The sequence below is a fragment of the Streptomyces alboflavus genome, from assembly GCF_000716675.1.
In the GTDB taxonomy this organism is placed as follows: domain Bacteria; phylum Actinomycetota; class Actinomycetes; order Streptomycetales; family Streptomycetaceae; genus Streptomyces; species Streptomyces alboflavus.
The window spans coordinates 1-44,918 of sequence record NZ_JNXT01000066.1; the positions used below are offsets into that span (position 1 = coordinate 1).

A 44,918-nucleotide genomic window follows, 5' to 3' on the forward strand; every position below is an offset into this window, starting at 1 on the left:
GCCGTGCCTTCACCAGCACTGCCATGACCCGTCCCGTGTCTCCGCAACGGCCCCGCTACCAGGCCATATACCCGGCCAAAGAGGAACGCAGCACTAGGGCGCGCCGCTCAGGGTTGTCCCGCGCGAGTGGCCTCGGCGAGCAGCAGCCTGATGTGGTCCAGGAACTCCGCGGTCGCCGGGTGGCGTGGTACGCGCGGGTGGACGAGGTGGACGGTCACCGACGGCGCGTCCGTGAGCGGGACGTAGCGGACGGCGGGGTGCGGGTGGCTGTGGCCCGCGCTCTCCGCGGTGACGCCGACGGCCTCCCCGGTGGCGATGGTGGTGAGCCATTCGTCCACGCCGGGCACCTCGAAGGTGTGCGGGCGCCGCCCGGCCGGCCACAGATGCGCGGCCGTGGTCGCGGCCGTCGAGCAGATCACGACCGGCTCGTTCGACAGCTCCTCCAGGCGGACGGCCTCCTGGTCCGCGAGCGCGTGGTCCACGGCCAGGGCGGCGACGCGGCGCTCGCGCAGCAGCGGTACGCACACCAGGTCGCTGTCGGGCACGGGCTCCGTGCGGACGAGCGCCACGTCGACCTCGCCGCGCCGCAGCGCCGCCTCCGGGTCGTCGCGGCGCAGGACCTGGGCTGCCGTGTCGGGCCGGTTCTCGCGCCAGGCGCGCAGCAGCGGCACCGTGTACCGGCCGAGGGCGGACCACGCGAAGCCGATGCGCAGGGGGCGCCCGTCGGCGGCGGTCTCGGCCAGCGCGTCGTCGACCAGACGCAGGATGCGGTGGGCGTGGTCGACCAGGCGTCGTCCGGCGTCCGTGAGGGCCACGTGCCGGGTCGTGCGGTCGACGAGACGGGTGTTCAGCCGGCTCTCCATCTGGCGCAGAGTGCGCGACAGGGCGGGCTGGCTGACGCCGAGGGCGATCGCGGCATCGGTGAGGGTGCCTTCGGCGTCGATCGCCACGAGGGCGCGCAGATGCCGCAGTTCGACGTCGGCGGCGTCCCCGCGTCCGGCCCGGACGGCTGCTGCGGCCCCGCTCCCAGCATTCATAACCAGGAAGCATAAGCACTGCGTGTCGGACATTTCCCGGTGGACCACGGGCGGTTCTAGGGTCCGCACCATGAAGATTCTTCTGATCGGTGCCGCCGGGAAGCTCGGCGCCGCCGTCCACCAGACGCTCACCGCGCGCGGCCACAAGATCGTCACCGTCGGCCGCACCAGCGGCGACCTGCGCCACGACATCGCCGACCCGGCGGAGACCGCCGCCCTGTACGCGGCGGCCGGTCCCGTGGACGCGGTCGTCAGCGCCGCCGGGGACACCCCCTTCAAGCCCGTCGCCGAGATCGCGCCCGAGGACTACGAAGCGGCCTTCCGCGGCAAGGTGCTCAGCCAGATCGAACTCGTCCGCCAGGGCGTCGGACACGTCGCCGCACGCGGGTCCTTCACGCTGATCTCCGGCGTCCTCGCCGACGAGCCGATCCCCACCGGGAGCGCCGCGTCCATGGCGAACGGCGCGATCGAGGCCTTCGTCCGCGCGGCCGCCATCGAGATCGCCCCGCAGCGCGTCAACGCGGTGAGCCCGACCGTCTTCACCGAGAGCCTCGACGACTACGGCTCCTTCTTCCCCGGCATGCCCTCCGTCGACCTCGCCCGCGTCACCGAGGCCTACGTCCGCTCCGTCGAGGGCGCGCAGACGGGGCAGGTCTACGCGGTGCGCTGACCCACGTCAGCCCGGACGCTGCGGCCCTCACCGCCCACCAGGCGAACGGGTCTTCCGGCCGGCCGAAGGCATCGAGCACGTCTCGTCCAGGGACAGTCATGGGCACTCTTCAGTCGGGGTGGTCGGTGTGGTTCGGTCGACGGCGGTCGGGGCGGGCGGACGATCGGAAGGGATGGTCGGTCCCGTCCGGCGCCACGTCAGCGATCACGTGCACGACTGTGGCCCTTGGGGCACGACAGGGGGAGGCTCACCGCAGACAAGGCGCGTCACCCCCGGCCCTGGGAGGATCACTTGAACACGTCACGTCGTACGCCGTACCGGATGGACCCGGCCGGAGGCTGCCCCCACGCGGACAACGCCCGGCTGCTCGCGGAGGGCGCCGTGGCCGAGATCGTGCTTCCCGGGGAGGTGCCGGGGGCGGTGGTCCTCGGGTTCGAGGCGCTGAAGGAGTTCCTCGCGCACCCCGAAGTCGCCAAGGGTGCCGCGCACTTCACCGCGCTGCGGGAGGGTGCGATACCCGACGGCTGGCCGCTGCGGACCTTCGCCACCGTCCCGGGCATGACCACCGCCGACGGGGACGACCACCGGCGCCTTCGCACCCTGGTGAGCAAGGCGTTCTCCGCGCGCCGCGTGGAGACGCTGCGGCCGCGGATCGAGACGCTGACCGCCGACCTCCTGGACAGGCTGGCCGAGGCGGCCGACGGCGGCGACGGGATCGCCGACCTGCGCGCCTCCTTCGCGCTTCCGCTGCCGATGGGTGTGATCTGCGAACTGTTCGGTGTGGACACCGAACACCGGGACCTCCTGCACCACTTGTCGAACCAGGTGGTGAGCACGGCCATCGGGCCGAAGGAGGCGATCGCCGCCAACCGCGCGATGACGGAGGTGCTCGCAGCCGTCGTCGCCGCCCGGACCGAGCGCCCCGGCGACGACCTGACCAGCGCGCTGATCGCGGCCCGTGACGAGGACGGCGACCGGCTCAGCCCCCAGGAGCTGATCGGCACCCTCCTCCTGATGGTCGTCGCCGGACACGAGACGACGCTGAACCTGATCACCAACGCCGTCCGCGCCCTGTGCGCCCACCGCGACCAGCTCCAGCTCGTACGCTCGGGCAAGGCCGACTGGCCGGACGTCGTCGAGGAGACCCTCCGCTGGGACAGCCCGGTCAGCTACTTCCCGTTCCGCTACCCGACCCGCGGCCTCACCCTGCACGGCACCCTCGTCCCCCAGGGCACGCCCGTCCTCGCCGGCTACTCCGCCGCCGGACGCGACACCGCGGCGTACGGCCCGGACGCCGCCCTCTTCGACGTCACCAGGCCCGCCAGGACCACCGGGACCACACGCCACCTCTCCCTCGGGCACGGCGCGCACTACTGCCTCGGCGCGCCCCTCGCCAGGATGGAGACGACGATCGCCCTGGAGCGCCTGTTCACCCGATTCCCCGACCTGGACCTGGCCGTCCCCGCGGCCGAACTCCCCGGGCACGAAGGCTTCGTGGGCAACAGCGTGCGGGAGCTGCCGGTGCGCCTGCGGGCCTGAGCGGTGCCGAAGGCGTGCGCGTCCGCCGTCACTCGCCGCCCGCCCTCTCCAGGGCCCGCGCCGCAGGGCCGAACGTCACCGTGATGTCGAGGCCGCCCTCGGACCCGGGCCGAGCGGTCACCGGCGCGCCGTGGGCCTCGGCGACGGCGGCGACGATCGACATGCCGAGGCCGTGGCCGTCCGGGCTCCCCGCGCGCGTCTCGAAGCGCTGGAAGGGCTGGAAGAGCGCCTCGACGCGCTCGTGCGGGATGACCGGCCCGCTGTTGGTCACCCGCAGCACGGGGCGGCCGCCCCGCACCCCGGTGCACACCCGCGCCCAGCCGCCGGGGACGTTGTGGCGCACCGCGTTGCCGACGAGGTTCGTCACCAGGCTCTCCAGGAGCCGCGGGGCGCCGACCGTGGGCGCTGGGGCGAGCGACAGGTCGATCCGCACCTGTGCGGCCTGCTCCGCGAGGACCGCCTCCGCGATCGCCGCCAGGTCCGTGTCCTCACGCCGCTGGAGGCCGCGCTGACTGCGGGCCAGGGTGAGGAGCGCCGCGATCAGGTGTTCCTGGCGCTCGCCCGTGGCCAGCAGACGTTCGCACACGGTACGCAGCGACTCCGCGTTCGCCGCGGGGTTGGCGAGCGCCACCTCGATCATCGCCCGTTGCAGGGTCAGCGGGGTGCGCAGCTCGTGCGAGGCGTTGGCGACGAAGCGCCGCTGCGTGGTGAAGGCGGTGTCGAGACGCCCGAGCAGACCGTCGAAGGTGTCACCGAGGTCCTTGAGCTCGTCGTCCGGGCCGCCGACCGCGAGCCGCTCGTGCAGATTGCGCTCGGAGATCCGGCGCGCCTTGTCGGCCATCGTACGGACCGGGCGCAGCGCGCGCCCCGCCATCAGCCACCCCAGGGCCACCGACACGGCCGACATCAGGGCGAGCGCGATCCCGGACTGCGTGAGCAACTGCTTGAGCATCGCCTTGCGCTGCTCGCCGCCCACGTCGGGCAGCCGGTCCGTGTCGTGGGGCAGCCAAGGGGCCGGGCCCGGTGTGGTCTTGCGGATGATCTGGGGATCGCGGGTGGCGACGAGGACGTACGTGATGATGAGCAGCGCGGCCCCGGACACCAGGAACAGGGCGCCGTACAGGAGCGTCAGACGCAGCCGCACGGTCCAGCGGAAACGGCGCGGCGCGGGGGAGGGGGCCGCCGGGTCAGATGCGGTAACCGGCATGGGGGACGGTCTCGATCACCGGCGGGTGGCCCAGCTTGCGGCGGAGCCGGCTGACGGTGACCTTCACGGTGTTGGTGAACGGGTCGGCGGCCTGGTCCCAGGCGCGCTCCAGCAACTGCTCCGCGGACACGACCCCGCCCTGCGCGCTCAACAGCAGCTCCAGGACGGCCAGTTCCTTCGGGGACAGTTCGAGGCGCCGACCGTCCCTGCGGGCGACGCGCTGCGCGGAGTCCAGGGTGAGGTCGCCGCGGCTGAGCACCGGTGGCACGGCCGGGTGGGCGCGGCGGGCCAGGGCCCGGACCCGGGCGATGAGTTCGGCGAAGGCGAACGGCTTCGGCAGATAGTCGTCCGCCCCGAGGGAGAGCCCGTCGACCCGGTCCTCGATGGTGGTGGCGGCCGTGAGCATCAACACGCGGCAGCGGCCGCCGCTCTCGACCAGGGTCCGGCACACCTCGTCGCCGTGGAGGCGGGGGAGGTCACGGTCCAGGACGACGACGTCGTAGTCGTACACGGCGGCGAGGTCCAGGGCCTCTTGGCCGTCGAACGCGAGGTCGACGGCCATGCCGTCCTGGCGCAGGCCGGTGGCCACGGTGACGGCCAGCTCCTGATGGTCCTCGACGATGAGCACGCGCATAGCCGTCAGGATGCCGGAGACGGGGTTACACCGACATAACAACCAGCGTTCCTGCGGTGTAACCCCCCACTACGTAGACCTGGATCGCATGACAAGGACGAACAAGCGCACCAGCGCACATCTACGCGTCGCCACCCCGCTGCTCGTGCCGGTCCTGCTGACCGGGGCGCTCCTGACGGCCTGCTCGGACGGGTCGTCGAAGGCGGCGGCCGACGAGGACACGGGAAAGAAGGCGGGAGAGGGGGCGCAGGCGTCGCCGACGAGCCCGCAGGAACGCGGTCTCGCGTACGCCAAGTGCATGCGGGAGAACGGGGTGGCGAAGTTCCCCGACCCGGAGGGCGGCGGCATCAGGCTCGGGCCCGACTCCGGTGTCGACATGGGCTCTCCGGAGTTCAAGAAGGCCCAGGAGGCCTGCAAGGACCTCTCGCCGCAAGGAGACGGCGGCCCGAACGGCGGCAAGCCGCTCGACTCCGCGAAGGTCGCCGCGTGGGCGAAGTGCATGCGCGAGAACGGCGTGCCCGAGTTCCCCGACCCGGAGATCGACGGCGGCTCCATGGTCATCGACATGTCGGCGGTCGGGATGGCGGGCGACGACCCCAAGTTCGAGAAGGCCATGGAGGCCTGCCGGGACAAGAGGCCGAGCGGCGGCGTCATGATGCGGGGCGGCGGTGGCGGCCGGTGAGCGGGGCGGAGACCGAGGACAGGGCGCACGGAGGCGGCGCACCGGCCGACGGCAGGACTGAGGGCACCGTGCCCGACAGTGCCGCCGTCCCTGCGGATGCGGAGGCCGACGCGGGGGCAGGCCCCGACGAGCCTGCCGCCGAGCCCTCACCGCGTCGGCGGCGCCCCATGCGCACCTCCCTCGTCGTGCTGGCCGCGACAGCAGTCGCCGGAGCTGGCGGACTCGCCGCGACGGGCACCGTCGGCGGCGACGGCACGGGCACGTCCGAGGCCGCCCAGGCGGGCCCGGCGAGGACCGCCGCGGTCGAGAAGAGGACGCTGACCCGGGGAGAGACCGTCGAGGGCACCCTCGGGTACGGCGAGGCAACCCCCGTCCGCGCCGGGTCGGGCGGCGGAGCCGAGCCCGGGGCCGGGGCCGACGCGAAGGGCGGCGGGAGCCCCTCCGGCTCCGAGGGAACGCTGACCTGGCTCCCCGACGAGGGCGAGGTGCTCGAACGCGGCGACGCGGTGTACGCCGTGGACGAGAAGAAGGTGCCCCTCCTGTACGGCTCCACACCGCTCTACCGCACGCTCGGCGCGGGCGCCGAAGGCAACGACGTACGCCTCCTGGAGAAGAACCTGGCGGCACTCGGCCACACCGGTTTCACCGTCGACGACACGTACAGCGCGGGCACCGCGCGGGCCGTCAAGGACTGGCAGCGGGACCTGGGCCGGGACGAGACCGGCGAGGTCGCGCCGGGCGACGCGGTCGTGGCGAGCGGGGCCAGGAGGGTCGACCGGGTCGAGTCCGCCCGCGGCGACTCCGCCTCCGGCGACGTGCTCACCTGGACCGGTACGCGGCGGACGGTCACCGTCGACCTGGAGGCGCGGTACGAGGACCTGGTCGAGGAGGGGACGAAGGCCACCGTCGCCCTGCCCGACGGCACCGAGGCCGAGGCCCGGGTGACCGACGTCGGCAGCGCCGCCACCGCCGAGCCCGCCGAGGGCGGCGACTCCGATGGCGGCGCCGACGAGGCCACCCTGCCGGTCGAACTCACCGTCAAGGACCAGAAGAAGCTCGGCCGCTACCAGGCCGCCCCGGTGGACGTGACGCTGGCCGCGGAGACCCGCCAGGACGTCCTCGCCGTCCCCGTCGACGCCCTCGTCGCCCGCAAGGGCGGCGGCTACGCGGTCCAGGCGGTCACCGGCTCGGCCGTGGAGTACCGGCCGGTGGAGCTCGGCATGTTCGCGGGCGGCATGGTCGAGGTGTCCGGCGACGGCATCACCGAGGGCCTGAAGGTGGCGGTGCCGAAGTGAGGTCGCAGACAGAGAAGGCGTGGCCCGTCGTGGGGGGACCGGTGGGGGAGCCGGGGGAGGAAGCGCCGCCGCCCGTCGTCGAGCTGGAGGGCGTGTCGAAGACGTACGGGGACGTCGTCGCGCTCGCCGGGGCCGGGATCGTCGTACGGCGCGGGGAGATGCTCGCGATCGTCGGCCCCTCCGGCTCCGGCAAGTCCACGATGCTCAACATCATGGGGACGCTGGACCGCCCCTCGGCGGGCACGGTCCGCATCGACGGCCACACCGTCGACGCCCTGTCGGACCGTCAGCTCTCCGCGCTGCGCGCCCGCACCATCGGCTTCGTGTTCCAGGCCTTCCACCTGGCGGCGGGCGTACCGGCCCTGGACGCGGTCGCGGACGGCCTGCTCTACAGCGGTCTGCCGAGGGGCGAGCGGCGCGATCTCGCGGAGCGCGCGCTGCGCGGAGTCGGGCTCGGCGCGCGCCTCCACAACGAACCGCACCAGCTGTCCGGCGGCGAGAAACAGCGCGTCGCCATCGCCCGGGCCGTGCTCGGCGATCCGCCGCTGCTGCTCGCCGACGAGCCGACGGGCGCGCTCGACTCACGAGCCGGCGAGGTGGTGATGGAGCTCCTGCACACCCTGCACCGGGCGGGCACGACGGTCGTCGTCATCACGCACGACCGGGACATCGCGGCGTCCCTGCCCCGGGAGGTACGCATCAAGGACGGCAGGATCGAGCACGACTCCGCCGCCCGGAACGAGCCCGGGACCGCCACCGGGACCGCCGTCGGGAAAGCTGCCGTGGAACGGGTGGGCGCATGAGCACGGTCACTCCCACGCGGCCACGGCTGACTCCGGCCCGGCTGAGCCCCGCGGACGTCGTACGGACGGGCGGCTCCGGCCTGCGCTCGCGCCCGATGCGCGTCTTCCTCTCGGCCCTCGGCATCGCGATCGGCATCGCCGCGATGATCGGCGTCGTCGGCATCTCCACCTCCAGCCAGGAGGACCTTGACCGCACACTCGCGGCGCTCGGCACCAACCTCCTGACGGCGGCACCCGGCCAGTCCTTCAGCGGCGCCGCCGCCCACCTGCCGGACGAGGCCGTCGCCATGGTCGGCGCGATCGACGGAGTGGAGTCGGTCTCGGCGATCGGCAAGACCGACGCGAAGGTGTACCGCAACGACCACGTCCCGAAGGAGGTGACCGGCGGCATCGGCGTCTACGCGGCCCGCGCCGACCTGCCCGACACGATCGGCGTGGACGTCACCGACGGCCGCTGGCTGACCGCGGCCACGCACCGCTACCCGGCCGTCGTCCTCGGGGCGAAGGCCGCCGCGCAGCTCGGCGTGTACGGCTCCGGTCCTGACGCCCAAGTGTGGCTCGGCGACCGGTGGTTCACCGTCGTCGGCCTCCTCGCGCCGAACGAACTCGCCCCCGAGTTGGACTCGGCCGCCCTCGTCGGCTGGCCCGCGGCCGAGAAGGAGCTGGACTTCGACGGGTTCGCCACGACGGTGTACGCGCGCGCCGAAGGCGCGGCCGTGAGCGACGTGCAGCAGGTCATGGGTGCGACGGCCAACCCGGAGAACCCCAACGAGGTCAACGTCTCCCGCCCCTCCGACGCGCTCGCGGCGAAGCAGGCCACGGACGACACCCTGTCCGGGCTCCTCCTCGGCCTCGGAGCGGTGGCGCTCCTGGTGGGCGGGGTCGGCGTGGCCAACACAATGGTCATCTCCGTCCTGGAGCGCCGGGCGGAGATCGGCCTGCGCCGCTCCCTGGGCGCGACCCGGGGCCAGATCCGGACCCAGTTCCTGTGCGAGTCCCAGCTGTTGTCGGCCCTCGGGGGCGTCGGCGGCGTGGCCCTCGGCATCGCGGTGACGGCGGGCTACGCCGGCTATCAGGGGTGGCCGACGGTGGTTCCGCTGTGGGCCATGGTCGGCGGGGTGGCCGCGACGCTCCTGATCGGCGGCCTGGCCGGCTTCTACCCGGCGGTCCGCGCGGCGCGGCTCCCGCCGACGGAGGCGCTGGCGGCGGCGTGAGATGTGCGGCGTGCAGGGGCTCTGCGGGAGCCAGGGGGGGGCTCCGCGGGAGTACGTGATGCGTGCTGACAGACTTCGTGTCCATGAGCGGACATGGGGTGGGCGAGGGTGGCCGAGGTGTCGGGGCCGGCGTGACGTTCGGGCTGCTGGCTGCGTGGGCGGTGCATGACCTGGAGGAGTTGGCCACGGTGCCGGGCTGGGTCCGCGAGCGGGTGCCGGAGCTGCGGCAGCGCTTCCCGGAGGTGCCGGAACGGATGTGGCGGCGGCTGGAGTCCATGGACGGGCGCGAGTTCGCGACGGCCGTGGCCGGGATGGCCGTGGTGATGGCCGCCGCTGCCGCTGCCGGACACCGCACTGGTGGCCGCTCCGGCTTCTACCAAGTGGCTCTCAACGGATTCGGACTGCACGCCCTGGTACATCTGGCCCAGGCCGCCGCCGTACGTGGATACACGCCCGGCTCGGTCACCTCGCCGTTGGTGGTCATCCCCTTCACGCTGTGGGCTCGCGGTCGGCTGCGGCGCGCCGGTGCACTGCGTCCCGCACGGCCGCGCGACGCGGTGCAGGGGGTGGCGTTGGCCGCGGTGGCCACGGCCGGGACGCACATGGTGGCGCGACGGATTGTGGGCCGGGGCGGACGCTGAGGCGGGCCGCCGTCGCGCCGGGCGGGGGCATCACGCCGGTGCCGTCGAGCCTGGCAGGGACCAGCCGCGTCGGCGAGCGGCTGACCCTGGCGACAGGCCGGGGCGCGGTCGTGGACGGACGGCGCACGCGGCCCGATGCTCTCACCCATGCCCCCGCTCACGATCTTGCGCCGCGTCGACACGTCCCATCCGGGCAGCACTTCTCCGACCCCGGGCAGCAGCACTTTTCCAACCTCGGGCAGCAGCACCGCCCCGACTCCGAACAGCACCGCCCCGACCCCGAACAGCGCCTTTCGCCCCCCGAGCCGCACCACCCCCACCCGTAGTCGCAGCCTCGCCCTCCTCGCCACGATCACCGTCTGCGCGACGGCACTCGCCGCCACCCCGGCCACCGGCGCGACCGAGCGCCGGGCCCCCACCGACACTCCCGCCGACCGCGCCCACCGCGACTTCCTCGACCACGGCCCCGGCATCGCCGTCATGACCGCCGCCCACCGCGGCCAGTGGCGGAAGGCCCCCGAGAACAGCCTCGCCGCACTCCGCGCCGCCTTCGCCGACGGCGCCGAGATCGTCGAGGCGGACGTCCGGCTGACCAAGGACGGCGTCCCCGTCCTGATGCACGACGCGACCGTGGACCGCACCACCGACGGCACCGGCCGCGTCGCCGACCTCAGCTACGCCCACCTGCGCACCCTGCGCCTGCGCGCGGGCCTCGGCGGCCGGCAGGCGGCTCTCACCGGCCACCGCGTCCCCACCCTCGCCGAGGCCATGCGCGCCGCCCGGACCAGCGGACTCATCAACCTCGACCAGGCCTGGAAGGACCGCGAGGCCGTCTGGCGCGTCCTGACGGAGACCGGCACCGTGCGCAACGGCATCTTCAAGTCCGGCGCGCCCGTCCCCGAGGTGCGGGCGTTCCGCACCCGCCATCCCGACGCGCTCTACATGCACCTCGTCGACGACACCAACGCCGCCTCCGTCACGGAGTTCGGCACGGACCGGCCACCCGCGTTCGAGGTCGTCTTCGACGACGTCGGCGACGCCGTGGCCGACGCCGCGTTCCTGCGGGTGCTGCGGTCGACGGGCCGCGTGTGGATCAACAGCATGCGGGACGCCCTCGCCGCCCGGTACACCGACGAGGCCTCACTGATCGCGCCCGCGCGCGGCTGGGCCACGCTCATCGGCGTCTACGGCGCGTCGGTCCTGCAGACGGACAACGTCGAGGCGTTGGAGACCTACCTCGCCACGGGGGTGGCGGGCGCGGTGCCGTCCGGCGCGGTACGCGTGCAGGCGGAGGACTACGCCCCGGGCGGCGAGGGCGTGGGCTACCACGACGTCGACGCGGGCAACCGGGGTGACGGGCCCGGCCGGTCCGGCGAGGGCGTCGACGTGTGCGACCTCGACGGCGCCGTGGCCGTGTGCTGGATGCGCGGCTCGGAGTGGCTCGCCTACGAGGTGGACGTGCCGCAGTCCGGCCGCTACACGCTCAAGGTCCGCGTGTCGTCCCCGTACGCACCCGCGGGCACCTACCGCGTCGCCGTCGACGGCGGCACGCCCGGCGCGCCCGTGGCCGTCACCAACACGACGTCCCACCAGGCCTTCGTCCTCCAGGACAGCCGCCAGGAGCGGGAGTTGACGAAGGGACGGCACACCCTGCGGCTGTCCCTGGACACGGCCGCGTACCAGAACTGGAACCTCGACCACCTCCAGCTGGAGCCTGCCGGCAACTGAGCGCCCGTCACGGCACCACGGGCCGCGGGGGAGCCCGACTCGGCGGAGTGGCCCGCGCCCTGGGACGAACCTGTGAAAAGCAGGTCGCGAGGCGTACACACACCGCGTGCGAAAATTCGTTCTTCATGACGTTCGAGAAATGACGCATGACGTCCGAGAAATGACGGGGGAGACGCGTGAATCAGGTGATCTATGCCGAGCGGTCCCGGAACCCCTTCGCCCAGCTCGTGCAGTTGACCGAGCAGGGGCTGAAGGCCAACTACCGCACGACACCGCTGAGTGAACTGCACCTCGCCGCGATGGCGGACGCGTACCGGCGAGGGCGCTGGCTCGGCGCCGGCGGCACGGAACGCGGCCTCGAGGAACTGGCGGAGGGACCGGGTGTCGTGCCCGTCACCCGCGTCACCGGCACCACCAGGCCGGTCAAGGTCCGCAGGGCGGCCGAGTTCGCGCACCGCCTGGGGGAGCTCGCGCTGCGGGAGAGCGGCGGCGCCGCGCGGGTGGCGGCGCTGGCCACGCAGGCCGACGTGGAGGGCGTGCCCCTGTGGCTCGCCCGGCGGACCGCCCCGGGCCCCGCAGGACCGGTGACCGTCGTTGTCGACCGCCGCCTGATCCGGGTGGACGTCTGGGGGCCCTACGCCCCGGCCGTCCGGATCCGGGCGCCGCACGGCCTCGTCACCACCGACAGGTCACCGGGCCGCGGACTCGTCCTGACCGTGGGCGAGGCCGCCGTCTCACTCACCCTCACCAAGGTCTGGCGCAAGTCCCGGAGCTTCGTCAGCGTGCAGGGCCCGCAGGGCTTCTGGGAGCTGCGGCGCGTGGACTCCCTCTCCTCGGAGCTGCTGCGCGACGGGCGCAGGGTCGCCCAGATCAGGCGCCCCGAGCGGCGCCGCCGCCCCGTGCCGGACACGGTCCTGCTGCCGCTCACGGAGATACACCACGACACCCCCGACCCGCTCGACGCCGTCATGGCGCACACCTTCGCCGTCGCGTTCGGCCTCGGCGACACCACCGGCGCCTATCGCTTCCGCGCCGAGAAGCCCCGCAACGCCCGCGGCGACGAGCCCGTGATGATCGAGTGGGACGCCCCCTGGTTCAGCAACCTCGGCTGGGGCGGCGACGACAACGACTCCGGCGGCGGGGACGGCTGGGGCTCGGACGGTGGGGACGGCGGCGACGGAGGAGGCGGCGGTGGGGACGGCGGCGGTGGCGGGGACGGTGGTGGCGGTGGCGGCGGCGGGGACTGACCGCGGCGCGGTCGGCAGCCGGGCCGACGTCGCCGCGTTCGAGGGACGGCGCGCCGCCCCCAGCCGTGATCAGTAACATTCCGGGTAGCTCGTTCGATGAACCTCTACTCGAAAGGCAACACCATGCCCCGTGCCACCGCCCGCCACATCCTGGTCAAGACCGAGACCGAGGCGTCGCAGCTGAAGGAGCAGATCGAGGGCGGCGCGGACTTCGCCGAGCTCGCCAAGAAGCACTCCTCGTGCCCCTCCTCCCGCAACGGCGGCGACCTCGGCTCGTTCGGACCGGGTCAGATGGTCGCCGAGTTCGACCAGGTGGTCTTCAGCGCCCCGGTCAACACGGTCCAGGGCCCGGTGAAGACGCAGTTCGGCCTGCACCTCATCGAGGTCACCAGCCGCGAGGACTGAGGCCTGCCCTAGCGGCCGCCCGCCGGGTGCTTCTTCGTCACCACGAACCGGTCGATGACCAAGAAGTCGATCTCCGTGGCGAGGAAGCACTCCAGCGCGTCCCGGGGTGAGCAGACGATGGGCTCCCCGGCGACGTTGAAGGACGTGTTCAGCAGACACGGCACGTCGGTGCGCGCGGTGAAGGCGCGCAGCAGCCCCGCCAGGACGGGGTTCTGCCGCTCGTCGACCGTCTGCACGCGTGCCGTGCCGTCCACGTGACAGGCGCCGGGGATGCGCTCCTGGTACTCCGCGCGCACCGGGAAGACGAACGTCATGTACGGCGACGCCTTCTTCTTGCCCATCTCGAAGACCCGGGGAGCCTCCGACGCGAGGACGACGGGCGCGAACGGACGGAACGGCTCCCGGTGCTTCACCCGGACGTTGATGATGTCCTTGATGTCGGGGAAGGCCGGGTTGGCGAGGATGCTGCGGCTGCCCAGAGCGCGCGGCCCGAACTCCGTACGCCCCTGGAACCAGCCCACGACGTTCTTGCCGGCCAGCAGCTCCGCTGTCCGCTCGGTCACCGCGGCGACGTCGGCCTCCTCCCGCCACTCGACCCGGTCCGTGTACGCGGCCAGTGCGTCGAGGACCTGCCGCTCGTCGAACGCCGGGCCCAAGTAGGGCGTGGTGACGGCATCGGCGGGCCGGTTCCTGAGCCCCGCGGTGTACACGGCCGCGCCGATGGCGACACCCGGGTCGCTGGCCCCGAAGCTGACCTCCATGCCCGTGAACGAGGACCGCTCCAGCATCTTGGAGTTGGCGACGCAGTTGAGCGCGAGACCACCCTCGAAAAGCAGCGTGTCCAGGCTGGACGCCGCGGTCAGCGCCCGCAGCTGATGCGCGGTGACCGCCTCCACCATGTGCTGGGCGAGGCCGGCGACCTTGACGCGGAAGTCGAACTCCTCGCGCTTCACGCTGTCACCGTCGAAGATCTCGTCGAACAGCGCGTAGTACGCCTGTCGGTCCCGAGGGACGGAGATCGTGTACGAGCCGTTCTCGTGCAGCCGTACCACGCGGTCCAGCAGGGGGTTGTGGAGCGGCGGCGGGCCGTACGCCGCCAGGCCCATCACCTTGTACTCGTCGTTGTTGGGCACGAACCCCAGATAGCGGGTGATCCTCCCGTAGGCCACGCCCAGCGAGCTGGTCATCTCCACGGAGCTGTCGTCGAAGACCCGGACCACGCCGTCGCGCAGTTCGCCCATCACGGCCGACAGGGTCTCCGCGCGGCCGTCGCTCACCAGGAACGCGGCGTCGCCCCCTCCGGCCAGATAGGCGCCGCACATCAGATGGGCCAGGTGGTGGGGGACGAGGGCGAGCTTGTTCGGGTCGAGTTCGTGGCACGTGCGCCGCACGAAGTCGCCGTGCACGGCCTCGCGGCTGAGCATGTCCGTGTACAGCTCGCCCGTACGGCGCAGGGAGTCGAACTTCGCCGCCACCGACAGGTCGGCGCCACATATCTGAGCGATCATCTGCTCGGCCACCGTCGGTGAGAAACGCCAGGGGAAGGCGACCATGTCGACCTCGTCGAGGCCGACCCCGGCGGAGTCGAGGCACCACCGGATCGCCTGCTCGGGGAAGTCGGCCGTCTTCTTGACCCGGCTCAGCCGCTCCTCCTCGACCGCGGCGACCACCTCGCCGTCGATCACCAGCGCCGCCGCGGCGTCATGACCCACCAGAAGGTTGCGGTCGATCCCCGTCGCCCCGTACAGCCGCCCGAAGAGTTCCGCACCCCTGGTGAATCCGTTGTAACCGAGCACGATCACTGGCCCTCAGCCTCCCCAGCACGACGACAGCGGCGGGACGGCACGCTACTCGGCCGTAAACGGGAGGGATAGATGTGATGCATGAGCAGCATGGGTTCCGCTTTGGCTCGCGCCGGCCGAGCTGACCGCCCCGGGCGACCTCTTGGAATAGAAGTCCGCTCCACCTGAGCGACTCACCCCCGCCCCGGCATGGCGGGGGTTGAGAAACCTGCGTCCGGAAGTCTCTTCCCCGGCCCGCGCACCGAAGCCCTCAACACCATTACCAGGGCAGCCAGTTGGCTGACACATTCGGCTGACCGTGACCCGCCACGGCGTGGGCAGGGGCAGGGGCAGGGGCAGGGGCAGTTCTCAGCACCGTCGGATCGCGTCCTCGGTGAGAGCGGCCAGATCGGGGTATCCGTCGACCGCCATGGTGAGGTCGGCCTCCGCGAGGATGGAGCGCAGTACGTGGACGATGCCGTCGACGCCGCCCAGGGCGAGGCCGTAGGCGTAGGGGCGGCCGATGCCGACGGCGCTCGCGCCGAGTGCCAGGGCCTTGACCACGTCCGTGCCGGTGCGGACGCCGGAGTCGAAGAGCACCGGCAGGTCACCGGCCGCTTCCACGACGCCGGGCAGGCAGTCGATCGCGGGCAGTCCGCCGTTGGCCTGGCGGCCGCCGTGGTTGGAGCAGTAGATCCCGTCGACTCCGTAGTCCCGGGCCCGGCGCGCGTCATCGGGGTGGCAGATGCCCTTGAGGATGAGCGGCAGGGTGGTCAGGGAGCGCAACCAGGTCACGTCGTCCCAGGTCAGTGACTTGGCGAAGACCCCGGCCCAGTGCAGCACGCCCGCGCGGGGATCGGCGTCGAGGTCGGCGTCGACCTGGGAGCGGAAGTGCGGGTCGCTGGTGTAGTTGGCCAGGCACTGGCCGCGGAGCTGGGGAAAGTTGGACGTGGCGAGGTCACGCGGCCGCCATCCGGTCACCCAGGTGTCGAGCGTGACGACGATCCCGGCGAACCCGGCGGCTTCGGCCCGGCGCACCAGGCTCTCGGCGAGATCGCGGTCGGTCGGTGTGTAGAGCTGGAACAGCCCGGGCGTGCCGGAGAACTCGGCCGCGACGTCCTCCAGGGGGTCCACGCTCAGCGTCGAGGCGCACATCGGCACGCCGGTGCGGGCCGCGGCGCGCGCGACAGCCAGGTCCCCGTGGCCGTCCTGGGCACACAGCCCGACGACGCCGATCGGGGCCATGAAGACGGGAGCCCGCCAGCGTGTGCCCCACAGCTCGACCGACAGATCCCGCTCGGTGGCCCCGACCAGCATCCGCGGCATCAGCCCCCAGTGGTGGAACGCCTCGACGTTGGCCCGTTGCGTGTGTTCGTCACCCGCGCCGCCCGCGACGTAGGACCACACGGAGGGCGGCAGCGCCTGACAGGCACGTTCCTCGAGCTCCGCGAAGGTCATCGGCAGGGTGGGCAGGACACCGCCGAGACCGTTGAGATAGATCTCGTTCTGGTAGTTCCCGAACGGCGGGTGTGTCACAGGCTGCGTCCCCTCATGAAGGCGCGCGGCACATCGGAGTCCGGGCGAGAAGCCGGGAGGCCGCCGCGCGGGTGGTCGGCTGCCGCGCAGCGTAGGCGATCTACGAGCCGCGCCACCAGGGCAGCAGAGGCCCGTTCCGCCCCGCGTACACCCGCACGGCTTCCCTCAACGGGCGGCGGGCCAAGGCGCAGGACTCCCGCACGAACCCGTACTCACCCAGCAGACAAGCGAGGCCCAAGGGGCCCCGCCGCAGCGTGCCACGCCAGTCCTTCGCCCGTCCTGCGGGCCGAACCCGCCGACCGGGGTGCGCAGGCGGTCGCGTCGAGGCGCCGGGTGCATGCCCGTGGGCGGCGTGCGCGAGTGCGCAACGCGAGTGCGTGGATGGGCAAGGACACACCGTGGTGAGGCACAGCATCCTCGACGCAGGCAGTGCCCTCCCGGCACGCACACCTCACGCCGCTGCCGGCGAACGGCACGCCGCATCGCACAACACGTCACGAGCCCGGCGCACATGACGCGCATCGGGGAGAGTAGGAGACGACGTGATCAAGAGGAACCTCGCCGCCGCGCTGACAGCGGGCATGCTCGCGACCGGAGGCGTGCTGCTCACCACCGCTCCGGCCCAGGCCGCTGCCTGCCGGTCAGGCAGTCTGTGTGCCTACGTCGCGGAACAGCCGTCCTCGGCCAGTGCGTACGACTCCCGTACGTGGACGGGTTCCCCGGGGACGGTCAGCGGCAGCAACAAGAACCTGCTGCAGTACACGAAGTTCGATCAAGCACGTTCCCTGTACAACAACAAGGCCGGATACTCCGCACTCGTCTACGCGCAGCGCAACCACCAGGGCTCGCCCTTCGAGCTGTCCGACGGGAGCGGCTGGAAGACCATCCGCGGCTCCGCGCTCTGGCACAACGTCGCGTCGAACAAGTGGGTCCGCTGAGTCGCGCTGGTGCTGCTGTCGTCGGCATCTGCTGTCTCGCCTTGACGCTGGTCGGCGTGAACGCGGCCCGGGACGACCCGGGCCGCGTACCCCGCCCCGCTGTCGGCTATCCGTTCGGGGGCGTGATCCGCTTCTCACCCGCCCAACGAGCGGCACTCAGCCAGGCGCAGCAGGAGTCCGTTGCCGCGTGTATGGCAGCACGAGGCCTACGCTACGAGATCCCGCCACGACTTCCTGCTGTTCCCGAGCCGGACAACCCCTACGGACTGCTCGATGAGGATGAGGCCCGGAACTCGGGATACAGCCTGCGCCTGCACCAGGGCCAGGACAGTCAGCCGAAGGACCTGCTGAAATCAGTGCCTGCCACGCAGCGCGGCCGCTGGAAGCAGGCGCTGTTCGGCACCACGGCCCACCGGAAGGCCGTTCCACTGCCCGGCGGTGGCGAGATCGTCTTCAATACCGACGGATGTGTCCAGCGGGCCCGGACGCACCTGTACGGGGCACGTTGGGATCCGCTGCAATACACCTTCCAGGCTCTGTCCCTGCAGGTCACCACCGCGGTGGAACGGTCCGGACCAGTCCGAGCCGCGCACCGACAGTGGGCCGCGTGCATGAAGGGGTCAGGCATACGGGCCAGCACGCCGCAACAAAGCCGTGCCATGGTCGCGGACGAGCTGAAACGGCCTGCCGCCGGAGCGCCGCACCGCAAGGAGGTCGCGCGCTTCGAGCTGAGGGCCGCGACCCAGGACGCTCGATGCCAGCGCACCAGCGCTCTGGCTCCGGCCATCGCCGACACCGCGGCGCGGGAGGAGCGCAAGATCCTGCGCACCAGAGCTGATGAGCTCCACCTTCTGAACAACCTGAAATCGGCGGCACTCAGCCGGGTCAAGGGTGAGCTGTCCTAGGCGCGCGCGGGGGAGTGGTGGACCAAGCTGCGGCAGCAGCGCGCCGCTCCCGCCGGGCTCGTCAATGGGCCGCTGGCAGCTCAACTACCGCTTCAGCAGCGCGGCGGGGATCCGGGGCTGGACGTACTGGCTGGACACCTTCAACATCGCGCACGGCTCCGTGGACGCAGACGTGTTCTCCTCCGAGCCCACCGTGTTCATCGGCGAGCGCGGACCACTGCGGTAGTCGAAGTGGCCGTGGTCACGCGTCAGATCGCTCCGGCCGGGCTCTGGTCTGCTGGAGGATGTGCTGCCGGTCTCGATGATGTTGAGCGTGTTCACGTTGTTCAGAGCACGGTCCGGCAGAAACGGCCCCGCCTGCCACCACGGTGTGACCGGCATCCAGCCCGCATATGAGCACGCCGGGGACATCAATGCGTCGGCGTGATCCTGATCTCGGCCACCGTGCCGTCGCCGCGCAGGGCCAACGTCCCTGGCCCTTCGTGACGTACGCAGTCGAAACGGCCGAGCGTGGCGTCCGTTTCGCACGGTGTGGGGACGGTGATCTCACCGGTCATAGCCATGACGAGGAGGACCTCACTCGCGGTGCACGCCACCGTGGCCGTACGCGCGGCGGTGACGGGCAGGATCTGCACATGTGCCGTTGCCCGCCCCCTGCGGGTCATCACGTTGACGTCGCGGACCGCGCCCGCCGTCAGCTTGCAGTCTGTTGCCGCGTCACCGGAGAAGGAGAAGGGGGCCAACGGCGCGACCGGTTGGCGCGTGCCGTCTACGGTGAGGACCATGCCTTCGCCCTCGACCAGGGTGATCACCCGGTCGATCCCGGGAAAGGAGGAGAAGGGGCCTGATGCGTCCACGTCCGCGACGCTCACCCGCCAGTCGAAACCGTCTACGGACGCCACCGAGGCCGACGGTGCTTGGACCGCACCCGATGCGACTTCGCGGGTCACGCCGCCGCCGTTCTTCCACGGCACACAGGGGTATTCGCTCCAGCGCAGGACATCCGTGCCCATACGACGCCGCCTCCCGTTTCCGCGTCGGCCATCCCCACCGCCGCATCTGGGCCACTGCCGACCGGCTTTGTGCCCATCGGATTGCAGGAGCACGCCGCGGCAAAGGGCCACTGATTCCCGGCTCAGCCTACGTGCCGGCCCGGGTGCACAGAGCAGAGGGCGCCTCACCACCGGGTGCGCCACAGGGCCACCAACCCGGACCCGGCGGCCTTCCGCGGTAACTTCCGTGCCGCAACTCACCGCGCCCCGCTCGTGCAGGCGGGGCAGTACAGCGCCGCCGCGGCGAGCCGGTCGACCCCGCTCTCCAGGCGGCCGGTGGGAGCCTGAGCGCGCGACCCGGAGCCCTGGCCGCGCAAGTACCGGGCGAAGATCTCCAGGCCCTCGAGGAACGCGGCGTCGGGCGGCGTGGTGTCGGCCATGGAGTGGGTGAACTGGTGGAACAAGTGCCGGGCCTGCCAGGTCTCGCCTCCATCTCCGACTGAGGCCGCCTGCCAGCATCGCGGAGAGCGTCGGTACGGAGGGCTCTGAGCGGCCAGCACATCACCCGGCGGGTCCCAAAACCCTCACGATCTGCTCGTGCGTGAATCGACAAGCCCTCTGCACAACTAGGCAACACGACACCTCGCTGGTACGCGCGGCATCTTGGACCTGTGCCGCCCAGCGGGAGGGACGACGTGCAAGGTACATCGGGCACGCGGAGGCCAAGAAGACCGGCAATGTCGACGGCCATGAACTCATCACCGGCCTGGCCCCCGCCTACTGGGGCAAGGGCCTGGGCAGCGAGGTCATCCGCGTCCTGCTGCGGCACGCCTGCGACAACGTGGGCCTTAAGGAGGCGTACGGCATGGTGGGCGCCGAGAACACCGCCAGCCTGGCGATGGCCGAACGCCTGGGCTTCCACCACGTACGGGACGTGATCGGCGACGACGGATCGGTGACGAAGATGCTCATCATCTCCACAGCCACCTGACGACCCTCCTCACAGGGCGCTCGGGCCGCACGCGTTCGTCGGCGTGTCGGCGTCCAAGGACGCGTGCGGCCCGTCCGGCAGGCTCTCAGTGCGCGAGAGTGGCCAGGAGTTCCTCCCGGGCCCAGACACCGACTCGATCCAGCCGTCGGGGGTCGGGATCCGGTCACCATCGGGCCGTGGAGGCAGCGGGCCATGATCGTGACGTGCATGCACGTGATCGGCAGCAGGCCGTCCGGGCCGCGGTCGGCGCGGGTGAAGGGGGCCTTGCCAGCACCGTCGGCCGCCCCAGCCGCGCCCGCCCGTGAAGCCGGGCAGACAGGCGCGCAGCCATGCGCGGCCCTCCGGGGTCGCGGCCCGGATCCGCTCCGTGCCGTCGACGCCGACGACCGCGGGCGGCCGTGCGGAGCGCAGTGGACGGGGTGTTCTGCGCGCGACGAAGCGCCTCAACGCCTGCGTCGGCGGCGCGACCGCGCACTGGGCGTGGACGACCTCCGCATCCGTGAAGCACGGCTGCCCGCGTTCACGGACGCGTGCCTTCGTCCCCCACGGCAGACCGCCGCAGGCGAGCGCGAGCCGCAGCCCGCTGCCGAACCCCTGCGGCACCATGACCTCGTCCAGACGCACGCTGTCCCGCTCCTCGCGTACGCCCGAGCCGAGCACGCCGACCTGGGAGGCCCCGCGCCACAGCTCCGCGAAGGGATGGCGGCCGCCGGTGCGGAACCCGCCGAGCAGGACGTCGCGCAACGAGCCGTGGCTGTAGGTGTGCTGGCCGCTGAGGAAGCAGCTCACGCGAGTGAGGGGGGCGAGGCCGGACAGCATGAAGTCGTCGTGCGGGACGAGGCGGCCCAGCTCCCGCGCCGGCTCGCACCCCAACTCGTGCACCGTGGTGGCCTCGCCATCCTGGTCGTTTTCGACGCCGGATGCGACGCCCCGCGCATGGCTCACCTCTTGGCTGGCCTCCCGGTCGAGGTGCTGGGACGGTCTGCTGGCCCTTGGCGTCGGCGATCGTGGCGAGTGCGATTAGGCTTGTGTGACAGGGAGGCCCTGCCGACGCCGTTACGACCGACAGGGCCAACCCGCTCGGGAGAAACCCGCAGCATCACGGCCCCGGCGTCCTACCGTCGGGGCCGTGCCCGTATCAGGCGCCGAACAGGCGCCTGATCGTCAGATCGATCATCAGCGCTGTCACCAGCGCCAGGAACTGACCGACAGGACCGAGCACGCGGCGGGGTTTCCGGTGGGCCTGGCGATCGTGGTCGCCATGGTCCGAGCCGGGCATCCTTCTCCACCTCCTCTCCGGGTGTCATGAGCTCTGTGGAGGACCCGTACGACATGCGGATTCCCCAGCGAACTCACGTCCCTGCAAGGAGCTTTGCCGGACATCACTCTACGGGGCGACAACAGGAACACCTTCTGCGTCACCCGCTCAATACGGCCGTGAAAGCCAATCACCAGGCCTGCCGCGGAGTCGACAAGTCGCTACTTGCCTGTGTCGTCCGTCTCCGCCAGATTCATGATCACCGGAGTGTTCTCACGGAAGCGCTCCCCGATGGTATGGGCCTCGTTGTAGGTCTGCGGGTGAAGTGTGGTGAACCGGGAGAGCCCACGCTCCGGCGCGAACCTAGGCATGATCACCGGCACGCTCTTCTCCAATAACGGATGCTCTCGTGTGATGGACGCCACGGGCATGATGCGCCCGGCCCGTCGTACCCATCGTCCTCCACGAAGCCGAGGTAGACCGTCATCCTGCGCATCACGCCGGTTGGGACGGGGCCACGAGCAGGACAGAAACGCCTTCCATCTCTCCTGCCACCCCCGGGTGTTGGTGCTGCCGGGCCCGCCGACGGCCAGCCCCGCGCCATGCGCCGGCACTCCGCCGCCTGTGTCGGCCCCGGCAGCTGTCGTCGGGAGCAACCGGCTGTTCCGGACGATGTCGTGATCCCCCGGCGTGCTGGCTCACCTGTGGACTGTGGTCGCTGGCGACCGCAACGCCATGAGCCTCTACGGTCGGGGGGAGCCCGGCGGGCTCACCATGGAGATCGAGAGCATCGCCGACGCCCTGTCGTCCCGACGACGTCCGCTGTCGGGGATCGCCAGGCCGCTGAAGCCCCCGCTGGGCGCTCTCTGACTTGGAACGAGGAATATCCAGGCATCACAGAATGGCTAGCGAAACCAATCACGCAGACCGTTGCATCGTCTGCTGTCCAAGCGCTGGAAGTGGTGTTGCCCGCAGATGGCTGGTTCTGGCGAAGCTGGGTCGACGCTGAAGAGAAATCTGAGGCCCAGGCTGCGATTGACCGCTTGCAGTCTGTCTTGCGCCCCGTCAGTGGAGGTGAATCTCGATAACTGATCTTTAATATCGAGGTCAGGCCCGCATGCGACTGAAGTGCCCCACCGAAATCCTATTTCGGTGGGGCACTTCAGTCTTTTGACGGCAACGGCAACGGCAACGTCAGCGGACGACGGCTGCGACGGGTGGGGCGTCAGGGTCGTCATCGGTCGGGCTGAGGGCGCTACCCAGCGTGTCGATGGCCTGGCGCTGGAGGCGGAGGCGTACGTGGGCGTAGACGCCGGCGGTGACGCCGATGTGGGCGTGGCCGGAGTTCCTTGATGACGACGAGGTCGATACCTTGTTTCAGGAGCAGGGTGGCCGTCGAGTGGCGGAGGTCGTGGAAGCGGATCGTCCGGAGCCCTGCCGCATGGAGGACGCGGCGGAAGCGGCGGCTGAGATTGCCGGGGTCGAGCGGCGTGCCCTTCGGGGTAGTGAAGACGAGCCCGTTGGCCGTCCAGCCCGGCCCGGCTGCCTGGCGCTCTTCCCGCTGCTGTTCCTGGTGGATCTTGAGGGAGTTGCTGCACTCGGTGGGCAGGGCGATGCGGGCGGGGCACGCGAGGACGACTTCGACGACGTAGATTCCGGTGGCGGTGGTGGTGCGAAGGCGGATCGGACGGTCTCCGAGGCGGTCGCGCACCGGCCGTTCGCCGAGTGCAGCGGGAGTAGCGGGTTGTGCGGGGCACCGGTGCGGGCGCCGCACATGCAGTGCCCGGCGTGACTGGACTGGTCCTGGTGAGGCTGCGGCCGTCGCCGCTTCGACTCCGCGGTCAGCGAGGTCTGCGTCGTGTGCTCCGACCGCGCCGCAGCGGGCCAGTAGAAGGGGAGGGCGCGGTGCACCTGGCCCGGATCGCTCTGAGGACGGCGAAGGAGAACGCGCGGCGCCATGCCGCCCGCGCGGTGAACTCCTGTCCCGCGCCAGAACGAGTCGCGGAAATAGGGCGTGGGCAGCTCGCCCCGGGGCCTATCCTTCGGCTTCCCGGCCCGGGCCGGGTCGGCCAACGCTCCGTAGTGAGAGGCAAGTTCGGCATACGCTTCGTTGCCTTTGGGGTCGCAGAGGTCGGGCTTGTCGACGCCGACGCGCAGGTTGTCCGGCACGAGTCGGCGCGAGACACCGCGGAAGAAGGCGAAAGCGGCGACGTGGGCTTCGGTCCAGACGTGCTGAAAAGGGCTGCTGCGCGGCCTGTGCGGGCCGCGCAGCAGCCGGTGTGTCAGTGCAGCCGGTGCGTCAGTACGCGATCACGCCGCCCGTGTGCCGGTCGAACTTCAGGTAGAACTTCTTGCCGTCGGGCACATTGGTCACGGCCGTGTCCCACACACCCTGCGAGAGCCAGCGCTTGCGGTAGCACTTGTGCGGCTCGTCCGGACCCCTGTCGAAGCAGGCCTGCACATACGCGCCGACCCTGGCCTTCACGTTGACGTCGGCGCACTGGGAGGTGGTCTTGGCCCACTTCGGATAGGCCGGCCACACCTTGTTCGTCGTGCTGAAGGCCTTTCCGCTGCCGTAGCAGGACATCGGGGCGACGTCCGCCGAGGCTGTAAGGGCGCTCCCGGTGAGCAGTCCTGCGGTCATGGTCCCTGCGGCGAGAGCTGTGGCGATCTTCCTGCGAGTGCGCATACTTCTCCTTAGTCCTGTGGTCGTTTGACGATTACTGCGGCGGATACGAACGGCGTCTGCGTGTGCCCCGCGGGAAGGAAGGTGCGGGAAGCGCACGGCGCCCCAAGGGTGCGAGGGGCGTGCCGTTCGGTCGGTTCGCCATCGATTTCACCGGGCTGGGGGTTGTTGCACAGCCGTGTTCTGGGCGTGAAACAAGGCAGGTCACAGGCTCCGGTTGGCGAGATGGTGTCTTTCACGGTGGTGGGGCGCGTGTTGGGATGAGACGCCGCTGCAGCTCACGCAGGCGGCACGGGGGAGGGGAGCGAAATGGGGCGTCCGGAGGCGGACCTCGATCCGGGGCTGGGGCCGGTTCAGCGGTTTGCGTTCGACTTGCGCAAGCTCCGCCGGGAGGCGGGCGGCATCACCTACCGGCAGATGGCCCGGCAGGTGGAGGTCTCGGTGTCCACCCTGTCGAGGGCTGCCAAGGGGGAGCAACTACCGTCCCTGGCGGTGGCCTTGGCCTACGTGCGGGCATGCGGCGGCGATACGGACGAGTGGGAGCGGCGCTGGCGCGAGGCGGTCACGGAGCAGGCCCGGGCGGCCGACCTGGTGGTGGACGAGACCGTTCCGTCCCCCTACCGGGGCCTGGCCCGGTTCGATGTGGGTGATGCGGAGCTCTTCTTCGGCCGGGACGAGGTGACCGATGCGCTGGTCCGCGCAGCGGCGGAGCACCGCGTGTTCGCGGTCTTCGGGCCGTCCGGCAGCGGCAAGTCATCCCTGCTGCGGGCGGGGCTGATTCCCCGCCTGCGCAGCCTCGACGGACCGCACCGGCCGGCGGCGGTGCGGATCCTCACCCCGGGCGAGCACCCGCTGCGCACCCACGCCACGGCGTGCGTACCAGCACCGGGCGAGCAGGACACCTGGCTGGTGGTGGACCAGTTCGAGGAGGTCTTCACCCTCTGCCGCGACACCGGTGAGCGGGCCGGCTACCTTGCCCGCCTGCTGGCCGCAGCCGAGCCCGGAAGCCGGCTTCGCGTCGTCCTCGGTGTACGGGCCGACTTCTACGGACGCTGCGCCGAGCACCGCGGGCTCGCCGACGCCCTGCGGGAAGCCAACCTGCTGGTGGGACCGATGAGCCCGGCCGAGCTTCGCGAGGCCGTCGTCAGACCCGCCCAGGCCACCGGACTGATCGTCGAACGCGAGCTGACCGCCCGCCTCGTGGCGGAAGTGGACGGTGAGCCCGGTGGCCTGCCGCTGCTCTCGCACGCCCTGCGGGAGACCTGGCGACGGCGCCGCGGCCGGGCGCTCACCATGGAGGCGTACGAGGCGGCGGGCGGCGTGCGCGGCGCCATCGCGCAGACAGCCGAGGAGGTCTACACCCGGCTCTCCGCCGACCATGCGGAGCTGGCCCGGTTGATCCTCCTGCGGCTGATCGCACCCGGCGAGGGCTCCCAGGACACCCGGCGCCCGGTCGACCGGAGCGAACTCGAACTCGGCACCGCCTCCCAGGACGACATCGCCCTCGTCCTGGACCAGCTGGCCGCCGCCCGGCTGCTCACCCTGAACGACACCACCGTCGACCTCGCCCACGAAGCTCTGATCTCCGCATGGCCCCGGATGCAAGGATGGATCGAGGACGAACGCGACCGCCTTCGTCGTCAGCGGCGGTTGACCAACGCGACGAACCATTGGCAATGCCGCGGGCGCGACACCGGTGCCCTGCTGCGCGGGGGTGAACTCACCGAAGCTGAGGAAGCCTTCCGGTCACCAGAGCAGCGCGGTGAATTGACCTTGATCGAGAGAGACTTCCTTCAGGAAAGCCTCACCGCCCGCGCCCGGGCCAGACGAGCCCGCCATCTGGCAAGCGGAGCCGTAGCGCTGCTCACCGTTCTCGCCCTGGTAGCGGGAGTCGTGGCCTGGCAACAGGGCCGGGCGAGTGAACAGCGGCGCAAGGAGGCGACAGCCCGCCGGGTAGCAGCCGTCGCGCAGAGCATGCGTCTGTCAGACCCCATCATGGCGGAGCGGCTGAGCATGACCTCGTGGGCGTTGAGCGAGACGACAGAGACCCGTTCAGCGCTGCTGGGCGCCCTGTCCCAGCAAGAGCGGGACACGTTCGACGTACCGGATACGGAGCCCACGGCCACTCCCGAGCTGAGTTCCAACGGTCGCACCATCGTGAGTGTGAGTGCGGGGCAGCGCACTGTTCAGGCATGGGACGTCATCGGGCACCGACGGGCTGGGCCACCCCACCGACTCGGTGACGACGAGACACTGACGTCATCGAGCCCCGACGGACGCAGCATGCTCACGCACTCGGGTGAGCGAGCCAGACTATGGGACGTGAGAACCGGAAAACCGCTTGGCGATCCCCTCCAGGACCTGGATTTCTTTGACCGCTTCGGGCCCAGTGGCCGTACAGCGGCCCTGACAGACATGGACGGCCGTTTCAAGCTGATGGATATCGCAAGCCGTCAGGTGCTCTTTCAGGGACGCACGGCCCACTTTCCTGTGTGGGCTGTAAGCTCCGACGACCGTCTCCTGGCAGTGTGTAAGGGAACCAAAGGGCCCCTCGAAGTTTGGGACGTGGCCAAGCACCGCAGGCTGCGCATGCCCCCGTCTGACGCAAGTGCAGCTGTATGCGATGAGGGATCACTCCAGTTCATCCCGGGCAGTCGTGCGCTCGCGTCCCTGACCCCGAAGGACATGCGGGTCTGGGACTTGGATACAGGGCACGAGCGGACCCGGATCCGACACAAGGGGCTGTCTGAGATGACGATCAGTCCGGATGGGAAGTTCGTCGTCGCGGCCGACGAGCGAGAGATTCTTTTGTGGCGGTTGGCGAGCCCCGAAGCGCCGGTCTTCCGTCGCCTTCTGGCCAATGAGACAGCTACGCAGCTGAGGCTGGACGTGAGGGCGGGAATGATCCGCTACGTCAGCCAGCTCCGCACTGCTGACGTCACGGTGCGATCGTTGTCCTACGGTGCCGCGATGACGAGCAAGTGGAACGAACAGCCCGCAACTCGTGGGGTGTTCAGCCGGAGCGGCCGCAGGCTGGCCCTCGAGCACCGCAGCGGTGACCTGTCACGATTCGAGGTGATGCGCCGTTCCGACGGGAAACGGCTTGCTCGCACGTCCAGCGTGCGCTGCGGGAAAGCAGACGAAAACTGCTACACCCTGCTCGCTCTCAGCCAGGACGGTCGCACCCTCGCCTACGGCAAGGACTCCACTGACAGGCCGCGTCGCCATGAGCCCGTGACCTTGTGGGATGTGAATGCCGACACCCGCGCCCGCTCATGGAAGGTACCCAGAGGTCCTACCCCCAGGGAGAGCGGTAGCATGGAAGGCTTCATGTTCACCCCCGACGGGCGTCATCTGCTGATTCCGCAATCGGGCGAAGACGTCGTCGGCATCTGGGACATATCGCGAGGCAAGAGAAGCAACGCGCACTCCAAGTCTCCCGCACCCGACCTGCCCGAGGCCGCGGTGGTCGCGACCCGCTCCGGCCCCACGGTGCTCGCGATGCGCCCCGATGGGCGACTGCTCGCCACCATGGAGCAGACCTTTGCCCTCCCGTCCGGCCGGACCATCTCCAGCGGACTCGAACTGAACGACCTCGGAGCCGTCGCGTTCAGTCCGGATGGGAGCTCACTGGCGACGGGTGAGAGGACCGGGTGGGTCGCGCTCTGGGATGGCGAGGTGAAGCAGCGGCTCGGTGTGCTGGCCGGGACCTCCCACGCTTCCCGGCCCGGGAAAGCTGAGGGAGTGACAGCACTGGCCTTCTCACCCGACGGCAAGACCATGGCCGTCGCAGGTGAGGACGGCACCCTGCAACTGTGGGATGTCGCCTCCGCCCAGCCACTAGGATCACCCCTGCCCACGCCCGGCGACGCCATCATTGCACTGGCCTTCGCTGCGGATGGCCGCACGCTCCATGCGGCGGGCGCACACAGCGCCCTGCGGTCCTACACCATTGATGCCCTCCGTGCCCACCAGTCCCTCTGTACGCGCGCAGGCGGAGGCCTCTCCCGGGCCGACTGGCGCAAGTACATCCCAGAAGTGCCCTACCGCGACGTCTGCTGAGCTTGTCCTCTATCTTCCAGCCCGAACTGTGTCTCGAACTGAGTCGCTCACCTGAGGATTCGCGAGAGGCCACGTCCGTCGGAGTGGTGTATCGACGGCCACTCGGTGATCTCCTCTTCGATGCTATGTGGTGAGTTCGGCGGGCAGGTCGGCTTTGTCGTAGTCTGATTCGATCGGGTGCAGGCGGGCCTTGGCGAGCAGGTCGAGGCCCATGTAGCGGCGAGCTTCGGTCCACTCGTCGTTCTGCTCAGCCAGCACCGCGCCGACCAGGCGGATCACGGCGGTACGGTCGGGGAAGACGCCGACCACGTCGGTGCGGCGGCGGATCTCTTTGTTCAGCCGTTCTTGTGGGTTGTTGGACCAGATCTGCCGCCAGATCTCGCGCGGGAAGTGCCGAGCGCAAATCTAACGGCGGATCCGACGATCATGGGAGAGGCATCAAGTGAGCATTTTCAGCGTTGATTCTCCAGGGTGAGGATGGCTTTGGTGATGACGCTCATGCGGTTGGGGCTGAGGCGGGATCTGCGGAAGATCTGCCAGGACTTCAGCCGGGCCATGCCTCGTTCGACGGGTGCCGGGCCGCGGACAGGGCCCGGTTCGCGGTCCGTTCGGTGAGGGTGAGTTCACCTCCTGGCGGGCGGCGCTTGGCGGTGGTGACCCAGCCGCCCGCGCCGATGTAGGCCATGTCGGCGAGGATCGGGACACCCTGGCGCGCGCAGATCCGGAGGATCTTGTGGGTACGGGCAGCCGTCAGGTCGTGGGTCCGGCCCGGCAGTGCCGGCGACAGCCACAGAATCTCGCCGGTCTGGTCCGTGACGACCTGCACGTTCACCCCGTGCCGCTTGTGTTTCGAGGAGTAGTCGGCCCGGCCGTCGCCGACACGGTCGCACTCGGCAAGCGTGCCGTCCAGGAGGACGAAGTCCGGGTCGTGCGCGCGCAGCGTCTTCAGCAGGCCCGGCGCCTGTTCGGCAAGTAGACCGGTGACCGCGGTGGGTACACGAGCGCGGCCAGCGCACGTTGGTGCGGCGGAAGTTTGCACCGCCGGTCGCCCTCACGGGTGACGATGAGCATGGTGACCCACTCCACCAAGGCGTGGGGTAGGTCGAGCGCGGCAGGATACGGGACCAACGAGGCTCCTATGCCGTTGGGCGAGGCTGCGACTACCTCCCCCAACAGCACAGGAGCCTCGTGCGTTGCAGTTCCGTCTACCGTGAGGCGAACGGCCTGTCGCACACCCCGGCTCGGCGGCACTTCTGTCACCGGCTGTGAGAGGGTGCGTGACAGGCCCGGCAGCTCATTGGATCAGGTCGGTGTGCGGATGCTCGGGGGAGGCCGGGCAGATGTAGATCTGCATGTTGTCGGTGCTGCCGACTTCGACCTTGGTCGGCTGTGAGGGGTGCTGGCCACAACAGCTCCCAGCGGTGGCGGCGGCCTGTTCTTCGCTAGGCGCCCAGCTGTGTCCCTCACCGCCGTCCCATTCGAATGAGGCGATGGTCAGCAGCGGGACCATCTGCACATCACAGACCGTGCAGTACCGGGGGTTGGGGTCGGTGCGGCCCCACGGAGGCCAGCCGCCGACCTTCCAGCCGGGCGCGTCTGCCAGATGGACGTCATAGAACTCCCGCGGATACTCCGCGTAGGAGCTGTCCACGCCGGCGCCGGCCGCTTGCCATCTGCTCCAGTCCTCCACCATCAGCCGCATCTGCGGGCTCAGATCGAGGCTGTTGGGGTACTCGGTGATCGCTTCCGGTGCCAGCACACACGGCTCCGGCAGATAGCCCCAATGGTTCACCTCGTACGGCTCGGGCGGTGTGGCGAGGATCTCGACGACCTCGGCGGCGGACCGCCAGAACAATGCGGTCGACGGCTTGTGATCCGGATCGTGGTCGTAGGGGCACCACAGCACCTGGAGCAGATCGGCCTGTCCGGGCGGCCGCAGCAGGGGTATGTCGCGCAGGTAGAGCTGGGCCACGGGCAGCATGGGGACTGGGCAGTCCGCGGGCGGAGGGCCTGCGTCAAGTCGCTCCGCGAGCCTTTCGGCGTTCCGCTCCTTGATCGCCGCCTCCTCGGGCGTTGTCCCACGGCCGTTGTGATCGCGGTGCCACCGGGCCTGCATGCGTCTCTTGAGCCGCACGTCGTCCGGTGACTCGCGAAACCCGCTGTCCACGTGCAGGTGCGAGGCTTCGCAGTGCGGCCATGGCTGATCGGCCGGCCACAGCAACGGCCCGCCGACCGAGCTCTCCTCTGCCGAAGGCGCCCCGGGACGCGGGTGCAGCCGAATCGCGGGACGCGCCAACGGCGCCAGTTCGGGAAAAACTGCGGTCACATCCACGGACCGCGGCGGAGTAGTACGTACGAAGACCATGCCGGTGATCCTGCCATCAGCCACTGACAACCTCTGGCCGCCTCAACCGGCTCCGGTGGCATCGGTGTTCAGCTGGTCGAGTCCAACGCACGTCGCCTCGGCCACAGCGACAGCAGGCCTGCCTGTGTGACGCCTGCCGGGCTCCGGCTCAGCCGTCACTCAATCAGTGGCCACTCTGAAAGAACTCAGTGACTGACCGCCGTGGAGTTGGAGACCGTGGAACCTGTCGAGAGTGCCCCGCCTGGGCAGCCTGCGCCCGTGTCGGATGAGCCCAGAGGTCGATGAAGGTCGTGAGATAGCAGAACTTCCCGCCGCCCACGCTCAAGTACGTGATGTCGCCGACGTACTTCGTGTTCACCTCGGTCGCGGTGAAGTCGCGGCCGATCAGGTCCGAGGCCTTCGCCGCGGCCGGGTCCGGGTCCGGGACGGTGGTGCGGTGCCGACGCCGCAGACGGACGCCCTCGAGCCCGATGCTCCGCATGATCCGGGCGACACGCTTGTGGTTGGCCACCGGCCCGCCCTCGTCGCGGAGTTCGGCGGTGATCCTCGGGGCACCGTAGGTGCCGGCGGAGTCCCGGTGGGCCTTGCGTATCCGGGCGGCGAGCCGTTCGTCGGCGGCCTGGCGAGCCGTCCTGGAGGGAGCGGTGCGGCCAGCAGTAGAAGCTCGAACGGGCGATCCCGAGAATGGCGCAGAGCCGCTTGACGCCAGATCGGCGCTGGTGGTCCTCGACGAACTGGCAGCGGTTCACCAGCGCGTCTCCCCGGCGAAGTACCGGGCCGCCTTGCGAAGGATGTCGTGTTCTTCCTCCAGTTCGCGGATCCTCTTCCGTGTGACGGCCAGCTCGGCCTGGACCGCGTCACCGCCGGGCTGTGATGTCGTCGCGGGGGTGGAGTGGGAGCCGGAGCGGCGCCCGTCGGCGGCCCGGATCCAGTTCCGCAGCGTCTCGGTGTTCACTCCGAGGCCGGCGGCGACCGACTTGATCGTCACTCCCGGACGCGACCGGTACAGCGCGACTGCGTCGGCCTTGAACTCGGCGGGGTAGCGCTTCATCCCCACGGGGGACTCCGTTCTCCTGGACCATCAAGATCCAAGTCTCTCCGGTGTCCAAACTCCGGGGTCAGGGCCCGTATGCATCGCGCAGCAGACGGCCGGTCTCCATGTCCGCGAAGGTGCGCATTTGTTCCGCTCCGTCGCACAGCGACCGGGCGACCTGCTCGTCGAGCCAGGCCAGGGCCAGCGCGCAACGCTCCTTGTCCTGAGGGGAAAGCAGACCGAACAGTACGGCCACGACGTCCATCCGTGAGGCACCCTGCCCCGAGTCGACGAGCCTGCTCAGCACGGTCAACGCGAGTCAGCGTCATCCGCGGTCTCGACGCGGCGCAGCAGTTGTGTCTGGAGTGCGCGCGCCGCGGGGCTCTTCGGAACTTCTCGGAGGACGTACTCGATCGGTTCGCTGCGGAAGTACGGATTGTCCTCCCGCATCAGGAGGGTGATCCACTCCAGCCGGGGCAGGGGGAGCCGCTCGTCGTCGGAAGCCGCCTTCCATAGCCGTACGACCGCATTGTGCAAAGGGTTGAGGAGATACCATCGCCGCTCGTCCGGGTCGGAGATGTCCTGCTTAGCGCATCGGTCCACACACTTCAGCACTTGGGGTGCCCGGGCGGGATCGCGAGCGTGCTCCAACAGCACGTACAGAGCGGCGGACAGGGCGCGGGGAGGGAAATCGTGGTCCAGGCACTCGAACGCGAGGGCCGCTGGCAGCCATTCGAAGTACGCGATCGCGCGGGGGTCGAGATCCCGGCCGCGAGCTGCCGACCGGCGCTGCAGTATGTCGGCGCTCCGGGCGGAATCCGGAGTGCACACGGCCAGCAGTACGATCGCCATGTCGCGCACATGGTCGTCCTGAGACCGCTCCAGTGACCGGAGCACCGGCAGCCATCCCAGCCCCTCGCCGGTGGAGATACGGCTCGTCATGGTGAGGACACACTGCAGCACAGCACGCTGGTGCCTCGCGTCCTGGACCGCCCAGGTGCGAAGGATCGGAAGCATCAGATCAGCGCGGTGTCCCGTGAACATTCGCAGCACGGACAACCCTGAGTCGTCGCCCCGCTCGAACAGTGCGGTGGCCAGGGACTCCGGAGACAGGTCGAGATGGGCGAGGAGGAGCGCACCCGTGGCGTCCGCGACGGTGGCTTCACCAGGCTCGAGCCGGCCCTCGAAGCTTGCCCTACGCAGAATGTGACCGTCATCCAGCCACTGTGCCAGCCGGATCAGCAACTCGGGCTGCGCCCGCAGCGTCGCGGCGAGCGGCTCGCTCCAATGGCTCGGTGGAAGTCCTCCCTGGCGGTTGTCCCAGTCCTTCCTCCGCCAGCCGTGATCCGTGCCCCCTCGAAGGAATTCACGGAATACATCCAGCCTTGCTTCCGGGAGGACCGCGGGGTCGGTCAGGCCCGCGAAGAAGATCTCCCTCTCGAAGGCGGTGAGCTCCCGGACGGTCGTGCAGGTGTCGAAGCCGTGCCGCAGCACCCGCAGCACACGCTCCTGGACAGCGTCCGGGTGTCGTGCCTCGGTGAAGGCGTCGAAGAGGAGACGGGTGCATCCGGCATCGCCCGAGAGGGCGGCCGACTCCACGGCGTCCAGCCAGCGTTCGGTCTGTTCGTCGGACTCCGCCGCTCGGCCTTTCTCGGATTCCCTCGCTTCCTCCGCAGAGCGGAAGAGGAGTCGCTGGGCGCTGAGCAACGGCTGGGACGCGCCTAGCAGTTGCTCAGCCGTGTCGGCCAACGAGAGGGTCCGGCTGAGGAGATACTCACCGACCCGGTCGAAGGTCATGACGTAGCCGCTGGATGTGGGCGTGAACAGATTGGCCGCCACGAGCTGTTCGGCCGTCTCGGACTGGGAGCCGAAGGCCCGGTAGAAGTCGGTGGAGGAGAAGGCCAGGTTTCCCTCCCGTTCCCGGGCGGCGGCCTCGACCACCGCCTCCAACTGGCTCCGCACGAAGGCGGCCGACCTGCCCACCGCCCTGGCCGCTTCCGCGCACGTCTCCGTGACGTACCGGTCCAGGAGCGTGGGGAGGTCGAGATGGGCCGTGCCGTCCGCCCCAGAGGAGGCCAGGAGGCGCAGCACCAGTGGATGCCGTGACATCGGGCCCAAACCGTCGATCGCCGTGGCGGGAAGGGATGGTGGAAGCCGGTAGGCGTGGCAGGCCGCCTCGAATTCCTCCTTGTCGAAGTCGCCTACGTCGATGACGTTTGAGGCACTCGGTGACCCCGGGTCGTCGCCCAGCAGGTGGCTGACCGTGTCCCAGGAGTCGCGCCGTGTGGAGCACACCAGCGTCGCCCCGGTCAGGTGGGCCCAGTCGAGACTCCGGCGCCACCATGCAGTGTGAATGGAACCGAGTAGGTAGTGCGCCTCGTTGAGGCCGTCCAGCAGCACGGTCAGTGGGGCGGCTCCGGCGACTGCGTCGGCCGACAGGCTCGGCGGGGCCAGCTCGCCCGCCGCCTCGTCCAGTTCAGCGGACACCAGCTCGCCCACGTCACGCTGACCCGGCGTGATATCCGCACCGCGGACCAGGACGAGACTCTGACCGGGCTCGGCCGTCGACGCGAGGTGCGCGAACAGTGTCGACTTGCCGGACCCGGAGGGGCCGATCACGGCGATCACCTGTCGGCGGGTGTGGAGCGCGGCATTCAGCCGTGCCAGGGCGGTGCGCCGTGGGACGAAGCGATCGGGCAGATACACCGAGCTCCTGGTGTAGACGGCGACCTTGAGGGCCCGCTGTCGGGCACAGAGATTCAGCGCACCCGGACCGTTGAGCTGGGAGCCGTAGCGAGGTACCGACTCCGCCGACCGCCGCAGCACCTCGTCGAGTTCCGAGTCCGCACCGGACGGTTCGAGGAGTACGGCGAATCCGGCCACGTCGGCGTCCTTCTTGAAGCGGCAGGTGATGACTCCCAGTACGGCGCCGCTCGTCACGTCGACGACCGGGGCACCGCTGAGCCCAGGGTCGTACGGATGCCCGCTGAGGGTCACCACATCCACACGGTACGCACGCGATCCCGGGCGGGCGGGTCCGTCGTACGAGACCTGCAAACGGTTCCCCACCCGGCCGAACGTCGGCAGTACGCCGCTCACCCGCGCCGACTGATGATGGAAGCCGCCGCTCCAGTACTCAATTCCCTCCCAGCCGGTGCGACGGTCCGCGACAGAGAGGGGGGCGAGCGGGAGTTGGGGGCATCGGATGATCGCGAGATCGCGCTCGGGGTCCTGTGGGCCGGGGATGGTCGGCAGCAGGTCCGGGCCGCTGGCCAGTCGTACGTCGTGGACGGCGTTCACCACATGATGGCAGGTCAGGACATCGCCGTGCGCGGTGATGAGGGCCCCTGTGCCGAGTACCGCTCCGGTGCGGCCGTCGACGACTTTCACGACAGCGTGGACGGCGCGCTCGATCAAGAGGGACGACGGTGTTCCGGCCATGGCCAGGCCCTTCTCCGGCGGATCTAGTCGGACGCCTGCTTCCGTTCGAAGGTGAGTGCCACACGGAGGACGCCGGTAGCGGAGCCGCTGGCGATGTAGAGGTCACCGGACGCCGACATCTCCAGGGAGAATTCCAGCTCGGCGGAGGCGGCGGGAGTCTGTTCCACTGCCGCGGAGAATGAGCGGGCAAGCTTTCCGATCACCGAAAGGACTCCATCGAGTCTTTGCTCTGCGGTGTTGATGACACGGTCCGCGACCCCTGTGGCGACGACATCGTCTCCAGGATCACGGACCTCGAAGGAAATGACGCTTGTTCCGGAATCAACTTCGCCGATTGAGGTCATGGGCACCTCGCTCCTCTGTGTCTCCAGCCTGGCTCGGTTTTACCAACAAAGCGGCGCGCGGTGAACAGGGTTACGGAATTTCCAGTTTCCCTTCGCCGGGGTCCACCAGCAACTCGACGCCTTGTCCAGACGGAGCGTCAACTGCCCGCTTGTTTGCTGGTCCTTTTCCCTTCCCCAACTTGCTGATCCGGTACTGACGCAGCCGCAGCCGCTCCTTGCTCGCCGGTCTCGTCTCGGAGGTGGACGTCCTCCCAGGTCCCCCGGCGCGTATCCGCGGGGGCGGTGCCCACCTCGCCCCGGGTCCGCATCGTGGCGGCCAGTTCGCCGCGCAGATCGGCGAGTTCGACGATGCGCCGTTCGCCCTGACGCGCCGGCACCGCCACCCCCGAACCAACGCGGCCAATCCCCAGCCCTCGCCGCATCACCACCTGGGTCATGCGCCACCCCGACACCCTGACCGACCGCCAGCGCGACCAGCTCAACCGCATCTTGGAGGCCTGCCCTGACCTGGCCACCGCCTGTGACCTCGCCCACGAGTTCAGCACCATCGCCCGCGAACCGCGAGACCAGGACCTCACCCACTGGATAACGCGTGCCCTCGGCCAAGGGCCACCGCCGGTCCAGGGCTTCGCCGCGTTCCTCCAAAACGACTGGGACGCCGTCGTCAACGGCCTCACCCTGCCCTGGAGCTCCGGCGCCGTCGAAGGCCAACTCACACGTATCGAGCTGATCAAGCGCGGGCCTCATTTGCTCGCCTGCGGACGCTGGTCCTCGCTCAGCCGCCGTCAGCGTCAGAACGGCAGAACCCACTCGCGCTCGTCGACCGCCTTGGTGACCGCCGGCACTGCGGGCGACCAGGCTCCGGGAATGGCCTCAACCGCACGTTGGACATCAGCCGTCGTCCTGCCGGTCACGACCAGATCCATCCCCTCCAAGCCGGGCTCCAAGCAGAGCAGCAGACCAGAGGCAGAGAACCAACGAACGAGCTGCCCCATTGGCTCGAACCACGCCGGATACAGCGGCATAGCAACCGGAGCGAACTTCTCCTCCAGGCAGGCAACCGCCTCGGGCGTTGCCTGACAGGTACGGCTCTCGGTCCAGCTGGCCATGGCGGCTTCGCTCAGGACGGTCTCCACGCAGGCCAGCGACAGGCGGTCCAGGAAGTGAAGGCGGCTGGAAGCAGGCAGGCGATCAGCGAACAGGGCGACCGGCGGGTCCTCACGGGAAAGGTCGGAGAGGGCCACACCCCACCCGGCGCAGCCCTGATTCTCGCTGCGGAACAGCAGCAGTTCGCCGGAAGGGTCGAGCAGCAGTTCATCAGGCTCCAGCAACGGATTCTGCTGGGCGACCAGGTCACGCCGTCGACCGAACAACGCATACGCTTCCTTGAGAGCGGCTGGGAGGCGGAGGTCGAGGCGGTCCTCAGCCCGCTGCACATCAGCCGGTGAGAACCCATCGGTCGGCGACAACGGAGTGGACCAGACGGCAGCAAACCCCTGGATGAATGCCCATGCATCCGCCCGTGTCGCGCATTCACCGGCCAGTGCCTCAGCTACGTCGAACCTGTCAGCCATGCCGCTGACCCTACGCGGCCACCACCCCTATGTCGGACGGCACCGTGATCGTCACGAAATATCCGCCACAGCCTTGAACTTCCTCACCCTGCGCTCGGGGGTGGGACAGACCTGCTCACCTTGGCTCCTCACCTGAAAGCCGCCGATATGGTGCTGGGCACATCAGGTGATGCTTGCATTCCGTCCTGCCCCGGTCGACGGGACTTCGTCCGGTCCTGGCTCGCCCTTCAACGCGGGGGCGGGAGAGCCGTCGACCGCGTCCCGGGGGAAGTCCGGGGCTTTCGCGCTGCGGAGCTCGGCGAGAAGGACCTCGTGCAGCCGGGGCCACACTCCCGCGTCGGCCCACTCGGACCACGCCAAGCGGCGTCAGCAGGTCATGCCGGAGCCGACACCGAGTCCTGCGGCAGGTGCTCCCGGACGATCTTGGTGTGGAGCGCGAGCGGGATGCCGTGGAACATCATCCGGTTCGGAGTGGTCCGACGACCTCGGAGATTACTTCGTCAGGGTTTCTCAGGCGTCCTGGCCATGGCCGCGACCAGCGCTGCCAGGAGCAGGACGCCCGCCGACCACCAGGCCGCGACGGTGAAGCCGTGCACCATACCCGCCCCCAGCTCCCGGCTCGGGGACGGGTGGGCGTCGATGTGGCGGGTGGCGGCGGACGACGCGATCGTGTTCAGCAGGACGGTGCCCAGGGAGCCGCCGATCTGCTGGAAGGTGGAGACGGTCGCAGACGTCACTCCGGCGTCCTTCGGGGCGACCCCAGCGGTTGCCGTCGCGTAGACCGGCATGAACGTCAGTCCCATGCCCAGGCCGAGCAGTACCAGCGCGGGCAGCACCCCGGTGGTGTAGGCGGAGTTCATGCTCAGGCGGGTCAGGAGCAGCATGCCGACGGCCGCGAGGAGCATGCCGGGGGCCATCAGGTTACGGGGGGCGGTGTGGGGCAGGAGCCGGGCGGCGATCTGCGTCGCACCGATGACGATCGTGATGGACATCGGCAGGAACGCCAGTCCGGTCCGTGCGGGTGAGTAGTCGAGGATGGTCTGGAGGTAGTAGGTCAGGAACAGGAAGGCGCCGAACATGGCGACGGTGGCCAGGCCCATCGTCGCGAGCGCCGCCGCACGGGTTCTGTCCCTGACGATGTGCAGCGGCAGCATCGGATGCTTGGCGTGGGACTGCCACCACACGAAGACGGCGAGCAGGACCACACCGGCCGCGAACAGGGTCAGGACCAACGGGTCGGCCCAGCCGGCGGATTCGGCGTCGTTGGAGCCGTACACGATCGCCACGAGCCCGCCGGAGGCGAGCAGCGCGCCCGGGACGTCGAGGCGCACCCCGCGCCGGCCGGGGCTGTCCTCGAGGAGGACCAGCGCACCGCCGAGGGCGGCCAGCGCGATGGGGACGTTGACGTACAGGCACCAGCGCCAGGTCGTGTACTCGGTGAGCAGGCCGCCCACCAGCAGCCCGATGGCGCTGCCGCCTCCGGCGAGCGCGCCGTAGATTCCGAACGCTCTGCCGCGCTCGGCGGGGTCGGTGAACGTCGTCGTCAGCAGTGACAGTGCGGAGGGGGCCAGGACGGCCGCGCAGGCCCCTTGCAATGCCCGCGCCGCGAACAGCGTCCCGGGGCCGTCGGCCGCGCCGCCGAGCGCGGAGGCGGCGGCGAATCCGACCAGGCCGATCATGAAGGTGCGTTTGCGGCCGGCCAGGTCGGCGATCCGGCCGCCGAGGAGGAGCAGGCCGCCGAAGGCCAGGGAGTATGCGGTGATCACCCACTGCCGGTTCGCATCCGACATGCCCAGTCCGTTCTGGACGGAGGGCAGGGCGATGTTCACGATCGTGCCGTCGAGAATCACCATGAGCTGGGCGCCTGCGATGACGGCGAGGGCCCACCACCGCTTCGGATCGGGCAACTCGGCCGCGTTCGCGGTGGTGTGGGGGACCGGCGTGGGCACGGTGTCCCCGGGGGAGGACTTCTTGGTCAAGGCGATCACATTCTGTGTCGGAGGTGTAGGAGCAGACGCGCGGTCCTACACCCCGGGACGCGACACAAGGGATCGCGAGAGCAGCGGACACCACCATGAGGTGCCGCAAGGGGGGGTGAGTCCTACCGCGCGCCGAACGGGGGCACACGGCCGGGGGCAACTATGGCCGCAACACTCGTTGTCCAGTTCCAGTCCATGTTTCCCACCTCCTCCCGGCCGGGCACGCGGTACGCATCGACGCCGAACGCGCCGAAAGCTGCGGCAGGGGCCCCGCCGCACATGACCTCCGACAGACTAGGTCAGCCGGCCGGGGACGCAAACGGAATTACCCGGCGCCTGGGTACGAGCCTCCTCACGCTTCGACAAGCAAAGATCGCGCCGTGCCCAGCCGAGAAGGCCGCGGCCGGCTGATATCCGAGCAGGCTCCAGGCATGTCAGTGCGTGATGCCCGGAGCCGCTCCACCGGCCGCCGGTTCACCGGAGAAGCGGCAGCTCAAGCATCAACGCACGCCCCCTGCGTCAGCCTTCAGTCCTTCAACAGCTTGTCGCGCACCGGCATCCAGTCCAGAGCGGACCGGATGCCGTCCTCCAGGGACAGCTTCGGTGTCCACCCCAGCAGCTCGGCTGCCCGGTCGCTCTTCGTGTAGCTCCCGGTGACGTCACCGGGCCGTCGATCGGTGTCGATGGTTACCAGGGGCGTGCTGACGACGTCGTTGAACGCGGCGCACAACTCCCGAACCGTGGTTCCCGAACCGGTGCCCAAGTTGATCGCGATCGAGCGCTTCGTCCCCACGAGGATGGAGTCAAAACGCTCGATCGCTGCGATGTGGGCCGCGGTGAGATCCCAGACATGCACGTAGTCCCGGATGCCCGAACCATCGCGTGTCAGGCCGTCCGTCCCCGTTACCGGGAACGGACGGCCTTCCTCGTGTGCCTGGATGAGCACACCCAGGGTATGACTGGGCCGCTTGAGCTGGAGCCCGGTACGCAGCTTCGGGTCGGCCCCGATCGGGTTGAAATATCGCAGAGACAAAACGCGCGGCCCCACCACGGCAATGTCGGCGAACATCTCCTCACACACGGCCTTGGTCCGCGCGTAGGGGCTCTGCGGCGCCAGCGGCGAGTCCTCGTCGACTCCGGAGGTGCAGCTTGGGCTGCTGACGGGCGATGAGGCGCATGAGGCATACAAGAGCCGAGGCCTGAAAGTCGGTTGCAACCAGTCGTGTGCCCTACGTTGGATGGAACCTGCTGGGTGCTCGGAGCGCTCCGCATGACGCGTGAACTCAGGCGTCTGGACACACATGACCTGCTCTGTGCGTGTAGACATGTGCTGATCCCACCACTGCGCAGAACACTCGATCAAACAACCCTGCACCCCGCCAGACACAACCATTGGTTGTGCGCATCCTGTACGTCAGCCGAGCGGCCTGCCGGTCGTGTCCGGTTGCGGCAGCTCCTCGGGAGTGTGGGGCGCGCCGCGTATCGGGCGGGCGATCTCGTTCACGATGTCCAGGAACGGGCCGGTCAGGGGGTTCGTTCCCGCGGTGGGCCACATGAGTCCGTACTCGATGGGCGGGGCGTCGTGGAACGGTACGAAGACCATGCCGGGCCGCTGGTGGAAGTTCTCCGCCCGCAGCGAGACCGTGCTCACTCCGACGCCGTTGGCGATGTGCACGAGGACCTCGGGCCAGAAGTTGGTCGCCGGGCCCTGCGGGATCCTGCGGCCGGACGGGGTCTTGCGGGGGAAGTAGCGGTCCATCCAGTAGCGCGGTATGTGCGCGTCGTTGAGGGTGACCAGGGTCGCGTCGGCAAGGTCCTCGAGCGACACCGATTCCCGTCGTGCGAAGGGGTGGTTCGCCGGAACCATGAGCGCCCGCGGCTCCGCGAAGAGCAGTGGTCCGATCGTGATGTCCGGTTCGCGGATGGGGAATTCGGTGAGCTGGAGGTCGATGGTGCCCGCCCGCATCCCTCCGAGCGGGTCGCACAACTGCACTTCCACGATCTCGACGTCGCAGTGCGGGTGGCGCACGCGGAACCGGTCCGCCGCCTGGACCATGAGGTTCCCGCACCACGCCCCGGACCAGCCGACCCGCACCATCCCCCTGACGAGCGCCCCACGGCTCACCGCGATGGCCTGTGCGAGCCCAGCGCTGATCTGCTCGTAGGCGGGCAACAGGTCGTCACGCAGCTGGCGTCCGACCTCGGTGAGGGTCACCTTGCGGCTGTTGCGTTCGAAGAGCGGGGCACCGACGCGGCGCTCCAGCTTCTGGATGGTCTGGCTGACCCGGCCCGTCGTCACATGCAGACGCTCGGCCGTACGCCCGAAGTGGAGCTCCTCGGCCAGTGTCAGGAACGCTTCCAGCTCCAGTCGCTCAAGCATCGCCACCCCCTGTGCGTGGTGCCGCCCCCCAGCGTTTAGCACCGCTCAACGGAGCATGCCACTCTCCGATCTTGTTGGCTCAACCATGGATCACGCACTCTGGCGGTGCGGCGTTCGACGGGCCTTCCTCCTGGCCAGGGCTGTGCCGGACGCCGGTGTCCCGTCGTATCGATCGGAGCCCCGCACATGAGTGAAGTCGTCGTCCTGATGCATGTCCTTCTCGACGGCGTGGTCGCGAACCCGTCCTGGGCCCGGCCGTCGCGGTACGACGAGCACGAGAAGTACCAGCTCGGCCAGATCGCCGCGAGCCGGGCGCTGCTGCTGGGGCGGGTGACGTTCCAAGAGATGGCCGAGGCCTGGCCCTTACGGGACGCGGCGGAGGAATACACCAGGCTGGTGGACACAGCGCCGAAGTACGTAGTGTCCACGACCCTTGACCACGTGCCGTGGAACGGCGTGCTGATCCCCGGTCGGCTCGCCGAGCACGTCGCGAAGCTGCGGCGCGAACCGGGCCAGGACCTGCTGGTGCTGGGCGGGGTCGAACTCGTGGGGCAGTTGGTCCGGCTCGGTCTGGTCGACGTGCTCAAGCTGTGTGTCCATCCGGAGACCGCGGGTACCGGGCGGCGCCTGTTCCCGCAGGGCGGCGCCCCGAGCACGTGGACCCTCACCGGCACGTCGCTGTTCCCCTCCGGCGCTGTCGCCCTGGAGTACCGGGTACCGGCACGGACCTGACCCCCCCGGTGCCGCAGTGGGGCTCGCACCGCCGCCCACCGCGCCGGACTCCCACCTCTCACCACAAGGCCATCACACCCACGCAACACGAAAGGGGCTTCGCCCTGCGCAAGTTGCAGCTTCAGATCCGAACGACCGTCGACGGCCACCCTCCTCGACCGCGAACCGATCGCCGAGGTCCACCTGTTCGTCAGCCCCTCGGCGATCGACGCGGGCCAGCCGAAGCCGCTGCGGCTTCCCGACACCCGCGACACCCGTGGCTCCTAGCACTCCGCTTCGCGGCACTCCGCTGCGCGGCGTTCCGTACGAATCCGACCTACAGGAAAGCGAGTCACTCATGCGTATCACCATCGGCGAGTTCATCAGCCTCGACGGCGTCGTGCAGGCCCCGGGGCACCCGGACGAGGACGGCGACGGCGGCTTCGCCCACGGCGGCTGGTCCCACCCGTTCTTCGACCCGGAGGTCATGGGCCCCGCCCTGGCCGACTGGTCCAAGGGCACCGAGGCCATGCTGTACGGACGCCGCACCTGGCAGGTCATGGCCGCGGCCTGGCCCGGCCGGGCAGGCGACCCGTTCGCCGACCACATGAACAGCGTCGCCAAGTACGTCGTGTCCAGCACCCTCGGGGAGAACGACGTGACGGCCTGGAACAACTCTTCGCTCATCCCGGGCGACCAGGCCGTCGACCGGATCAAGAAGCTGCGCGAGACCGAAGGCGGTGACCTGACCGTGCTGGGCAGCGCGTCGCTGTCCCGGACCTTGCTGGCCGAGGGCCTGGTCGACGAGCTCCGGCTCATGATCATGCCGGTGATCCTCGGCGGCGGGAAGTCGATCTACCCGGTGGACGGCGTCCTGCGCTCCTTCGAGCTGGCCTCAACGGTCACCAGCGGCACCGGCGTGCATGTGTGCACCTACCGGCCCAAGGCCTCTGCGGCGACCGCCGCGTAACCGACGCGCGGCACCCACCACGGCACCCTCGGGGCTCTTCCCGTGCGGCGGTCGGCGCTCGTACGCCGACCACCGCACACGGGCCGAGCGCCCCCTGCGGTGGTGGCCCTGAGGTTCGAAGAGAACGTGAAAACGCCCCGGACCCCGATGAGTTCACCGTCTGTCGAGGGTCTGTCCCTGTATACGCCAAACGTTGAATGATGAAAGGAACACTCCTGATGATCCTGACGAGGAGACGAGGGGGAAGCGTCGTCGTGACTGCCGTGCTGCTGGCAGGCTCGATGCTCGGGACCGGCACCGCGGGGGCCGCCGAAGCGGCCGACACGGTCGGCGAGCGTCGGTCGTACACGGGGGAGATCGACGGGGCGAAGTACCGCGTGGAAGTCCCGAAGCGCTGGAACGGGACGCTGCTGCTGTACAGCCACGGCTACTATCCCGCGGGCTGGGGCCCGGAGAAGATCGCCCTGACCAACAGCGAAGAGGCCGAAGAGGCTCTGCTGTCAAAGGGGTTCGCCCTGGCGGCGTCCGACTACAAGGGCACGCACGGGTACGCGGTGGCGGACGCTCTGACCGACCAGCTCGCGCTGCGGGACTGGTTCGACCAGAACGTCGGTCGCCCCAGGCGCACCATCAGCACCGGCCAGTCGATGGGCGGGACCATCGCCACCCTGTTGGGGGAGCGGCACCCGGGCCGGTTCGACGGTGTCCTGGCGATGTGCGCGGAGTACGACGGCAACGGGACCTGGAACACCACGCTGGACATGACCTACGCGCTCAAGACGCTCCTGGTACCCGAATCGGACCAGGACATCGACCTGGTGCGGCCACGCGATCCAGAGCGCAGCGTCAAGGTCCTCGTGGCGGCGATCGACCGCGCCCTGGAGACCGAGCACGGCAGGGCGCGCCTCGCCCTCGTCGGCGCGCTGGGCAACATCCCCGGGTGGTACTCCGCGCACGAGTCCCGGCCTAAGAAGACCGCGGACCGCGTGCGGGCGCAGGCACAGTGGCTGCGCAACGCGTACGTCGCGGGCACCGGCCCGCTCGGCCGGGTCGACCTGGAACGCCGGGCTGGCGGCAACCCGTCCTCCAACACAGGCGTCGACTACGGGCGGCAGCTCGCCGGTTCGGCGCAGAAGGACCTGGTCAGCAAGGCGTACCGTGCCGCCGGGTCGCCCGGCGCCGCCCTGGCCGCGGACGTGGCCAAGCTGAACGCCGGTGCCCGGATCACGGCGGACACCAGGGCCGTCGACTACATGAAGCGGTACACCATCGCGCGAGGGACGACTCCGCAGCCCGTGGTGACGCTCCACAACACCCAGGACGGCGGCGCGGTCTCCGACCAGACCGGCTGGTACGCCGACCAGGTCCGCCGCAACGGCGAGCCGGCCAGCCTGCGCCAGATGTACGTGAACCGCGGCTCGCACTGCGCGTTCAGCGCGGCCGACGAGATCACCGCGCTGGAGACCCTGCTGGCCAAGGCCGACACCGACCGCTGGCCCAGCACCGACCCGCGGACACTGAACCGGTCTGTCGGCCGCCATCAGCCGGAGCTCCAGCAGGTCCTTGACTTGGCGACGTTCGAGAAGAAGACCGTGCCGCCCGCCTTCACCCGGTTCACCCCGGCACGCTTCCCCCGCCCCTCCCGCTGACGGCATCACCGCCTGGCCGACCGGTCCTGCGCGGCCGAGGTGTCGGTCAACAGGTCGAAGCCGAGGCCGCTGGAGCGCTCGCCGTGGCCGGAGGCGCGCTGTGCGGCGAGCCAGACCACGACCCGGCCGTCCGGGGGTGGGGGACGTGGCGGTGGTGGCCCGTGAGGACCGGCCGGGTGCCCGGCGCCTGGTCGCCTACCTCGTCGGCCCCGCCTGCCAGG

Annotated in this window: 39 protein-coding genes and 7 pseudogenes; 21 read left to right on the plus strand and 25 right to left on the minus strand. The window is 70.1% G+C overall.

Translation table 11 applies throughout. The annotated features are described in order from the left end of the window. Positions 1-107 precede the first annotated feature (107 nt). A complete protein-coding gene (locus tag OO63_RS34945; RefSeq protein ID WP_051811466.1) occupies positions 108-1,037 on the minus strand; it encodes a LysR family transcriptional regulator in 930 nt (309 codons plus the stop codon). A 70-nt stretch (positions 1,038-1,107) separates the two neighbouring features. Here OO63_RS34945 and OO63_RS34950 point away from each other — a divergent pair, with 70 nt between their 5' ends. Continuing rightward, positions 1,108-1,707 (plus strand): short chain dehydrogenase, encoded by a 600-nt coding sequence (locus OO63_RS34950; RefSeq protein WP_030363118.1) that lies wholly within the window; start codon positions 1,108-1,110, stop codon positions 1,705-1,707. Positions 1,708-2,028: 321 nt separating this feature from the next. Continuing rightward, positions 2,029-3,246 carry a cytochrome P450 family protein gene (locus tag OO63_RS34955; protein WP_051811469.1) on the plus strand — a complete coding sequence of 406 codons (1,218 nt, stop codon included), beginning with the start codon at positions 2,029-2,031 and terminating at the stop codon, positions 3,244-3,246. Positions 3,247-3,274: 28 nt separating this feature from the next. Here OO63_RS34955 and OO63_RS34960 read toward each other — a convergent pair whose 3' ends face one another. Both OO63_RS34960 and OO63_RS34965 read right to left on the minus strand, forming a co-directional pair. After that, positions 3,275-4,453: a sensor histidine kinase gene (locus OO63_RS34960; RefSeq protein WP_030363120.1), complete on the minus strand. Its 1,179-nt coding sequence runs from the start codon at positions 4,451-4,453 to the stop codon at positions 3,275-3,277. Continuing rightward, positions 4,434-5,087, minus strand: a complete 654-nt coding sequence (locus OO63_RS34965) for a response regulator transcription factor (protein ID WP_030363121.1) — start codon at positions 5,085-5,087, stop codon at positions 4,434-4,436. The genes OO63_RS34960 and OO63_RS34965 overlap by 20 nt, the downstream gene beginning before the upstream one ends. A gap of 88 nt (positions 5,088-5,175) precedes the next feature. On the opposite strand from OO63_RS34965, the gene OO63_RS34970 reads away from it, so the two are divergent. The 8 genes from OO63_RS34970 (at position 5,176) to OO63_RS35005 (ending at position 13,102) form a co-directional block, all read left to right on the plus strand. Then, on the plus strand, positions 5,176-5,769 hold the full coding sequence (locus tag OO63_RS34970) for a hypothetical protein (protein WP_030363122.1): 594 nt from the start codon (positions 5,176-5,178) through the stop codon (positions 5,767-5,769). A 68-nt stretch (positions 5,770-5,837) separates the two neighbouring features. After that, on the plus strand, positions 5,838-7,064 hold the full coding sequence (locus tag OO63_RS34975) for a peptidoglycan-binding domain-containing protein (protein ID WP_234311441.1): 1,227 nt from the start codon (positions 5,838-5,840) through the stop codon (positions 7,062-7,064). 41 nt (positions 7,065-7,105) lie between these two features. Further along, entirely contained in the window at positions 7,106-7,867 is a 762-nt protein-coding gene (locus OO63_RS34980; protein WP_030363124.1) for an ABC transporter ATP-binding protein, read from the plus strand. Then, positions 7,864-9,081: an ABC transporter permease gene (locus tag OO63_RS34985; protein ID WP_030363125.1), complete on the plus strand. Its 1,218-nt coding sequence runs from the start codon at positions 7,864-7,866 to the stop codon at positions 9,079-9,081. The genes OO63_RS34980 and OO63_RS34985 overlap by 4 nt, the downstream gene beginning before the upstream one ends. An 83-nt stretch (positions 9,082-9,164) precedes the next feature. Next, the gene (locus OO63_RS34990; protein WP_051811477.1) at positions 9,165-9,722 is read left to right on the plus strand and encodes an HXXEE domain-containing protein; all 558 of its coding nucleotides are present in this window, start codon (positions 9,165-9,167) and stop codon (positions 9,720-9,722) included. Positions 9,723-9,869: 147 nt separating this feature from the next. Then, a complete protein-coding gene (locus tag OO63_RS34995; protein WP_234311442.1) occupies positions 9,870-11,450 on the plus strand; it encodes a glycerophosphodiester phosphodiesterase family protein in 1,581 nt (526 codons plus the stop codon). 176 nt (positions 11,451-11,626) lie between these two features. Next, entirely contained in the window at positions 11,627-12,697 is a 1,071-nt protein-coding gene (locus OO63_RS35000) for a hypothetical protein (protein WP_030363128.1), read from the plus strand. Between the two features lie 123 nt (positions 12,698-12,820). Further along, positions 12,821-13,102 (plus strand): peptidylprolyl isomerase, encoded by a 282-nt coding sequence (locus tag OO63_RS35005; protein WP_030363129.1) that lies wholly within the window; start codon positions 12,821-12,823, stop codon positions 13,100-13,102. Between the two features lie 8 nt (positions 13,103-13,110). Here OO63_RS35005 and OO63_RS35010 read toward each other — a convergent pair whose 3' ends face one another. Both OO63_RS35010 and OO63_RS35015 read right to left on the minus strand, forming a co-directional pair. Next, entirely contained in the window at positions 13,111-14,904 is a 1,794-nt protein-coding gene (locus OO63_RS35010) for a carbamoyltransferase family protein (RefSeq protein ID WP_030363130.1), read from the minus strand. A 348-nt stretch (positions 14,905-15,252) separates the two neighbouring features. Then, positions 15,253-16,419 carry a lactate 2-monooxygenase gene (locus tag OO63_RS35015; RefSeq protein WP_030363131.1) on the minus strand — a complete coding sequence of 389 codons (1,167 nt, stop codon included), beginning with the start codon at positions 16,417-16,419 and terminating at the stop codon, positions 15,253-15,255. 542 nt (positions 16,420-16,961) lie between these two features. Between OO63_RS35015 and OO63_RS35020 the strand changes: the two genes are divergently transcribed. The 3 genes from OO63_RS35020 to OO63_RS35030 all read left to right on the plus strand — a co-directional run bounded on the left by OO63_RS35020 (position 16,962) and on the right by OO63_RS35030 (position 18,488). Next, positions 16,962-17,357 carry a peptidase inhibitor family I36 protein gene (locus OO63_RS35020; RefSeq protein WP_051811471.1) on the plus strand — a complete coding sequence of 132 codons (396 nt, stop codon included), beginning with the start codon at positions 16,962-16,964 and terminating at the stop codon, positions 17,355-17,357. Positions 17,358-17,398: 41 nt separating this feature from the next. After that, positions 17,399-18,262: a hypothetical protein gene (locus tag OO63_RS45730; protein WP_157854115.1), complete on the plus strand. Its 864-nt coding sequence runs from the start codon at positions 17,399-17,401 to the stop codon at positions 18,260-18,262. 64 nt (positions 18,263-18,326) lie between these two features. Further along, on the plus strand, positions 18,327-18,488 hold the full coding sequence (locus OO63_RS35030) for a hypothetical protein (RefSeq protein ID WP_397622286.1): 162 nt from the start codon (positions 18,327-18,329) through the stop codon (positions 18,486-18,488). Positions 18,489-18,672: 184 nt separating this feature from the next. On the opposite strand, the gene OO63_RS44175 is transcribed toward OO63_RS35030, so the two are convergent. Next, complete coding sequence (locus tag OO63_RS44175) at positions 18,673-19,275, minus strand: HutD/Ves family protein (RefSeq protein ID WP_030363135.1); 603 nt, start codon at positions 19,273-19,275, stop codon at positions 18,673-18,675. A 236-nt stretch (positions 19,276-19,511) separates the two neighbouring features. Next, entirely contained in the window at positions 19,512-19,694 is a 183-nt protein-coding gene (locus tag OO63_RS35040; RefSeq protein WP_234311443.1) for a hypothetical protein, read from the minus strand. Positions 19,695-19,855: 161 nt separating this feature from the next. Between OO63_RS35040 and OO63_RS35045 the strand changes: the two genes are divergently transcribed. Beyond that, entirely contained in the window at positions 19,856-20,245 is a 390-nt protein-coding gene (locus tag OO63_RS35045; protein WP_234311444.1) for a GNAT family N-acetyltransferase, read from the plus strand. A gap of 9 nt (positions 20,246-20,254) precedes the next feature. Here the strand turns inward: OO63_RS35045 and OO63_RS35050 are convergent, their stop codons facing one another. Further along, on the minus strand, positions 20,255-21,034 hold the full coding sequence (locus OO63_RS35050) for a hypothetical protein (RefSeq protein WP_397622285.1): 780 nt from the start codon (positions 21,032-21,034) through the stop codon (positions 20,255-20,257). 21 nt (positions 21,035-21,055) lie between these two features. Between OO63_RS35050 and OO63_RS47845 the strand changes: the two are divergent. Beyond that, positions 21,056-21,226 (plus strand): annotated as a pseudogene (locus OO63_RS47845) (NF041680 family putative transposase); the annotation flags it as partial. Between the two features lie 157 nt (positions 21,227-21,383). Here OO63_RS47845 and OO63_RS47140 read toward each other — a convergent pair. Together OO63_RS47140 and OO63_RS47145 are read right to left on the minus strand one after the other, a co-directional pair. Next, positions 21,384-21,524 (minus strand): hypothetical protein, encoded by a 141-nt coding sequence (locus OO63_RS47140; protein WP_234311449.1) that lies wholly within the window; start codon positions 21,522-21,524, stop codon positions 21,384-21,386. A 104-nt stretch (positions 21,525-21,628) separates the two neighbouring features. Continuing rightward, a pseudogene (locus tag OO63_RS47145) lies at positions 21,629-21,949 on the minus strand (cell division protein SepF); the annotation flags it as partial. 289 nt (positions 21,950-22,238) lie between these two features. Here OO63_RS47145 and OO63_RS47455 point away from each other — a divergent pair. Further along, the gene (locus OO63_RS47455) at positions 22,239-22,373 is read left to right on the plus strand and encodes a hypothetical protein (RefSeq protein WP_267885493.1); all 135 of its coding nucleotides are present in this window, start codon (positions 22,239-22,241) and stop codon (positions 22,371-22,373) included. Between the two features lie 324 nt (positions 22,374-22,697). Here the strand turns inward: OO63_RS47455 and OO63_RS44185 are convergent. The 3 genes and pseudogenes from OO63_RS44185 to OO63_RS35070 all read right to left on the minus strand — a co-directional run. After that, a pseudogene (locus OO63_RS44185) lies at positions 22,698-23,136 on the minus strand (tyrosine-type recombinase/integrase); the annotation flags it as partial. A 350-nt stretch (positions 23,137-23,486) separates the two neighbouring features. Next, positions 23,487-23,723: pseudogene (locus OO63_RS46420) on the minus strand (IS21 family transposase); the annotation flags it as partial. Positions 23,724-23,802: 79 nt separating this feature from the next. Then, complete coding sequence (locus OO63_RS35070) at positions 23,803-24,192, minus strand: hypothetical protein (protein WP_030363141.1); 390 nt, start codon at positions 24,190-24,192, stop codon at positions 23,803-23,805. 306 nt (positions 24,193-24,498) lie between these two features. On the opposite strand from OO63_RS35070, the gene OO63_RS35075 reads away from it, so the two are divergent. Continuing rightward, on the plus strand, positions 24,499-28,251 hold the full coding sequence (locus OO63_RS35075) for an nSTAND1 domain-containing NTPase (RefSeq protein ID WP_030363142.1): 3,753 nt from the start codon (positions 24,499-24,501) through the stop codon (positions 28,249-28,251). 123 nt (positions 28,252-28,374) lie between these two features. Here OO63_RS35075 and OO63_RS42645 read toward each other — a convergent pair. The 8 genes and pseudogenes from OO63_RS42645 to OO63_RS45735 form a co-directional block, all read right to left on the minus strand. Beyond that, a pseudogene (locus tag OO63_RS42645) lies at positions 28,375-28,641 on the minus strand (transposase); the annotation flags it as partial. 62 nt (positions 28,642-28,703) lie between these two features. Next, positions 28,704-29,379: pseudogene (locus OO63_RS41775) on the minus strand (HARBI1 family protein). A 166-nt stretch (positions 29,380-29,545) separates the two neighbouring features. Continuing rightward, positions 29,546-30,616, minus strand: a complete 1,071-nt coding sequence (locus OO63_RS35090; protein ID WP_030363144.1) for a hypothetical protein — start codon at positions 30,614-30,616, stop codon at positions 29,546-29,548. A 163-nt stretch (positions 30,617-30,779) separates the two neighbouring features. After that, positions 30,780-31,325, minus strand: coding sequence for an IS3 family transposase (locus tag OO63_RS41780; RefSeq protein WP_078619553.1), 546 nt, complete (start codon positions 31,323-31,325; stop codon positions 30,780-30,782). A gap of 36 nt (positions 31,326-31,361) precedes the next feature. Further along, positions 31,362-31,667 (minus strand): transposase, encoded by a 306-nt coding sequence (locus OO63_RS35100; protein WP_234311446.1) that lies wholly within the window; start codon positions 31,665-31,667, stop codon positions 31,362-31,364. Between the two features lie 67 nt (positions 31,668-31,734). Beyond that, on the minus strand, positions 31,735-31,962 hold the full coding sequence (locus tag OO63_RS35105) for a hypothetical protein (RefSeq protein WP_157854116.1): 228 nt from the start codon (positions 31,960-31,962) through the stop codon (positions 31,735-31,737). Beyond that, positions 31,959-35,090, minus strand: a complete 3,132-nt coding sequence (locus OO63_RS35110) for a trypsin-like peptidase domain-containing protein (RefSeq protein WP_078619554.1) — start codon at positions 35,088-35,090, stop codon at positions 31,959-31,961. The genes OO63_RS35105 and OO63_RS35110 overlap by 4 nt, the downstream gene beginning before the upstream one ends. A gap of 23 nt (positions 35,091-35,113) precedes the next feature. Continuing rightward, positions 35,114-35,434 (minus strand): CU044_2847 family protein, encoded by a 321-nt coding sequence (locus tag OO63_RS45735; RefSeq protein ID WP_157854118.1) that lies wholly within the window; start codon positions 35,432-35,434, stop codon positions 35,114-35,116. 420 nt (positions 35,435-35,854) lie between these two features. Between OO63_RS45735 and OO63_RS47850 the strand changes: the two are divergent. Beyond that, positions 35,855-36,160 (plus strand): annotated as a pseudogene (locus OO63_RS47850) (transposase); the annotation flags it as partial. Positions 36,161-36,225: 65 nt separating this feature from the next. Here OO63_RS47850 and OO63_RS47150 read toward each other — a convergent pair. The 4 genes from OO63_RS47150 to OO63_RS35145 form a co-directional block, all read right to left on the minus strand. Then, positions 36,226-37,008: a hypothetical protein gene (locus tag OO63_RS47150; RefSeq protein WP_030363149.1), complete on the minus strand. Its 783-nt coding sequence runs from the start codon at positions 37,006-37,008 to the stop codon at positions 36,226-36,228. 500 nt (positions 37,009-37,508) lie between these two features. Continuing rightward, on the minus strand, positions 37,509-38,987 hold the full coding sequence (locus OO63_RS35135; RefSeq protein ID WP_030363150.1) for an MFS transporter: 1,479 nt from the start codon (positions 38,985-38,987) through the stop codon (positions 37,509-37,511). Between the two features lie 526 nt (positions 38,988-39,513). Further along, complete coding sequence (locus tag OO63_RS35140) at positions 39,514-40,380, minus strand: NAD-dependent epimerase/dehydratase family protein (RefSeq protein ID WP_346009350.1); 867 nt, start codon at positions 40,378-40,380, stop codon at positions 39,514-39,516. 21 nt (positions 40,381-40,401) lie between these two features. After that, a complete protein-coding gene (locus OO63_RS35145) occupies positions 40,402-41,367 on the minus strand; it encodes a LysR family transcriptional regulator (protein ID WP_078619555.1) in 966 nt (321 codons plus the stop codon). 186 nt (positions 41,368-41,553) lie between these two features. On the opposite strand from OO63_RS35145, the gene OO63_RS35150 reads away from it, so the two are divergent. The 3 genes from OO63_RS35150 to OO63_RS35160 all read left to right on the plus strand — a co-directional run bounded on the left by OO63_RS35150 (position 41,554) and on the right by OO63_RS35160 (position 44,697). Next, entirely contained in the window at positions 41,554-42,099 is a 546-nt protein-coding gene (locus tag OO63_RS35150) for a dihydrofolate reductase family protein (RefSeq protein ID WP_030363153.1), read from the plus strand. Between the two features lie 337 nt (positions 42,100-42,436). Then, complete coding sequence (locus tag OO63_RS35155) at positions 42,437-43,048, plus strand: dihydrofolate reductase family protein (protein ID WP_030363154.1); 612 nt, start codon at positions 42,437-42,439, stop codon at positions 43,046-43,048. Positions 43,049-43,302: 254 nt separating this feature from the next. Further along, positions 43,303-44,697 carry an alpha/beta hydrolase family protein gene (locus OO63_RS35160; protein ID WP_157854120.1) on the plus strand — a complete coding sequence of 465 codons (1,395 nt, stop codon included), beginning with the start codon at positions 43,303-43,305 and terminating at the stop codon, positions 44,695-44,697. Positions 44,698-44,918: the final 221 nt, after the last annotated feature.

Excerpts from the sequence above, each read along its gene's own strand:
- OO63_RS34945 (WP_051811466.1), bottom strand. The coding sequence starts at position 1,037 with ATGAATGCTGGGAGCGGGGCCGCAGCAGCCGTCCGGGCCGGACGCGGG.
- OO63_RS34950 (WP_030363118.1), top strand. The coding sequence starts at position 1,108 with ATGAAGATTCTTCTGATCGGTGCCGCCGGGAAGCTCGGCGCCGCCGTC.
- OO63_RS34955 (WP_051811469.1), top strand. The coding sequence starts at position 2,029 with ATGGACCCGGCCGGAGGCTGCCCCCACGCGGACAACGCCCGGCTGCTC.
- OO63_RS34960 (WP_030363120.1), bottom strand. The coding sequence starts at position 4,453 with ATGCCGGTTACCGCATCTGACCCGGCGGCCCCCTCCCCCGCGCCGCGC.
- OO63_RS34965 (WP_030363121.1), bottom strand. The coding sequence starts at position 5,087 with ATGCGCGTGCTCATCGTCGAGGACCATCAGGAGCTGGCCGTCACCGTG.
- OO63_RS34970 (WP_030363122.1), top strand. The coding sequence starts at position 5,176 with ATGACAAGGACGAACAAGCGCACCAGCGCACATCTACGCGTCGCCACC.
- OO63_RS34985 (WP_030363125.1), top strand. The coding sequence starts at position 7,864 with ATGAGCACGGTCACTCCCACGCGGCCACGGCTGACTCCGGCCCGGCTG.
- OO63_RS34990 (WP_051811477.1), top strand. The coding sequence starts at position 9,165 with ATGAGCGGACATGGGGTGGGCGAGGGTGGCCGAGGTGTCGGGGCCGGC.
- OO63_RS34995 (WP_234311442.1), top strand. The coding sequence starts at position 9,870 with ATGCCCCCGCTCACGATCTTGCGCCGCGTCGACACGTCCCATCCGGGC.
- OO63_RS35005 (WP_030363129.1), top strand. The coding sequence starts at position 12,821 with ATGCCCCGTGCCACCGCCCGCCACATCCTGGTCAAGACCGAGACCGAG.
- OO63_RS35030 (WP_397622286.1), top strand. The coding sequence starts at position 18,327 with ATGGGCCGCTGGCAGCTCAACTACCGCTTCAGCAGCGCGGCGGGGATC.
- OO63_RS44175 (WP_030363135.1), bottom strand. The coding sequence starts at position 19,275 with ATGGGCACGGATGTCCTGCGCTGGAGCGAATACCCCTGTGTGCCGTGG.
- OO63_RS35040 (WP_234311443.1), bottom strand. The coding sequence starts at position 19,694 with ATGGCCGACACCACGCCGCCCGACGCCGCGTTCCTCGAGGGCCTGGAG.
- OO63_RS47140 (WP_234311449.1), bottom strand. The coding sequence starts at position 21,524 with ATGCCCGGCTCGGACCATGGCGACCACGATCGCCAGGCCCACCGGAAA.
- OO63_RS47455 (WP_267885493.1), top strand. The coding sequence starts at position 22,239 with ATGAGCCTCTACGGTCGGGGGGAGCCCGGCGGGCTCACCATGGAGATC.
- OO63_RS35070 (WP_030363141.1), bottom strand. The coding sequence starts at position 24,192 with ATGCGCACTCGCAGGAAGATCGCCACAGCTCTCGCCGCAGGGACCATG.
- OO63_RS35075 (WP_030363142.1), top strand. The coding sequence starts at position 24,499 with ATGGGGCGTCCGGAGGCGGACCTCGATCCGGGGCTGGGGCCGGTTCAG.
- OO63_RS35090 (WP_030363144.1), bottom strand. The coding sequence starts at position 30,616 with ATGGTCTTCGTACGTACTACTCCGCCGCGGTCCGTGGATGTGACCGCA.
- OO63_RS35100 (WP_234311446.1), bottom strand. The coding sequence starts at position 31,667 with ATGAAGCGCTACCCCGCCGAGTTCAAGGCCGACGCAGTCGCGCTGTAC.
- OO63_RS35110 (WP_078619554.1), bottom strand. The coding sequence starts at position 35,090 with ATGGCCGGAACACCGTCGTCCCTCTTGATCGAGCGCGCCGTCCACGCT.
- OO63_RS45735 (WP_157854118.1), bottom strand. The coding sequence starts at position 35,434 with ATGACCTCAATCGGCGAAGTTGATTCCGGAACAAGCGTCATTTCCTTC.
- OO63_RS47150 (WP_030363149.1), bottom strand. The coding sequence starts at position 37,008 with ATGGCTGACAGGTTCGACGTAGCTGAGGCACTGGCCGGTGAATGCGCG.
- OO63_RS35140 (WP_346009350.1), bottom strand. The coding sequence starts at position 40,380 with ATGGTTGTGTCTGGCGGGGTGCAGGGTTGTTTGATCGAGTGTTCTGCG.
- OO63_RS35145 (WP_078619555.1), bottom strand. The coding sequence starts at position 41,367 with ATGCTTGAGCGACTGGAGCTGGAAGCGTTCCTGACACTGGCCGAGGAG.
- OO63_RS35150 (WP_030363153.1), top strand. The coding sequence starts at position 41,554 with ATGAGTGAAGTCGTCGTCCTGATGCATGTCCTTCTCGACGGCGTGGTC.
- OO63_RS35155 (WP_030363154.1), top strand. The coding sequence starts at position 42,437 with ATGCGTATCACCATCGGCGAGTTCATCAGCCTCGACGGCGTCGTGCAG.